The following is a 57,671-nucleotide window of genomic DNA, read 5'->3' on the forward strand; positions in this document are numbered from 1 at the left end:
CCCCCCCCCCCCCCCCCCCCCCCCCCCCCCCCCCCCCCCCCCCCCCCCCCCCCCCCCCCCCCCCCCCCCCCCCCCCCCCCCCCCCCCCCCCCCACGGGCGGGAGGTCAGATCGAGAAGACCTCTTCGATCAACTGCTGCTGCTGCTCCTGGTGCCGCTTGGCGGAGCCCACCGCGGGCGAGGACGACGCCGGGCGGGACACCCGGCGGAGCCGGTCCGCGTTGTCCGGGGCCGCGCCGAGCAGCAGGTCCAGGTGGTCGATCAGATTGAGCGCGATGAACGGCCACGCGCCCTGGTTCGCGGGCTCGTCCTGCGCCCATACGAACTTCTGCGCCTTGGTGTACGGCGCGATGGCCGCCTGGATCTCCACACCCGGCAGCGGGTACAGCCGCTCGATGCGGATGAAGGCCACGTCGGTCGCCCCGCGCCGCTCCCGCTCGGCGATCAGGTCGTAGTAGACCTTGCCGGAGCAGAAGACGACCTTGCGGACCGCCTCGGGCTGCACCGAGGTGTCGCCCATCACCGGCTGGAACTGCCCGGTGGTGAAGTCCTCGGCCTTCGACGCCGCCGCCTTCAGCCGGAGCATCGACTTCGGGGTGAAGACGATCAGCGGCTTGTGGTGCGGGTTGTGCACCTGCCAGCGCAGCAGGTGGAAGTAGTTGGCCGGGGTGGTCGGGGTGGCGACCGTCATGTTGTTCTGCGCGCAGAGCTGGAGGAAGCGCTCGATCCGGGCCGAGGAGTGGTCCGGGCCCTGGCCCTCGTAGCCGTGCGGCAGCAGCAGGGTGACGCCGGACGTCTGGCCCCACTTCTGCTCGGCCGCGGTGATGTACTCGTCCACCACGGTCTGGGCGCCGTTGACGAAGTCGCCGAACTGCGCCTCCCACAGCACCAGCGCCTCGGGCCTGGCCAGCGAGTAGCCGTACTCGAAGCCCATCGCCGCGTACTCGCTGAGCAGCGAGTCGTAGACGTTGTAACGGGCCTGGTCCTCGGACAGGTACAGCAGCGGGGTGAAGTCCTCGCCGGTCTCCCGGTCGATCAGCACCGCGTGCCGCTGGCCGAAGGTGCCGCGCCGCGAGTCCTGGCCCGCGAGCCGGACCGGCGTGCCCTCCAGGAGCAGCGAACCGATCGCCAGCGTCTCGCCCATGCCCCAGTCGATCGTGCCGTCCTCGACCATCGCCGCGCGGCGCTGGAGCTGCGGCAGCAGCCGCGGGTGGACGGTGACGTGCTCGGGGATGTTGACCTGCGACTCGGCGATCCGCTTGACGACCTCGGCGGAGACCGCCGTGGGCATCGCGACCGGGAACTCCGGCTGCACGGGCGTCTCGTGGCTCGCAGGCGGCGCGGACGCCGCCTCGCGGACCTCGGTGAAGACCTTCTCCAACTGCCCCTGGTAGTCCTGGAGCGCCTGCTCCGCCTCTTCCAGGGTGATGTCGCCGCGGCCGATCAGCGACTCGGTGTAGAGCTTGCGCACCGAGCGCTTCTTGTCGATCAGGTCGTACATCAGCGGCTGGGTGAACGCCGGGTTGTCCGACTCGTTGTGCCCGCGGCGGCGGTAGCAGATCAGGTCGATCACGACGTCCTTGTTGAACGCCTGCCGGAACTCGAAGGCCAGCCGCGCCACGCGGACCACGGCCTCCGGGTCGTCGCCGTTGACGTGGAAGATCGGCGCCTCGATCATCCGGGCCACGTCGGTGCAGTACATCGACGAGCGCGCGGACTCCGGGGCGGCGGTGAAGCCGACCTGGTTGTTGATCACCACGTGCACGGTGCCGCCGGTGCGGTAGCCGCGCAGTTGCGACATGTTGAGCGTCTCCGCGACGACGCCCTGGCCCGCGAAGGCCGCGTCGCCGTGCAGCGCGATCGGCAGCACCGTGAAGTCGGTGCCCGCCTTGTTGATGATGTCCTGCTTGGCGCGGGCGATGCCCTCGATGACCGGGTCGACCGTCTCCAGGTGCGAGGGGTTCGCGGCCAGCGAGACGGTGATCTGCTCGCCGTCGAGACCGGTGAAGGTGCCCTCGGCGCCCAGGTGGTACTTCACGTCGCCGGAGCCGTGCATCGACTTCGGGTCGAGGTTGCCCTCGAACTCGCGGAAGATCTGCGCGTACGACTTGCCGACGATGTTCGCCAGCACATTGAGCCGCCCGCGGTGGGCCATGCCGATCACGGCCTCGTCCAGCCGCGACTCGGCCGCCGCGTCGATGACCGCGTCGAGCAGCGGGATGACGGACTCGCCGCCCTCCAGCGAGAAGCGCTTCTGGCCGACGTACTTCGTCTGGAGGAAGGTCTCGAACGCCTCGGCCGCGTTGAGCCTGCGCAGGATGCGGAGCTGCTCCTCGCGCTCGGGCTTGGCGTGCGGGCGCTCGATCCGGTCCTGGATCCACTTGCGCTGCTTGGGGTCCTGGATGTGCATGAACTCGACGCCGACGGTGCGGCAGTACGAGTCGCGCAGCACCCCGAGGATGTCGCGCAGCTTCATCAGTGACTTCCCCGCGAAGCCACCGACCGCGAACTCGCGCTCCAGGTCCCACAGGGTCAGTCCGTGCTCCAGCACGTCCAGGTCGGGGTGCTTGCGCTGGCGGTACTCCAGCGGGTCGGTGTCGGCCATGACGTGGCCCCGGACCCGGTAGGAGTGGATCAGCTCGAAGACCCGCGCGGCCTTGGTGACGTCGTCGTCGTGCGCGGTGTCGATGTCGGTGCGCCAGCGGACCGGCTCGTACGGGATGCGCAGCGCGGCGAAGATGTCGTCGAAGAAGTCGTTCTCGCCGAGCAGGAGCTGGTTCATGATCCGCAGGAACTCGCCGGAGGCGGCGCCCTGGATCACCCGGTGGTCGTACGTGCTGGTCAGCGTCATGACCTTGGAGATGCCCAGCTTGTTCAGGGTGTCCTGCGAGGTGCCCTGGAACTCGGCCGGGTAGTCCATCGAGCCGACGCCGAGGATCATGCTCTGGCCGGGCATCAGCCGCGGCACGGAGTGCACGGTGCCCAGGCCGCCGGGGTTGGTCAGCGAGGCGGTGACGCCGGTGAAGTCGTCCATCGTCAGCTTGCCGTTGCGGGCGCGGCGGACGATGTCCTCGTAGGCCTGCCAGAACTCGAAGAAGTTCAGCGTCTCGGCCTTCTTGATGGCCGCGACGACGAGCTGGCGGTCGCCGTTGGGCTTCACCAGGTCGATGGCCAGACCCAGGTTGACGTGGTCGGGCTTGACCAGCGTCGGCTTGCCGTCCTTCTCCGCGAAGGAGTGGTTCATCGCCGGCATCGCCTTGAGCGCCTGCACCATCGCGTACCCGATCAGGTGCGTGAAGGAGACCTTGCCGCCGCGGGCGCGCTTGAGGTGGTTGTTGATGACGATGCGGTTGTCGAACAGCAGCTTCACCGGGATGGCGCGGACCGAGGTGGCGGTCGGCAGCTCCAGCGAGGCGTTCATGTTCTTGGCGACCGCGGCGGCCGGGCCGCGCAGCGTCACGTACTCGGTGCCCTGGGGCTCCGGCGCGGGGGCGGCCTGCCGGGGCGCCGCCTGCTTCGGGGCGGGCGCGGGCGCGGGAGCGGCCGGAGCCGCCGGTGCCTGGGCCGCCGGCGCCGGGACGGGCGCGGGGGCCGCCGCGGGCGCCACGGGGGCGGCAGGCGCGGCGGGGGAGGCCACGGGGGTGCCGTTGGCGACCGGCTGCGCGGGAGCGGGAGGGGCGGCGGGCGCCGGGGCGTCCGTCGCGCCCGCGGGGACCGGCTGCGCGGCGCCTACGGCGCTGCCCTCGTCGGGGGACGTCGCGCGAGCGGCGGCGCCGGAGGCGCCGCCCTGGCCGGGGGCGGCCGCCGAATCGGCGGAGCCGTCCGGCTTGTAGTCGGCGAAGAAGTCCCACCAGGCTCGGTCTACCGAGTCCCGATCCTGGAGGTACTGCTGGTAGATCTCATCGACCAGCCACTCATTGGGGCCGAAGCCCGCTGCGGGGCCTTCGCCCTGCGCTTCGTGGTCGGTCGAGACACTAGAGCTATTGGGGGACTGTGACGACACGGCGGCAACCGCCCTCTTCCGCTTCACAAGATGGTGGACAGCGGAAATAAAGGCTACGCCTACTGGAGGGGTCGATGCAGGCCCGGGGCCCTTACGTCGCGCATGTCACACCTGAAGACTGGTTTCAGTGCTGTTCCTGGCGGGAAATTGATCCCTCTTGGGGGTCGTTCGATCAGCCGCGCTCGCACGGCGTCGGTGCGGCGGAGGGCGGCTGGGGGGCGGCCGCGAGCGGCTCGCCCCAACTTTAGGTCAAGGTTGCGCCGTGGAGACACCCGGAAGGGTGACGTGGATGCGGCAGCCACGAGGGGATTCGGCCACTTCTATCCGCCCGCCGTGCAGGTCCACCGCCCAGCGCGCGATGGCCAGACCGAGCCCCGTCCCGCCGTCGCCGCCCGGATGCGCGCCGCGGTGGAAGCGGTCGAAGACGCGGGTGCGGTCGGCCTCGGGGATGCCGGGCCCCTCGTCGCGCACGTCCAGGTCAAGGCTGCCGGGCGCGCCGCCGCGCCTGGCCCGTACCGTCACCCGGCCGCCCGGCGGGCTGTGCTTGACCGCGTTGTCGACCAGGTTGGCCACCACCTGGTGCAGCCGCTCGCCGTCGGCGTAGGCCGTCAGTTCCGGGGGTGACACGTCCAGGTGCAGGTGGACGTCGGCGCGCGGCCGGGAGCGGGAGCCGGTCGCGGAGGAGCCCTCCATGCCCAGGCTCGCGGTGCGCAGCACCGCCGACAGGTACGGCCACACCTCGAAGCGCTTGGCCTCCAGCCGGACCGCGCCGCTGTCCAGCCGCGAGAGGTCCAGCAACTGGGTGACCAGCTTGCCGAGCCGTTCGGTCTGCTGGAGCGCCAGCCGCATCGTCTCGGGGTCGGCGGCCGACACCCCGTCCACCACGTTCTCCAGCACGGCCCGCAGCGCGGCGATGGGGGTGCGCAGCTCGTGCGAGACATTCGCCACGAGTTCCTTGCGGTGCCGGTCGACGGCGGCCAGATCGGCCGCCATCTGGTTGAAGGTCTCGGCCAGCTCGCCGACCTCGTCCCTGCGCACCCGCGCCACCCGGCGGCTGTAGTCGCCGCCCGCCATCGCCTTGGCGACGGCCGTCATCTCGCGCAGCGGCGCGGTCAGGCCGTTGGCGACGATCTGGGTCAGCAGCAGCGAGGCGATGATCGAGAAGATCGTGATGACCCGCAGCTCGGTCGCCGAGTGGATGGCGACGATCACCAGCAGGGTGGTGATCAGCACCGAGATGATCACCAGGAGCTGGAGCGCGGCCTTGATGGAGCGGTACGGGTCCCAGGGCCGCAGCGCGTCCCACACGCGCCGCCACAGCCGGCGCCACCACCGGGTCATGGCGCCGGGGTCTCCAGCGCGTACCCGACGCCGTGCACGGTACGGATGCGCTCGGCGCCGATCTTGCGGCGCAGCGCCTTGACGTGGCTGTCGACGGTCCTGGTGCCCGACGCGTCGGCCCAGTCCCACACCTCGGCGAGCAACTGCTCGCGGGAGAGCACCGCGCGCGGTTGCTGCGCCAGGCAGACCAGCAGCTCGAACTCGGTCGGGGTCAGGTGCACGTCGGCGCCCCTGACCCGGACCCGGCGCTGCGCGTGGTCGATCTCCAGGTCGCCGAGCTGCATGCTGGCGCCGCGCGGGTCGTGCGCGGCGATCGAGGCCCGCTCGACCCGGCGCAGCAGGACGTGCACGCGGGCGGCCAGCTCGCGCATCGAGAACGGCTTGGTCATGTAGTCGTCGGCGCCGACGCCGAGCCCGACCAGCATGTCCGTCTCGTCGTCGCGCGCGGTGAGCATCAGCACCGGCACCGGCCGGTCGGCCTGCACCCGGCGGCAGACCTCGAGGCCGTCGTAGCCGGGCAGCATGACATCGAGAACCAGCAGGTCGGGCTGCCAGGTGTGCGCGGACTCCACCGCGGAGGGACCGTCCCCCGCCGTCCGCACCTGGAATCCCTCGGCCTGCAGCCTGGCCGCGATGGCCTCCGTGATGGTCTGGTCGTCCTCGACCACCAGCACCCGGCGCTGCGTGCCCGTCGTCTGCGCGCTGTCCAATTCCGCCCCACAAGGTCGTCCTGGTTACGGGGGAGCCTACGGGGCAGGTGGGCGCCCTGACTACGCGGCGTTGATCGCCAGGTGCACGACATCCGGAACCCCACGCGTCACTTCCACCTCCAGAGTGCGTACTCCGGAGAAGCCCGCGGCCCGCAGCGCGTCCTCGAAACCGGCCGACGGGCTCGCCGACCACACGGCAAGGACGCCGCCGGCCGTCAGCCGGTTCCGGCAGGCCGCGAGGCCCGCGGGGCCGTACAGACCGCCGTTGTCGTCGGTGACCGTCCAGCCCGGGCCGTTGTCGATGTCCAGGCAGAGCGCGTCGTACCGCTCGCCGGGCTCCGCCACGTACGCCACCAGGTCCCGCTCGACCACCGTCACCCGCGGGTCGTCCAGCGCGCCCGCGGAGAACGGCGCGAGCCGCCCGTCGCGGTGCCAGCCGACGACCGCGGACTCGCGTTCGACGACGGTGATCCGGGACCAGCCCGGCCGCGCGGCGGCGCGCGCGAGGGAGAATCCGACGCCGAGACCGCCGATGAGCACCGAGCGGCCGGGCCGGTCCGCGCTGTCCGCCGGTTCTTCGTCCAGGTATTCCAGTGCCGCGTCGACAAGAAGGCGCTCGGACCGCCCGTCGGAGGTGTCCATGAGGAAACACCCGTTCGCGATGATCTGGAGCAGGTCGCCGTGCCGTCGCAGCACCACCTCCCCGTACGGGCCTTCCTGCCGGTCGAGCACCACGGGGGCGGTGTGGTCGAAGGCGCGGGTTCCGCTGTAGGAGGATGGGTGTTGGAGGGTCATACGGCCAGTTTGGCGTATGCCGCACGAGGTCATGACCTTATGTCGGCCACCTTTCCATCGGGCGTTAACTGCTCGGTCGTGAGAACTTCATTTCCTCTGCATCGGGGCATGACCTGGGCGGCGAACCGGCGGCGTAAATTCCGCGCATGTCCTCCCTACTGAAGAATCGACTGACCAGGCGGGTGCTCGCCCCCGCTGCCGCACTGGTCGACCGTCGCGTGCAGAGCTCCGCCTCCAAGCTCCGCAAGGAGATCGAGAGCGACCGCAGGTCGCAGGTCGCCGATCTCGACTCGATGCGCAAGAAGGTCGCGGAGCTGGGCGACCAGCAGTTCGCGATCGGTCTGCTCTTCGACAAGACCGGACGCAGCGGTCCCCGGCTGCCCACCCCGGACCGGATCGACACCCTGGTGCGGGAGATGGTCGCCGTCTCGGGCCGCGACGAGGCCGACGCGCGGCGCAATGTGACGATCGCCTTCCGCAATGTGATCGCGCTCGAAGCCCTGGCCGTCGGCCGCCTGGCCGGTTCCACCTACAACATCTGCGGCAAGCTGGCCACGGTCCCGCTGCTCGACCCGCCCAACGAGGACGTGCTGGAGATCGGCACGTTGCACGGCCTGTTCTCCGCCGCGCTGATGCGGATGCTGCACCGGGCCGGTGTCGAGGCGCGGCTGACCATCGTCGACCCGCTGGCCGGGACGCAGCTCCAGCCCGGCGCCCGGCCGGTCGGCGAGCCCACCGGCACGCCGGTGCGGATGGACGTGGTGCGCGCGAATCTGGCGCTCGGCGGCAAGGCAGGGGAGCGGGCCAGGATCGAGCAGGGCTTCTCCGGCGACCCGGACACCCGGGCCGCGGTCTCCGACCGGAAGTACGGCGTGATCATCGTCGACGGCGACCACTCGGCCGAGGGCGTCATGGCCGACCTGGAGTGGGCAGAGAAGATCGCGGCGCCCGGCGGCATCGTGGTGCTCGACGACTACGGGGACGCCGCATGGACCGGTGTCCAGGAGGCGGCGGACAAGTACCTGGAGACCGGGGAGTCCCGGTTCGAGATGCTGGGCCGGGTCTCCACCTCGGCCTTCCTGCGCGCCAGGAGCTGACCGGGGGAGCTGCGGGGGACCGCCGGGAGCGGGACCGCCGAGGTCGGAACCGCCCGGGTCGGGGTCGCCGGGAGTTGGATCGCGCAGGTCAGGACCTCCGAGGCCGGGGATCGCTGAGAGCGAACGCGCCCCGGGGAACATTCGAAGTGCCCCAGGCATTGAGTCGACATAGCTCAACTTGATTGCCGAAGGGGAGATCATGGCTTCGACGCCCACAACGCTCACTCTGCCCGTGCTGCCCCTGTCCGACGAGGTCGTCCTGCCCGGCATGGTCGTACCGGTCGACCTGTCGGACACGGAGGCGCGGGCCGCGGTGGAAGCCGCGCACGCCGCCGCCGGAACCGGCGGCCTCGCCGGTGACAGCGGCGACAACAAGCCGAAGGTGCTGCTCGTTCCCCGCGTGGACGGGACCTACGCGGGGATCGGGGTGCTCGGCACCGTCGAGCAGGTCGGCCGGCTGTCCGACGGCGACCCCGGCGCCGTGATCCGGGGCCGCTCACGCGTGCGGATCGGGGCCGGTACGACCGGGCCCGGCGCCGCTTTGTGGGTGGAGGGCACGCCGGTGGAGGAACCGGCGCCCGCGGAGTCGCCCGGCACGGTCGCCGAGCTGATGAAGGAGTACAAGGCGCTGGCCACGAGCTGGCTGCGCAAGCGCGGCGCCTGGCAGGTGGTGGACCGGGTCCAGCAGATCGACGACCTGTCCCAGCTCGCCGACAATTCCGGCTACTCCCCTTACCTCACCACCGAGCAGCGCGTGGAGCTGCTGGAGACCCTCGACCCGATGGCCCGGCTCAAGCTGGCCGTCCAGTGGCTGCGCGACCACCTCGCCGAGCAGGACGTGGCCGAGAGCCTGCGCAAGGATGTGCAGGAGGGCATGGAGAAGCAGCAGCGCGAGTTCCTGCTGCGCCAGCAGCTCGAAGCGGTCCGCAAGGAACTGGCGGAGCTGAACGGCGACCCGGAGAACGAGAGCGAGGACTACCGCGCCCGCGTCGAGGCCGCCGAACTGCCGGAGAAGGTCCGCGAGGCCGCCCTGAAGGAGGTCGAGAAGCTGGAGCGCTCCTCGGACGCCTCCCCCGAGGGCTCCTGGATCCGCACCTGGCTGGACACCGTCCTGGAACTGCCGTGGAACACCACGACCGAGGACACCTACGACGTCCCGGGCGCCCGCGCGGTGCTGGACGCCGACCACTCGGGCCTGGACGACGTCAAGGAACGCATCACCGAGTACCTGGCCGTGCGCAAGCGGCGCGCGGACCGCGGCCTCGGTGTCGTCGGCGGCCAGGCGGACGGCGCTTCCGGCAAGAGCGGCGGCGGGCGGCGGGCGGGCGGCGCGGTGCTGGCCCTGGTCGGGCCGCCCGGAGTCGGCAAGACCTCGCTCGGCGAATCCGTCGCGCGCGCCATGGGCCGTACCTTCGTCCGGGTGTCGCTGGGCGGCGTCCGCGACGAGGCGGAGATCCGCGGCCACCGGCGTACGTACGTCGGCGCGCTGCCCGGCCGGATCGTGCGGGCCATCAAGGAGGCCGGGTCGATGAACCCGGTGGTGCTGCTCGACGAGATCGACAAGGTCGGCTCCGACTACCGGGGCGACCCGGCGGCGGCGCTGCTCGAAGTCCTCGACCCGGCGCAGAACCACACGTTCAGGGACCACTACCTGGAGGTCGAACTCGACCTGTCCGACGTGGTGTTCCTGGCCACCGCCAACGTCCTGGAGACCATCCCCGAGCCGCTGCTCGACCGGATGGAGCTGGTCAGGCTCGACGGCTACACCGAGGACGAGAAGGTCGTCATCGCCCGCGACCACCTGCTCCCGCGCCAGTTGGAGCGGGCGGGCCTGGCCGAGGACGAGGTGGCGCTGGAGGAGGAGACGCTGCGCAGGCTGGCGGGCGAGTACACCCGCGAGGCGGGCGTCCGCAATCTGGAGCGCACCGTCGCCCGGATATTGCGCAAGATCGCGGCGCGGCACGAACTGGGCGACCAGGAACTGCCGTTCACCGTCGGCCCCGACGACCTGCGGGCGCTGATCGGACGGCCGCACCACGTACCGGAGTCCGCGCAGGACCCGGAGGAGCGGCGCACGGCGGTGCCGGGCGTGGCCACCGGGCTCGCGGTGACCGGCGCGGGCGGTGACGTCCTCTACATCGAGGCGTCGCTGGCCGACCCGGAGACCGGCGGATCGGGACTCCAGCTCACCGGCCAACTGGGCGACGTCATGAAGGAGTCGGCGCAGATCGCGCTGTCCTTCCTGCGGTCGCACGGCGCGGAGCTGGAACTGCCGGTCGGCGACCTCAAGGAGCGCGGCGTCCACCTGCACGTGCCCGCGGGCGCGGTGCCGAAGGACGGGCCGAGCGCCGGTGTCACCATGACCACCGCGCTGGCGTCGCTGCTCAGCGGGCGCCGGGTCCGTACCGACGTCGCCATGACCGGCGAAGTGTCCCTGACCGGACGGGTGCTGCCGATCGGCGGCGTCAAGCAGAAGCTGCTCGCCGCGCACCGCGCCGGGATCACGACCATCGTCATCCCGAAGCGGAACGAGGCGGACCTGGACGACGTCCCGGCCGAGATCCTGTCGGCCCTCGACGTCCACCCGGTCAGCGACGTCCGCCAAGTCCTGGCGCTGGCGCTGGAGTCGGCCTCCGCCGAGGCCGCCGAGGCGGAGGTGCCGCTGGCCGCCTGACGGCCTCCGGCCGCGGGTCCGGTCGAAGGCCGCGGTCCGGTCGAAGACCGTGGTCCGGCCGTGAAGGCCGTGGTCCGGCCCTGAACACGCGAGTTCCCCGCACCCTTGGGACGAGGGTGCGGGGAACTCGTGCGTGCGGGAGCCGCCGCGAGGTGACTAGCCCAGGGCGAGGGCCTGGAGACGGGACAGGTCTCCGTTGAAGCGGTCCTGGTCACCGGGGAAGGTGCCGGCGTCGCCGTACTGCCAGAAGGTGTAGAAGCCGTAGCCCGCGGGCAGGGTGCCGACCGTGCTGGTGTACTTCGCGATCCAGATCGGGCTGGTGGTGGCGAAGCCGCTGTTGTTCCCGGTGCAGGTGTTCCACCAGTCGAAGGTGGTGTAGATGACCGGGTAGACACCCTCGCGCGCGTGGTACTGGTTGGCGAAGGCGTGGATCCAGCTCACCATGCTGGCCTGGCTCAGGCCGTAGCAGGTCGCGCCGTAGGGGTTGTACTCGATGTCCAGCGCGCCCGGCAGCGTCTTGCCGTCGCCGGACCAGCCGCCGCCGTGGGCGATGAAGTAGTCGGCCTGCGCGGCGCCGCCGGAGGTGTCGGGGGTGGCGAAGTGGTACGAGCCGCGGATCATGCCCACGTTGTACGACCCGTTGTACTGCTGCGTGAAGTACGGGTTGGTGTACGACGTGCTCTCGGTCGCCTTGACGTAGGCGAACTTGCCGCCGTTCGCCCACGCGGTGGCCCAGTTGACGTTCCCCTGGTAGCCGGAGACGTCCATGCCGAGCGTCTGCGTCGCCATCGGGGTGACGGTCCCGGCGGACGACGACGAGGAGGCGCTGGAGCCCTCGTGCGCCTTGATGGTGGAGCCCATCCAGTCGAGTTCGGGGTGCGTGAGGTGCCCCGTGCCGCTCGCCGCGCTGGCGGAGCCGGGCATGACGAACACCATCGCGAGCATGGTGACGAACAGACCGGCCAGCAGGCCGAGCCTCTTCCGGACCGAGCCGGGGCCGTGCACGACGGAGAGATCTCCGTGGGACATTCGTGCCTCCATGGTGGGGACTCGGCATGGCCTTGCAGTGGCCATGACAGATTTGAAGGTAGAGGCGCGACTCCGGGCGTGAAAGGGGGTCAGGAAACCGCCGATGGTCTACTCCTGCGAAATACTTGACGTGCTGCGGAAACAACCGTGAGTGAAGGAAACTTTCAGGCGTTGAAAGCGGGAACGGTGTGAACGAGGCGAGACAGGCGGCGGAAGCGGCCGGATCCGACGACAGCGACATGGACGCGCTGGAGCGCGAACTGACCGTGCTGTTCCGGCGCGCCCGCGCCACCTCGGGCGACCTCGCCCGCGCCGTCCACCCGGAACTGGAACCCGCCGCGTACGGCCTGCTGGTCCGGCTGGAGGAGACGGAACCCGAGCGCGCCACCGAACTCGCGGCGTACTTCGGGGTCGGAAAGGCCACCATGAGCCGCCAGTTGCGGGCCATGGAGGAACTGGGCCTGGTCACCCGCGAGCCCGACCCCGCCGACGGCCGCGCCTTCCTGATGCGCCTGACCGCCGAGGGCCGCGAGCGCTTCTCCCGCGTCCGCACCGCCCGCCGCGAGCGCTACCTGCGCCAGCTCATGGCCTGGGACCGCACGGACGTCGCGGAGCTGGCCCGCCTGCTCCAGCGCCTGAACAACGAGGAGTAGCCCGCCCCCGCGCGGCTACAGCTCCACCAGGACCGCTGTCGCGTCGTCGTGGCGCTTTCCGTCGGGGGACTCCTCGGCGGCCTCGCGGGCGCGCACGCGGGCGATCAGGGCCTCGGGGCCCGCCTTGCGGAGCAGGGTGAGGACATCGGGCCAGGCGTCGTCGCCGAAGACCTCGACGGTACGGGCGGCGCCGTCGGTGAGCGCGGCCAGCGCGCGGACCCGGGAGCGCGGGGTGCGGCCGGTGACGGCCCGCGAGACGACCGCGGGATCGGCGGCGGCGGTGAAGAAACCGCCCTCCAGATTGCGCAGCGGCCCGACCCGTACGCCCGCGGCGCGCAGCCGGTCGATCCGGTCGTCCAGCACCGCGGTCACCTCGCCGTCCGGCGACTCCAGCAGCAGCGCCGAGTCCGACAGCACCAGGTGCTCGACGTACTCCTCGTCCCAGCGGACGGCGACCACCGTGGCCTGCGGGGTGAGCGGGTGAGAAAGATCACAGGTGTCACGGTGTGCCGCGGCCGTCCTGCCGATCGCGGCGGACAGAGCGTCGGGAAGCGTCATCTCCGGCCGGGAAACGGACAGTTCGAGCAGCGCGCCGCCGAGCCGGGCGGTGAACCACGGCACCGAGTGCACGCAATCTCCGTTGTCCGGCGGCGGCGTCACCCCGTCCAGCAGGACCACGGCGCCGCCCTGCCCGGAAGCGGGCAGGGCCACGGAGACGAAGTCCTCGTTCGGACGGTCGGGGGTGCCGGGCGCGGTGGCCGTCTCGATGCGCATGGGACCAGTGTGCGGGACCCGCGGGTACGGACGGCGGCCCGCGGGTGTCCCGGCGGTGGCCGGACGGCGGCTCCCCGGCACCCCGCGCGGCGGCCCGGCGTTCGAAACCGCGCCCCCCGCGGACGGCCCCATTGGTACGGACCGGGGCGCGCGGGCCTATGCGCGCGGGCATCCTGCCAAAGGTCGCAGCACCGCGCCAGTGCCGTCCACGCCGGGCGAAGTGTCCCCGCGCACGCCGGACTTGTCGGTCAACTCCTCGTTGCGATTCACTCGTTCGAGTGTCCGGGGGAGCGACGCGTGGCACCTCTCCGGGCGGGGCTGCAAGGGTCGGAGGGACTTCTGCATATTCCCCGGGGACACTCCCGGGCCCGCCGGCGATACGTGATTGCGAGCACCGAAGTTGCGTGAACGACGTCAACCGCGAGAGCGGAGGGTCCGGCAGCGTCTGCTCGCCGCCCTGCTCGTCTGCGCCGTGACCGTCCTGGCCGCCGCCGCTCCAGGCGTCGCCCTCGCGGTCCGCGACCTGTCGCGGGCCCAGGACCGGGCGGACGCGGCCCAGCTCACCACCCGCGCCACCGTGCTCGCCCACTCCCTCGCCGACGAGCGCGACGACCTCGCCGCCTTCGCCGCCGACGGCCGTGACGCGGCCAGCGGCGACGGCCTGCCGGAGGACAGCCGCTCCCGCGTCGACCGCCAGGTCCAGGACGTCGCCGCCGACGCCCCCGCCGGCCTGCGGACCGCGCTCGCCGCGCTGCCCCGCGTCCGGCAGGGCGCCCTCGGCGGCGACGGCGGCCCGCAGAGCGTCATCAGCGCCTACCAGCCGCTGCTCGACGCCCTCGGCAGGACCGCGGGCCCGGTCACCGCGCCGCTGACCCGCGCCGTCACCGCCGCCGCCGTCCAGCGCGGCCTGCTGGTCGCCGCGCTCACCGCGGGCGGCACCCAGCCGGAGCTGACCGCCGCGGCCCAGGTCGCCCACGTCCAGGAACAGGCCGCGCTCGCCGAATTCCGCGCCACGGCCCCCGCCGACCTGCGCGGCCAGTACGACCAGACCGTCACCGGCGCCGACACCGCGCAGGCCGACCGCGACCTCGCCCAGCTCCTCGACGGCGGGCAACTCACCCGCTCCGACCGGGCGCTGGGCGCGAAACCGGTCAACGCGGCGCTGACCGCCAGGATCGGCCTGATGCGTACGGTCGAGGCGTCCGCCGCCACCGACGAGGCCCGCGCCGCCGCCCACGACCGCGACGACGACGTCACCGCGCTGGAGGTGCGGGCCGCGCTCGCCGCGCTCTGCCTGCTGCTCGTGGTGGGCGTCCTCGTCACCGTCTTCCGCAGCCTCACCCGCCCGCTGGCCGCGCTGCACCGCTGGTCCCGCGCCGACGCCGAGAGCGGCCAGGGCGCCGAGGTGACCGGCACCGACGAATTCGCCGCCGTCGCCCGCCGGGCCAACGCGCTGACGCAGGAGGCCCAGGCGCTGCGCTCGCGCTCCGCCGACCTGGCCGCCGACCGCATCCGCGCGCTCGGCGTGCACGGCGCGCTCTCCGCCGAGCGGGACACGCTGCTGCGCCGCCAGGACGAGCTGACCCGGCAGCTCGCCGCCGCCACCACGCAGGGCGCCGCGCAGCTCACCTACGTCAACCTCAGCCTGCGCACCCTCGGCCTGGTGGAGCGTCAACTCACCCTGATCGAGGGCCTGGAGGACCAGGAGCAGGAGCCGGACCGGCTGGAGACCCTGTTCAAGCTGGACCACCTCGCCACCCGCATGCGGCGCAACAGCGAGAATCTGCTGGTCCTCACCGGCACCGAGCACAGCCACGGCGCCGCCGCCCGCCCGGTCCCGCTGGTCGACGTGGCACGCGCCGCGATCTCCGAGATCGAGCGGTACGACCGGGTACGCATCCAGGTGCTCGCCGTCGCCCGGATCGCGGGCCGCGCCGCCGACGACATCAGCCACCTGCTGGCCGAACTCCTCGACAACGCCACCTCCTTCTCCGCCCCGCACGCCGAAGTGCACCTGTCCGGCTGGCTGCTGGAGAGCGGCGAGGTCATGCTGTCGGTCGAGGACGCGGGCATCGGCGTACCGCCGGAACGCCTCGGCGAGCTCAACGCGGTACTCGCCGACCCCGACCCGGCCCCGCCCGGCACGGTCTCCGGCATGGGCCTGTACGTGGTCTCCCGGCTCGCCCACCGGCACGGCGTCCGGGTGCAGTTGCGCCCGCAGAAGCTCGGCGGCACCGCCGCCGTCGTCGTGCTGCCGCGGGTCCTGCTCCCGGCCGCGCAGCCCGACGAGCAGCCCGCCACGCCGGTGGAGGCCGCGCTGGCGGGCGAGCCGATGCCCGCGGCCACGACGCCGGCCGGCGCAGGGGCCGACGCCCCGTCAGCCACGGAACCGGCCGCCGAAACCGCCTCCGCCGCACCGGAGTTCGGCCGGGCGCCCGCGCCCGCCGCCGACCCGGCCGTACCGCGCCAGACCGAGCACACCCGCCCGGCTCCCGACGGCGGGACCGCGCCAGGACAGGGCGCCTCCCGGCCCCGGCACCGTAGGGTGTCCGCAGCCGACACGCCTGCCGCGCCCGTCGGCGGCAGCCTCACCGGCAAGGGGCTGCCGCAGCGGACCCCGCGCAGCACCGGTCTGACCGGAGAGCCCGCGACGCGCGAGCCGCAGCGCGGGGGACCGGTCGACGCCGAGGCGCTGCGGCGCAAACTGGGCGGTCTGCAAAGGGGATTGCAGGCCGGACGGCGGGACGTCGAGGAGGAGATCACCAGCGGATCAGGACCGGTCGCCGGGGCAGGAGTGGTGATACCGGAGCAGGGAGCCGGAGCGGGACCGGGAGCGGTGGAGGGCACCGCGGTCACGACCACGGACGTGCGAGGGGACGACCAGGGGGACGCAGGCCCAGCCGAAACCGTTGAGGAGGCGACCCGTTGAACGCGGTCGGCACGCAAACGAAGGACTTGAGTCATGAGGCGCGCAATCTCCAGTGGCTGTTGCAGAGCTTCGTCGAGGAGGTGCACGGCGTCCGCTCGGTCGCCGTGGTCTCCTCCGACGGTCTGCTGCTGATCACCTCGCACGCCGAGGCCGACGCGTCGCCGCCCCCCGCGCCGCCGGCCGACGAGGACCCGGCGGTCCCCGCCCCGCGGAAGAACCCCGCGGGGGACCGCGGCGACCTCGCCGCCGTCGTGTCGGGCCTGGCCTCCCTCACCGTCGGCGCGGCGAAGCTGATGGACGGCGGCAAGGTCCGGCAGACCACCGTCGCGATGAGCGACGGCGCGTTGTTCGTCATGTCGATCAGCGACGGCTCGCTGCTGGGCGTGCACGCGGGCGCCGACTGCGACATGAGCGTCATCGCCTACCACATGGCCCTGTTCGTCGGACGGGCCGGACACGTCCTGACCCCCGCACTGCGCAGTGAGCTGCGCCACGCCCTGGAGAGTGCCCGCTGATGCCGTCGCTGCCCCAACGCGGAGCCGACCGGCGCACCGCGCGCGTACGCCCGTACGCTTTGACCGGCGGTCGCACGCGGTTCGGCCATGTGCTCATGGTCGAGACGTTCGTGGCCACCGTTGACGGTCCGGGCGAACAACTCGCCCTCACCAGGGGCGACTGGGCCGAGCGCGTGATGCCCGAGCTGCGGGCGATCGTCGAACTGTGCCGCAGAATGCGGTCGGTGGCCGAGATCTCCGCACTCCTGCGGATGCCGCTCGGCGTCGTCCGTGTCCTGATCAGTGACCTGGCGGACCAGGGAAGGATCCGCGTGTACGGAACCGGGCACGGGCCCGGCAGCCCCGACCGCGCGCTGCTCGAAAGGGTGCTCAGTGGACTTCGCAGGCTCTGACCAGCAGGACGGCCTGCAAGAGTGGCAGAAGGAACGCGGCAGGGCGCCGGTCTCCACGAAGATCGTGGTGGCGGGCGGCTTCGGCGTGGGCAAGACCACCTTCGTCGGCGCCGTCTCCGAGATCGCACCGCTCACCACCGAGGCGGTGATGACCCAGGCCAGCGAGGCCGTCGACGACCTCGCCGCCACTCCCGACAAGACCACCACCACGGTGGCCATGGACTTCGGCCGGATCACCCTGGACCAGGACCTGGTGCTGTACGTCTTCGGCACGCCGGGACAGCAGCGCTTCTGGTTCATGTGGGACGACCTCGTGCGCGGCGCGATAGGCGCGGTCGTGCTCGCCGACACCCGCCGACTGGCCGACTGCTTCCCGGCGTTGGACTACTTCGAGGGCACCGGTCTGCCCTACACGGTCGCCGTCAACCAGTTCGAGGGCACGGCGCAGTACACCCCGGACGACGTCCGTGAGGCACTGGCCGTACCCGCCCACATCCCCGTATTGGTGATCGACGCTCGCAAGCGGTATTCAGTGGTGGAGGCGCTGCTGGCGCTGGTCGGGCACGCGCTGTCCGAACAGCCCATGTAGTGGCCGCAGTTGCCGCCGCCTTACGAAGTCCATCGACCTGAAGCGAGCCGTTGTGCGCAAGATACTCATCGTCGGAGCCGGGCAGGCCGGGCTCCAACTCGCCCTGGGCCTCCAGTCCCAGGGCTATGACGTCACCGTGATGTCCAACCGGACCGCCGACGAGATACGCGGCGGCCGGGTGATGTCCACCCAGTGCATGTTCGCCACCGCGCTCCAGCACGAACGCGACCTCGGGCTGAACTTCTGGGAGGACCAGGCGCCGCGCATCGAGGGAGTGGGTGTCTCCGTCTCCGCGCCCGACGCCTCACGGCCGATCGACTGGGTGGGCAGGCTGCGCGGTCACGCGCAGTCCGTCGACCAGCGGGTGAAGATGGCCGGCTGGATGGAGACCTTCGCCGAGCGCGGCGGCAAGCTCGTCATCCACGGTGTGGCCGTATCGGATCTGGACTACTTCTCCCGCGCCTACGACCTGGTGCTGGTGGCCGCGGGCAAGGGCGAGATCGTCTCCATGTTCCGCCGGGACGCCGCCCGTTCGCCCTACGACGCCCCCCAGCGGGCGCTCGCGGTGTCGTATGTGCACGGACTCGGGCCGCGCCCCGAGCACCCCGACTTCTTCGCGGTGCGCTGCAATCTGGTGCCGGGCGTCGGCGAGTTGTTCGTGATGCCGACGCTGACCACCTCGGGCCCGGCCGACATACTCTTCTGGGAGGGCGTGCCCGGCGGCCCGGTCGACGTCTTCCAGGGCGTCAAGGACCCCGCGGAGCAGCTCCGCCTCACACTTGACCTGATGCGCCGCTTCACGCCGTGGGAGTACGACCGGGCGGGCTCGGTCGAGCTGACCGACGCGGGCGGCACGCTCGCCGGGCGGTACGCGCCGACCGTGCGCGAGCCGGTCGGTGAACTGCCCTCGGGCGGGCTGGTTCTGGGCGTCGCGGACGTCGTGGTGGCCAACGACCCGATCACCGGCCAGGGTTCCAACAACGCCGCCAAGTGCGCGGCCTCGTATCTGGCGAGCATCGTCGAGCGCGGCGAGCTGCCCTTCGACCGCGCGTGGATGCAGAGCGCCTTCGACCGCTACTGGAACCACGCGGCGCCGGTCACCAAGTGGACCAACGCGATGCTCGCGCCGCCGCCGGAGCACGTCCTCGGCCTGATCGGCGCGGCGGGCGGGCTCCAGCCGGTCGCCGACCGCTTCGCCAACGGCTTCGACGACCCGGCCGACTACGAGGAGTGGTTCTTCGACCCGGAGCGGGCCGGGGCGTATCTCGCCGAGGCGCAGGCCGCGGCGGGCGCCGGGCCATCCGCCTAGGCGTCGGACCCGGCTCCCATGATCCGCCGGACAGGCCCTAGCTCGCGCCCCCGCTCTCGGTGGCGGAGGGCGTGGGCGTCGGGCCGCCGGACGGGGTGTCCGAGGGCGTCGGCGTCGGGGTGATCCTCGGCGGCGGCGTGCTCTCGCCCGGGGTCGGCCGGGTGACGGGACCCGTGGAGTGCGGCGGCGGCGTGGCCGGCGCGGTGCCGGTCGACCCGCCGGAGGTCCTGGGCTTGGGCGCCGGGGGCGTCACCTGCGGGCTGAACGGCGTCGGCTGCTCGGCCTGCTTGGGGATCTTCGGCAGGGTGTAGTCCCCGGCCGGGGCGCTGCCGAGGTCGGGGCGGACGGCGCCCAGTATCGGGTTGGCGGCGATCGGCGAGACCTTCACCACCGAGCCGGGGCGCGGCGCCTGGACCACCAGGCCGTCGCCGATGTAGATCGCCACATGGGTGGCGCCGGAGAAGTAGATCACCAGGTCGCCGGGGCGCAGCAGTTCGAGCGGCACGTGCGGGAGCCGCGCCCACTGCTCCTGGCTGGTGCGCGGGATGGTCACCCCGGCGTGCGACCACGCCTGCGAGGTCAGCCCCGAGCAGTCGAAGGAGTCCGGACCCTGCGCGCCCCACACATACGGCTTGCCGAGCTGCATGAAGGCGTAGCTGATGGCCCGCTTCCCCGCGTCGGACGGCAGGCGGCTGTCGGCGTCGGAACCCAGCGCCTTGGAGTCGAGGAACTCCTGCTGCGCCTTGTTGACGCCCTTTTCCTCCAGCGACTGCAATTCGCTGATCTGCACGCCGGTGAGCCCGGCCAGTATCGACTCGACCTCCTGGAGGCGCTTTTCCACCGTGTTCTTCTGCGCCTGCTGGACGGCCAGCGCGGACTGCGCCTTGTCCAGCGCCTGCTGCGCCTGGGTGTTCAGCTCGTTCAGCCGCTGCTCGCCGCTGGTCAGCTCGGCCAGCACGTCCTGCTGGTGATCGGCGGCCCGGTCCAGGACGTGCCGCTGCCCGAAGAAGTCCTGCGGGGTCTGGCCGGTCAGCATCGACAGGTACGGCGACACGCTGCCGTCCTTGTACATCTGGCGGGCCATCAGACCCACCTCGTCGCGCTTGTCCGCGACCGAGACCCGCTGGTCGGCGAGTTGTGCGTCGACCTGGTCAGCCTGGGCGCGCTGCCGGTCGGCGGTCTCCTTGGCCTTGTTGAACGACTCGGTCGCCGTCTCCGTCTGCGCGTAGAGGGTCTGGAGCCTGGTCAGCAGATCGGGCAGCGAGACCTCCGCCGCGGGCGGTGGGTCGTAGGGTCGCGCCGCCGCCTGCTGGGCCGGCAGGGCGAGTGCCGCGGCGGCGAGCAGAGTGCCGCAGACCGCGGCCGAACGCAGCCACCTCCTGGTACCTCGGGCCACTGACTACCCCTCATCTCCCGTAACCGGTCGGTAACACGCTACGCGATCCGCATCCTGCCACGAATTGTCATATGTTCGACAGAGGGAATAGGCGATTCCGCGCAACCCGGTCACTCTCACAGGTGATCTTCGCCGTGCGATCACCTTCCGGACATAAAAAGCGTACGGCCCGGTCACCGCCCTCGGCGGCCGGGCCGTACGCGTTTCAGGAGCCGTCACCGGCTCGGTCGAAGGCCGGCCGACGGATCGGCCGAGGGGTCAGCCGAGGGGTCAGCCGACGGATCGGCGGGGGATCTGCGGGCGGTTCAGCCGAAGTAGCTGGTGAAGTTCTTCTGGAATTCCCAGTTGCTGAACTTGTCCCAGTTCACCGACCACGTCATCAGGCCGCGCAGCGCGGGCCAGGTGCCGTGGGTGGTGTAGCCGCCGCAGTTGGTCTTCTTGGTCAGGCAGTCGAGCGCCTGGTCGACGGCGGCCGGGGCGGTGTAGCCGTTGCCCGCGTTGACCGAGGCGGGCAGGCCGATCGCGACCTGCGAGGGGGCGAGCGCCGGGAACATGTTGGCGGTGTTGCCCGCCACCGGGAAGCCGGTGAGGAGCATGTCGGTCATCGCGATGTGGAAGTCCGCGCCGCCCATGGAGTGGTACTGGTTGTCCAGGCCCATGATCGAGCCGGAGTTGTAGTCCTGGACGTGCAGCAGCGTCAGGTCGTTGCGCATCGCGTAGATCACCGGCAGGTACGCGCCGCAGCGCGGGTCCTGGCCGCCCCACGGGCCCGAGCCGTAGTACTGGTAGCCCATCTGGACGAAGAACGTCTCGGGCGCCATCGTCAGCACGAAGCCGCTGCCGTACTTGGCCTTGAGCGTCTTCAGCGCCGAGATCAGGTTGACGATCACCGGGGTGGTCGGGTTCTTGAAATCGGTGTCACCGGTGTTCAGGGACAGCGAGTGGCCCTCGAAGTCGATGTCGATGCCGTTCAGGCCCCAGGTGTCGATGATGCCGCTCACCGAGGAGACGAAGGCGTCGCGGGCGGCCGTCGTGGTGAGCTGCACCTCGCCGTTCGCGCCGCCGATGGACAGCAGCACCTTCTTGCCCTTGGCCTGCTTGGCCTTGATCGCGGCCTTGAAGTCCGCGTCGGACTCCACTCCCGGGCACTCGCTGGCCGAGCAGCGGGTGAAGTGGATGCTGCCCGAGGTCGGCGAGCTGGTCTCGCCGAACGCCAGGTCGATGATGTTCCAACTGTCCGGCACGTCCGCCAGCTTGGTGTAGCCGGAGCCGTTGGCGAACGTCTCGTGCAGATAGCCGACCAGCGCGTGGGTGGGCAGTCCGCCGGAGGGCGGGGGCGAGGTCGGGGGAGTGGTCGGCGGCGTCGTGGGAGGCGTCGTCGGCGGGGTGGTGGGGGGAGTGGTCGGGGGCGTCGTCGGCGGGGTCGTGGGCGGGGTGGTCGGGGGCGTCGTGGGCGGCGTGGTCGTGCCGCTGCCGGGGCCCTGGAGCGAGACGTCGTCGGCGAGGTACGCGGGCTGGCCGTACCAGCCGTGCACGTAGACCGCCGCGCTGGTCTGGCTCGCGCCGGTGGTGAAGGACACGCTCAGCGCCGCGTAGCCGCTGCCCGTGCCGGGCGTCCACGTACTGGTGCCGCCGTCCACGCCGAGGTAGACGTACGCGCCCTTGACCTGGGCGGTCAGGGTGTACGTGGTGTTCGGCGCGACGGACACGTTCTGCTTGCACTGCGCGGTGCCGCTCGCGCTCGGGGTGCCCTGGAGGGCGTAAGTGCCGCTGTGCGCCTGGCCGCTGACGACGGCGGCGGTGCCCGCGTCGCAGCTCCAGCCGGACAGGCCGCCGGTCTCGAAGCCGCCGTTGGTCAGGAACTCGCCCGCGCTGGCGGACGGGGCGAGCGCCACGAGCCCGCCGAGCGCGACGGCGCCCGCGAGGGTGGCGGAGGCGGCGATGAAGGTTCTGCGTCTGTTGCGCGGTGCGGTGGAGAGCATGGGGGGATGCTCCTTCGGTGAGGACGGCGCATGTCACCGCGCAGCAAACAGGTCCAGACCAATGCGTGTCAATGGTCCGGACCAATACCCGGCCCTTTGACCTGTGGAACCGTCCGGTTCGGCCGCCTTTGCGCCGCACGCCGCGCGGCCCGGTCCGACGCGATGTCCCGCGTGGCCGCGCGGGCCCGTCCGGCGGGGCGTCAGGCGCCTTTGCGCCAGGGCCACTTGGGGCCGTCCGGGCGGTTGCCCTCCGGGTCGTACACGAAGACCCAGCGGGTACGGCGGGAGCCGCGCGGGCCGGGGCTGGGCTCGCGGTGGTAGACGTGCACCACCGGCGGACCGCCCTCGGGCGTGGGTACGGGCACGGTGTAGACGCGCGGCGGCTGCCCGGTCATCCCGGCGAGCACGCCGAGCACCCGCCCGTCCAGCGGGCCCCCGACGAATTCCGTGTCCTCGTGTCTCACCCGCTCAGGATGGCACGGCGGGCGGCGCGGGGTTCCCCGGTCGGGGTCAGGAGGGGTCGGGGAGCAGATGTGCGACCGCGTCCGCGATCGGCGCGAGCCGCCGCGCCAGCCCGCCGGCCGGGCTGCTCGGGGTCTCCAGCGCCAGCGCGCGGGCGGCGGCCTCCGCGGCCTCCGGGTCGGTCGTCGCGGTCACCAGCAGCAGCCCGATGAAGTGGTCCACCAGCCACGCCCGCAGCTCCGCGACCGGCGGCTGCTTGCCCTCGTCCAGCCAGATCAGCGATATCGCCTCCACGCAGGCGATCCACGACCTGACCATCATCGCCAGCCGCGGCCCCGGCGCCGTCACCCCGAGGTGGTGCAGCACCTGCTCCGCGGCCCTGCGCCGTACGTCGTCCACGATCGCGTCCGTACGGCTGGTCTCGGCGACGCTGCCGCCGCGCAGCAGCGCCCCGTACGCCGCGTCGTGCTCGTCCACATACGCCAGGTAGCGGTCCAGCGCGTCCGCGAGCCGTTCGGTCGGCGGCCCCTGCGAGGGGACGCCGAAGCGGCCGATCAGCTCCTGCGCCGCGTCGTGCACCGCGGCCTCGTACAACTGCTGCTTGCCGCCGGGGAAGTAGCGGTAGACCAGCGGCCGGGAGACCCCGGCCGCCGCCGCGACGTCGTCGACCGAGACGTCCTCCGGCCGCCGGTGGCCGAACAGGTCGACGGCGGCGGCCAGCAACTGCGTACGGCGCTGCTCGACGCTCATCCGGCGGTATGCGGGCGCCGCGCTGCTGGTCATGTCCAGCAGACTATCCGCCCGCACACGTGAACGGGTCGGCCCGGGCGCGGGGCTTCGCACGGGTGTCCGGGTCCGCGGGCGCGGCCGGGTCAGCCGAGCAGTCCGGACGAGCGCCACAGCTTGCGGCTCGGGCCCTTGATCAGCCCGATCTCGTCCAGGAAGTCCATCAGCCGCTTCGCCGACTGCCGCATCACCTCGCGGCGGTGCGGGCTGGTGCGGGCCGCCTCGGCCGCCTGGACGGGGTCGAGGCCCACCGACGCGTAGACCTGCGGGCTGATCAGCGAACGGGCGATGGTCCTGGCGGCCTGCGCGGAGGTCAGCCGGGTGAATTCGACCTCCCAGCGCGGCGCCGTCACCATCTGGCGGCGCAGCTCCTCGCGGGCGTAGCGGATGTGCCGGGCCTCCTCGACCACGTGAATCCGGGTCACGCCCTGGACGAAGGGCTGCACGCGGTCGTCGGGGAAGGTCAGCCGCTGCATCCAGTCCAGGATCTCCTCGGCCAGCAGCGTGCCGGTGAAGGCGCCGGGCGTGGTGGACACCGTCTTGATCAGCCGGCCGAGATTGTGGTCGAGCCTGCTGGGGCGGTAGGTGGGCGTGCCCATCTTCGTCACGGCCCGCGCGAACATCTTCGAGTGCCGGCACTCGTCGGCGATCTCCGTCAGCGCGTACCGCACATGGTTGCTGGTCGGGTCCAGGTCGTAGGTGTGCCGCAGCAGGAGCTGCATGAGGATCGTCTCGAACCAGACGCCGATCGAGCACAGCGACGCCGCCTCGTGGCGGCTCAGTTCGACGCGCTGCTCCTGCGACATCCGCTTCCACAGCGGGGTGTCGTACAGCGACACCAGCTCCGGCGGCCAGAACCACTTGCCTTCCTCGAAGGGCGCGTCCCAGTCCAGCTCGGTGTCCGGGTCGAACGAGTGCTTGGCGGACGCGGCCAGCAGCCGCTCCGCGGTCTTCTCGCGGTCGATCAGGCTGGTGTCCATCGTGAAGTGGCCTCCGGCGCATGAGGGTTACCTGCGGTACGACTCTTATGAGACTCTGTGTCAACAAGCCCGTCAAGACCCCGCGCACGTGGAATGGAGCCGCCGATGTCGACGGAAGCCCTGTACACGCAACCGCCCACCGAGTGGATCTGGCAGGTCCCGGCCCAGGGCGCCGCCCGCTTCTCCTGGGAGTACGGCGACGGCCGCGAACGCCTGCTCGCCCTCTACCAGAAGGGCAAGGACAAGCAGTGGGACGCGGCCAAGCGCATCGCCTGGGACCTGGAGGTCGACCCGTACGACCCGCTCGGCACCCCCGACGAGGCCATGTCCATCTACGGCAGCCGCTACTGGGACGCGATGAACGCCCGCGACCGCGGGCTGCTGCGGCAGCACTACACCTCCTGGCAGTTCAGCCAGTTCCTCCACGGCGAGCAGGGCGCGATGATCTGCGCCGCCCGGATCGTGGAGTCCGTCCCCGACCTCGACGCGAAGTTCTACTCCGCCACCCAGACCATGGACGAGGCCCGGCACGCCGAGATCTACGGCCGCTTCCTCCAGGACAAGGTCGGGATGGTCTACCCGATCAACGACAACCTCCAGGCGCTGCTCGGCGACACCCTGCGCGACGCGCGCTGGGACATGCCCTACCTCGGCATGCAGGTCCTCATCGAGGGCCTGGCGCTCGCCGCCTTCGGCATGATCCGCGACACCACCACCAAGCCGCTGCCCAAGCAGATCCTGGCCTACGTCATGCAGGACGAGGCCCGGCACGTCGCCTTCGGACGGATGGCGCTGCGCGACTACTACAAGCAGCTCACCGACGCGGAACTGCGCGAGCGCGAGGACTTCGTCATCGAGGGCTGCTACCTGATGCGCGACCGGCTGCGCGGCCTCGAAGTCCTGGAGAACTTCGGCATCCCCACCGCCGAGGCCGCCGAGATGACCGAACGCTCCGAATTCCTGCACCTGTTCCGCAAGCTGCTCTTCAGCCGCATCGTGCCGTGCGTGAAGGACATCGGCCTGTGGGGACCCCGGCTCCAGAAGGCGTACCTCGACATGGGCGTCTTCGACCTCGGTGACTCCAACCTCGACCAGCTCATGGACGAGGACGAGGAGATCGCGGAGAAACTCGACGCGGAACGCTTCGCCGCCGAGGAGCAGGCCCGCGTGGCCGAGGTCACCGACGCCATCGCGCAGGGGGCGGCCCCGCACTGACCCACGGCGAGCGGATCGTACGCTTGTCCGATGAACGAGGGAGCCGGACCGGAATCGCGGCGCGAGACCCGCCGGGCCAGAGCACGCCGCCGACGCAGAAACACCGTCGTCGGCGGTACGGCGCTGCTGCTCGTCGCCGCCGGTTCCCTGTACGTGGCCTACGGCCGCGGCGGCTCCACCGAGGCCGGACCCGCACCGGACTCGCGCACCGCCACGACCGGCGGCGCCGCGCCCTCCTCGACGCCGACGGCGGACGCCGCCGCGCGCCCGGCCGAGCCCGCCGGCACCGTGACCCTCGCCTTCGCCGGGGACGTGCACTTCACCGAGCGGACGGCGAACCGGCTCGGCATCGACCCGGCGCTCGGGCCGATGTCGACGGCGCTGGCCGCCGCCGACTTCTCGATGGTCAACCTGGAGTCCGCGATCACCACGCGCGGCACCCCGCAGCCGAAGAAGTACCACTTCAGGACCGGCCCCGACGCGCTCGCCGCGCTCCAGCGGTCCGGCGTCGACGCCGTCACCATGGCCAACAACCACGCCGTGGACTACGGCGCCCAGGGCCTGGCCGACAGCCTCGCGGCCAAGCGCGCCGCGCCGGTCCCCGTGGTCGGCATCGGCGCCGACGCGGCGGAGGCGTACCGCCCGTACACCGAGACGGTCAACGGCGTACGCCTCGCGGTCGTCGCCGCCAGCCAGGTCTACGACATCACCAACGAGAACTTCCGGGCCACCGCCACCGCCCCCGGCATCGCCTCCGCGCTCGACCGCCCCCGGCTGCTGAAGGCGGTCAGGGACGCCAAGGCGCACGCCGATGTCGTGGTGGTCTATCTGCACTGGGGCACCGAGGGCCAGAGCTGCCCGGGGCCGGAGCAGAAGTCGATCGCGGCCGACCTGTCGGCGGCCGGGGCCACCGCGGTCGTCGGCACCCACGCCCATGTGATGCTCGGCTCCGGCATGCTCGGCCCGACCTATGTGGCCTACGGGTTCGGCAACTTCCTCTGGTACGGCTCCTCGCCGTACCCGCACTCCGACGAGACCGGCGTCACCACACTGACCGTCCGCCGCGGCAAGGTCACCCGCGCCGTCTTCGCGCCCGCCCTCGTCGACGGCGCGGGCGTACCGCAGCCGCGGACCGGCGCGGCGGGGCAGCGGATCACCGACCGGTACGAGCAGTTGCGCCGGTGCACCGGGCTGACGTCGCCACCAGGGAGTTAGCCGGACGTCCGGGTTCTGTAACGGCAGTGTCGCCGACGTGCCCATGGCGGAACCGACGCGGAGGCAGCAGCATCTATTCGGTCGCGGAGCCGGGGGGACGGCCGGCCGTGCGGACAGCGCGTGGAACACGGCGCGGACCGGGTCGATGGAATCAACGAGGCGGGCGGGTACAGACGATGACCGGAGGGCGATTCTCGGTGGGGCGACTGAGGACGATGCCGCAGGCGGCGGCCATCACGATGGCGGTCCTGGTGGTGGTGATCGCGTCGGTGGCCACCGCGGTCCTGGCACACGGGCACGGCAAGGCGTCGGCGAACAACGGCACCGGCGTCATCGGCGGGGTGAACGGCGGCGGCAAGGGCGGCGGCAACGGGAGCGACGGCGGCGGTACGGGCGCGGGTTCGACCGGCCCGTCCGGCACGCCCACCAGCCACATACCCACCGTGGCCGCGGTGCCCGACACGATCGTGCACGCGCCGGAAGCCGCGGGCAAGGCCGTCAACATCACCATCGACGACGGACCCGACCCGGTCTGGACGCCCAAGGTGCTCGACGTCCTCAAGCAGCACGGCGTCCACGCCACCTTCTGCATGATCGGCCCGCAGGCCAAGGCCCACCCCGATCTCGTACGCGCCGTCGTCGCCGCGGGACACCGGCTGTGCGACCACACCGTGACCCACGACGAGTCGATGGACCACAAGCCCTTCGCGTACCAGCAGAAGGAGATCATGGACGCCTACGCCATGATCGAGGAAGCCTCGGGCGGCGCGCCCGTGCAGTACTACCGCGCCCCCGGCGGCGCCTTCACCCCGGCCAGCCGCGCGCTCGCCGCCCAGCACGGCATGCGCCCGCTCGGCTGGAACGTCGACACCAAGGACTACACCAAGCCCGGCGTCGGCACGATCGTGCAGACCATCAAGTACGAGCTGAGCAACGGCCCGACGATCCTCTTCCACGACGGCGGCGGCGACCGCGAGCAGACCGTGGACGCGCTGGAGCAGATCCTGCCCTGGCTCAAGGGGCAGGGCTACGCCTTCAGCTTCCCCAAGGTGAAGTGACCGCCGTCGCACGCACTTGTCCCCGACGGCACGTCAGCGCGCGTTCAGCACCGCCTGCATGACCGCCCGCGCGACGGGCGCCGCGTTCCCGCCGCCGGAGATGTCCGCCCGTACCGCCTCCGCGTCCTCGACGACCACCGCCACCGCCACCGACGCCTGCGTACCGCCCGGCGGCTTCGCGTAGGAGATGAACCAGGCGTACGGCGTCCCGGTGTTGTCCACACCGTGCTGCGCGGTGCCGGTCTTGCCGCCGACGACGACACCGGGGATCGCCGCGTTGGTGCCGGTGCCGTCGGTGACCACCGCCTCCATCAGCTGCTGGAGCTGCCGCGCGGTGCCCTCGCTCATCGCCCGGTGCAGCGTCCGCGGCCCGTCGGCGGAGACCGTCGCCCCGCTGTGGTTGGTCACCGAGTCCACCAGGTACGGCGCCATCAGCACCCCGCCGTTGCCGACCGCCGCCGCCACCATCGCCATCTGCAACGGCGTCGCGGTCGTGTCGAACTGCCCGATCGAGGAGAGCGCCACCTGGTCGGGGCTCATCCGCGTGTCGAAGTTGCTCTTCGCGACGGACGGCGGAATCCGCAGCCGCGTGTCGTTGAAGCCGAACGCCTGCGCCTGCGCCCGCATCCCGGCCAGCCCCACGTCGGCGCCCAGCTTGGCGAAGACGGTGTTGCACGACACCCGGAAGGCGTCGTACATGCTGGCGTCGGCGCAGCCGCCGCCCTCGTTGGTGAGCGTGGCCGTCGAACCCGGCAGCCGGTACGGATCGGGCGAGCGCGTCGGCGCCAGCAGATCGGTGACCTTGCCGCTCTGGAGCGCGGCGGCGGCCGTGACGACCTTGAACGTCGAACCCGGCGGATACGTCTGCCGGATCGCCCGGTCCAGCATCGGCTGACTTGTGTCCGTGTTCATCCGCGTCCACGCGTCGTTCACCGCCGCGCCGGTGCCCGACAGCGCCGCCGGGTCGTACGACGGCGACGACACCAGCGCCAGAATCCGCCCGGTCGCCGGATCCACCGCGGCCACCGCGCCCCTGCGGCCCGCGAGGCCGGTGTACGCCGCCCGCTGCGCCGCCGCGTCGATCGTGGTGTGCACATCGCCGCCGCGCTGCCGCGCCCGGGTGATCTCGTTCCACAGCGGCACCGACGCCAACTGCGAGGCCGTGCCCGACAGCACCCCGTCCTCGGTGCCCTCCAGCAGCGTCGTGCCGTACGTCTGCGAGGCGAAGCCGGTCACCGGCGCGTACAGCGGCCCGTCGGCGTACGTCCGCTGGTACCTCAACTGGCCGCCCGCGTCGCGTGATCCGGTCACCGGGGAGCCGCCGACGAGGATGTCGCCGCGCGGCTGGTGGTAACGGGTGATCGCGATCCGCCGGTTGGCCGGGTTGCCGTCGTACGCGGACGCCTTGACGACCTGCACCCGCGCCGCGTTGAGCAGCAGCGCGACCAGCAGCAGGAAGCAGAAGGCGGCGGCGTGCCGCACACAGCGGATCACCGGGTCCGCTCCAGCGGCGCGAGCTGGTCCGGCGGCCCCTCGGGCAGATCGGGCGCCGGACGGCGGGCGCTGTCGCTGAGCCGGATCAGCAGCGCCACGATGATCCAGTTGGTCACGACCGACGAGCCGCCCTGCGCGAGGAACGGCATCGCCATGCCCGTCATCGGGATCAGGTCCATCACCCCGCCGGTGATCACGAAGACCTGGAGCGCCAGGATCGAGGCCAGACCGACCGCGAGCAGCCGCCCGAAGGGGTCGCGCAGCGCGAGCCCGGCCCGGAAGCCGCGCGCCACCAGCAGCGCGTACAGCAGGAGCAGCGCGGTCAGTCCGAACAGGCCCAGCTCCTCGCCCGCGGTGGCCAGGATGAAGTCCGACTTCGCGGCGAAGCCGATCAGCGCGGAGTGGCCCTGGCCGAGCCCGGTGCCGAGCACCCCGCCGTTGGCGAAGGCGAACAGCGACTGCGAGATCTGGTTGGGGCCGATGCCCGCGTCGATGGTCGCGAAGGGGTGCAGCCAGTCCTGCACCCTGCTGTGCACATGCGGCTCCAGCGCGCCGACCGCGCACGCGCCCACCCCGGCGAGCAGCAGCCCCACGGCGATCCAGCCGGTCCGCCCGGTCGCCACGTACAGCATGATCACGAACAGGCCGAAGAAGAGCAGCGAGGTGCCCAGGTCGCGCTCGACCACCAGGACGCCGACGCTGAGCAGCCAGATCGCCACCACCGGGCCCAGCACGCGGCCGGTGGGCAGTTGCAGCCGCCACACCCGGCGGCCCGCGTACGCCAGCGCCGCACGGTTGGCCGACAGGTAGGCGGCGAAGAAGACCGCGAGCAGCACCTTGGCGAACTCGCCCGGCTGGAAGGAGAATCCGGCGACCCTGATCCAGATCTTCGCGCCGTTGATCGCGGGGAAGAAGATCGGCAGCACCATGAGCAGCAGCGCGGCGGTCACGCTGATGTACGCGTAGCGGGCCGGTGTCCTGTGGTCGCGCAGCGCCAGCACCACCGCGATGAACAGCGCCACCCCGAGCGTGGACCAGATCAGCTGGGTGGGCGCCGCCCGGCCGCCGAGCACCGGCTCCAGGTCGAGGCGGTAGATCAGCACCAGGCCGAAGCCGTTGAGCAGCACGGCGATCGGCAGCAGCAGCGGATCTGCGTAGGGGGCGCGGGCCCGGACCGCGAGGTGGGCCAGGAGCGCGAGCACGCCCAGGCCCGCCCCGTAGGCCGCGGCGTCGGGCGGCACCGCGCCGTTCCTGGCCAGGCCGACCTCGGCGTAGCCGTACACCGAGATCAGTACCGCGGCGACGATCAGCGACAGCTCCACACCGCGGCGGCGGGGCATCCGCAGGGCGGCCGGGGGAGCGTCCGCCGCCGCGGCGCTGGTTGCGCTCATGGGCTGCAACCTAGCAAGGGGTGGGGTGTATGTCCCTTAAGTCGGCTTCCCGGTGGGCCGCCGATGCCTCACGGGGCGCTGTCGGAGGTGCCGCGTACGCTGGCCGAGTGACACCCCCGGACGAACTCGCCGACCTTCCGTACGCCGATCTGCTGCGTCCTCACACCGGCCCGCTGGCCGTCGAAGGGGACTACGACACCGTCCACTTCGACCGCCTCGCCTTCGAGGACGAGGCGGCCAACGGCTCCCGCTTCCTGGAGTGCGCGGTCACCGACTGCACCTTCACGGACACCACCCTGCGCCGGTCCCGGATCAACGACCTGTGGGCCACCGGCAGCCGCTTCACGGGCGTCTCGCTCGCCGAGAGCGACTGGCTGGACTCCTCGCTCACCGCCTGCTCGCTGGCGGGCGTGGAGGCGTTCGGAGCCGTGCTGCGCCGGGTCACCTTCCGGCGCTGCAAACTGGACTCCGTGAATCTGCGCGCCACCGCCCTGCACGACGTGGCCTTCGAGGACTGCGTCCTGCGCGACGTCGACTTCGGCGAGGCCAAGCTGAACGGGGTGACCTTCCCCGGCAGCAGCATCGAGCGCGCCCGGCTCGGCCGCGCGACGCTGAAGAAGGCCGACCTGCGCGGCGCGGTCACCATCGACCTCGCCGACGGATACGAGTCGCTGCGCGGCGCCGTCATCAGCTCCTCGCAGCTTCTCGACCTCGCCCCCGCGCTCGCCCAGACCCTGGGCATCACGGTCACGGACCGATAGGAGAATTCACTCATGAGCAACCCCGTAAGCCTCTACGACATCCCCCTGAACACCATCGACGGCGACCCCACCACCCTCGGCGCCCACGCGGGCAAGGCCGTCCTGGTGGTCAACGTCGCCTCCAAGTGCGGCCTGACCCCGCAGTACGAGGGCCTGGAGAGGTTGCAGAAGCGCTACGCCGACCGCGGCTTCACCGTCCTCGGCGTGCCGTGCAACCAGTTCGGCGGACAGGAGCCCGGCACCGCCGAGGAGATCCAGACCTTCTGCTCCACGACCTACGGCGTCAGCTTCCCGCTGCTGGAGAAGGCGGATGTCAATGGCGCGAACCGGCATCCGCTCTACGCCAGGCTGACCGATGTGCCCGACGCGGCCGGAGAAGCCGGTGACATCACCTGGAACTTCGAGAAGTTCCTGGTCAGCGCCTCGGGAGAAATCGTCGGGCGTTTTCGGCCGCGGACCGAGCCCGAGGCTGCGGAGGTCGTTGGGGCGATTGAGGCACAGCTTCCGTCGTGACCTTGCCACGTGCTTAGATGCGCGATTGCGCCATGGCAGAATCCGGCCGGTCCGTGGACATTGTCCGGATCACCCTGTTCCTGGTTCGCTCTTCTTACCGCCCCAAGCGAGGAAGGGACAGCGGCAGTGCAGGAGATTGATTTCCGTAGCGGACACCTTTGTGTCGAGACGGACCCTGCCCTGTGCGTTCCTTGCCAGGAGCGGTTGGATCGGCAACTCGCCTTGCTTCCCCGGGTATACGGCGAGTTGGAGGTGGCACTCGTACCGGCGCCGAACTCCGGCGACCGACTGACCGGCACTGCCCGGCCCGGCATCCCCCTGAACGGGCCGGCTGTCGAGGCGCGCGCCGCCATACGAGGCACACTCGCCTCCTGGGCCGATCTGATTGTCGAGGGCCGCACCGTCCGTCTCCCCCTACGGACGGTGCCGGCCCTCGCGGCCTTCCTGCGCCGCCACCTCGGCTGGCTCGCCGTACATCCGGCAGCCGAGGACGCGGCCACGGACATCGATGAACTGGTGCGGCGGTCCCTGCGGATCGCCCGCCCCTGTCAGGAAGTGACATCGGCTCCCTGAGCCCCCAGGATTCCCCCCACAATGCAGGAAACGCTGTACGGCCCGTGAATATCGCTCACGGGCCGTACAGCGCTGTGCGGGTCTAGGCGGGTCTTGCGGTGCCGGGGTCCGGCGGGGAAACCAGGACCTGGTGGCGCGGAGAGCTCGGGGAAATTAAACCGACAGTGATGACACGGTCACATCGGTCGGGGCGATATTCGGGAACCAGTTCCCGGCGGGGACGGCGTTCGGGAACCAGTTGTCGGGGGAGACGGCCACGGCGCTGGGGAACCAGTTCACGGGTACGGCACCCGGGAACCAGTTGTCGGGGGATACGGCGCTCGCGGTGGGGAACCAGTTCGCCGGTACGGCGTTCGGGAACCAGTTGTCCGGGCCGGTGTCCGCGCTGGCACCGGGGAACCAGTTCGCGGGCTGAGCACCGGGGAACCAGTTGTCCGGGGCCACCGACGTGTCCGCGGGTGCACTGGGCGCCGGAGCGGAATCCGAACCGGCGTCGGCGAAGGCGACGGTTGTTCCGATAGCCGACGACAGAGCGAGCACCAGGGCGGCGACGGCGGAAATCTTGGTCGTGTGCCGGATGCGCGACATCGTGATCCTTCGTTGGGAGGGCAGGCGCTCAAGGGGGTGATAGGTACGCGTAGCCCTGCCGATGATGTCAAAATCGGACAGGGCCAGGCCAGATTCCGGTTGTGCGTAAGTGCGCAATGGCGCGAATGCGCAGGTCAAATTAGCCCATGGGCCGCAGCGAGGACTCCCGCCTGGAACCGGCTGTCCGCCTGGAGATATCGCATGATCTCTGATACCAGGCGACTCACAGTGCGCAGGGACACCCCTAGTTTGCGCGCGATCCGCTCATCTGTCAGCCCGTTGGCCAGAAGTCGCATCGTCGTGCGGTGCTGTTCGGTCAGCTCGCCCCCCGAGTCGAAGCTCCCCGCCGACTTCGCCGAGTACGGCACCGCGCGCAGCCAGCAGTCCTCGTAGAGCGCCACGTACGACCGGACCAGGGCCGCGCCGCGGACGATGACCGCGGGGCCCGAAGGGTTGTCGGGATTGGCCGAGACAAGCGCGCTGTGCGAATCCGCTATCAGGAGGTCGAAGGGGACCTGGGTCGCCAGCCTGACCTCGACTCCGACCGCCGAGAGTTCCGTCAGGTATTTACGTTGACGTGGCGCGGAATTAATGCTCTGCCCGTATACGGCGCGGACTTTCACACCCCGCTCGATAAGCGCGCTGTCCGCGGCGATGGAATGCACGAGAACTTCGGCGGGCGGCAGCGGTCCCGGATGCATCGAACCGGTGGATTCCGTGATGCGCGCATTGAAATCGCCGATGGACTGCCGCTTACGGTTTTCCCCGATGAGGAGTTCCACCTCGATCTCCGCCGCGTCGCGCAACACCGCGGGGCGGTAGCGCTCCATCAGCGACTCGGCCGCCCGCACGATCGAGGACAACTCGTCACGCTGGGCCTGGAGCGCCTCGCGCTGCCGGGCCAGCAGGCCGATCAGGGCGGTGTCGGGCTCCACCGAATCGACCTCCTCCGGCACCCGACCGGCGCGTATGAGCCCCAGCTCCCGCAGCTCCGACCAACCGGCCCTGGCCTCGGCGTCGGTCAGCCCGATGCCCGCGGCCGCCTTCTCCGGGGCTATGGATCCGTTGGTGCGCAGCGTCTGGTACAGAGCGAGACCGATGTCCTCGGCATCCGCCCCGCCACTGCGAACAACTCCCGCCACGGCTAGCCCCCTCTCGTCACCGCGGACCGGTCCCGTGGGTCGGCCCGCGGCGTGCCGACAGCACCCGAAGCGACTCTAGCAACGGTTCTGTCCTAAGCCGGCGGACGAGTGTTCGCCGCCGGTTCCATGAGTGCTTCCAGGAGTGAGGGGTATTACCGGCGCGGCCCGGCGACCGGAAGCCCGCAAGTGCGACTTTTCCGGTTGCACATCGCCTATTCGTCGCCCGCGTCGAATGGGTGCGGAGGCGCAGGGCGCCAACGTGGGAAACATCCTCTTGGGCACACGTCGGCATGTCAATACCTGTTTTTGACACTGGCCACCGCATCGTCGCACCTCCACGCATACATGGTCGGGCACCATCGGTCGCCACGCCAGTGACCCTCACCCCGGCGGGCGCGCGCCGCCCGCCGTGTGATGCGCTGGGAGAGAGACGGAAAAGGGGTGCGGACCGATGGGACAACCGGTTCCCGTGGCGTTGATCGGCGCGGGCAAGGTGGCGCACGCGGCGCATCTGCGCGAGATGCGGGACCTCCCGGAGCTGCTGCGCCCGGTCGCCGTCATCGACCCCGATCCGGCGCACACCGCGGCCGTACGGGCCTGGTTTCCCGGTACACGGGCGGGTGCCGGGTCCTGTGCGGCGGACGGGGCCGGTGGGGTGACACCGGCCGGAACCGGGAGCCCGGTCGGTGGCGTGCGCCCGGCGGACGGTGTCGCCGTCTGCCGGACGCTGGACGAGGCGGTACGGGCCGGGGCGCGGGCCGCGCTGGTCTGCACGCCGTGGTGGACGCACCGGGATGTGGTCCTGGGGTGTCTGGAACGGGGCCTGCCGGTGCTCTGCGAGAAACCGGTCAGCCTCGACCTCGCGGAGATCGACGAGCTGGCGGCGGCCGAGCGGCGCTCGGGGGTGCCGGTGGCGGCGGGTTACATGAAGCGGCACGACCCGGTCGTGGCCCGCTTCCTCGACCACTGCCGGGAGCACCTGCCCGCCGTCCGCCGGATCACCGCCGACATCCACGACCCCAACGCGCCGCACCAGGTCGAGCACCTGCTGCCGTATCCGCCGCCGCCCTTCGGCCCGCAGCCGCCGCCGGCCGAGGCGGCGCTGGTCCGCGCGCTCGGCCCCGGAGCGACGGAGGCGACGGCGGTGGCGGTGGCGGTGGCGGAAGCGACGGAGGCGACGGAAGCGGCGGCGGCGACGGCGGGCGCGGTGGTGGCGGCGCGGCGGCGTGAGGCGTACGCCCGCGGCCTCGGCGGCTCGCTGATCCACCAGGTCAATCTGGTGCACGCGATCCTGGCGTGCGGGGACCTGCGGCTGCACGGGCGGCTGCTCGACGCCACCGGCTGGGCGGGTACGAGCGCGGTGAGCGCGCGCTGGCGCCCGGCCGACGGCCTGCTGGTCGACCTCACCCATGTACGGCTGCCCGGGCACCGCCGCTACCGGGAGACGCTGGAGTGCGTGGCGGAGGACTCGGTGGCCACCCTCACCCTGCCCTCGCCGTACGCCCGCGACGAGGCGGCCACTCTGCACGTCGACACCTGGGACGCCGGGCCGGGCCTCGGGACGCGGCGCACGTACACGGCGGAGCCGGGGCGTACGGGTTTCCGTCGGCAGTTGGTGGCGTGGGCGGGGAGCCTGCGCGGGGACGGGAGCGGCGGGGGTGTCGGTGGGGCCCCGGCCGGAGTCGGGGCCGGTGCCGGGGCCGGGGTCGGCGGGGGTGTCGAGGGCGGCGTCGGGGGTGGTGCCGCGCTGCCCGGTCTGCGCGAGGTCAGGCAGGACACGCTGGCCGTCCGCGAGGCGGCGCTGCGCCTCACCTGACCCACGAGGGCCATCCGTCGGCTGCTGTCACACATTGGCCTAGACCTATTGCTGCGGCCTGTAGCCAACGGCTAACGTTCGATCACGGCGCGCGGCCCGAACAGCTCTGATCTGGACGTCTGATCCGCACACGCAAGCCCCCTTCCCTCCCCCCGCAGGCGCTTCCGCCTGCCCGGAAAGGAGTTGTGCACATGACCAAGCGACTGATGGCCCGCACCGGAACACTGGTGGCCACCGCCCTGCTCGGCCTCGGCGTCTTCGCCGGCGCGGCCCAGGCTTCCCCGCCGCCCGGCAGCGGCTTCATGTTCATGGGCTACTTCCCGACCTACGCGTCGTGTGTCGCCCAGGCACAGGCCAACGCGCCCATCCACGGCCCGGTCTACATCTGTGAGTTGGGCACCAACAACTTCTACCTGCTCTGGATGCACTGACCTCGCGTCAGGCACAGGGCGAGGCGGGCCGGTCGTTCACGGGGGCGGCCGACTCGCTCGTACGAAGGGGTGTTCCGCCGACCGGGCGGGGCGCCCCTCGGCGTTCTCCCCCAAGTCCGCGGTTCCGTAAGGCCGTACGTCGGTACGTCGGTACCTCCGTACGTGCCGCGAGGCCGTGTCCGCGTCACGTACGCACGCTCGCCGTCAGACCTCGTGGCGGTCGGCGGCCGGGTGATCGAGGGCGACCCTGGCCAGATCGACGCGGGAGCGGACGCTGAGCTTGCGGTAGGCGCGGGTGAGGGCGGCCTCGACGGTCTTGACGCTGATCACCAGGGTCGCGGCGATCTCCCGGTTGCTCGCGCCGCGCGCCGCCAGCGCGGCGACCCGGCGCTCGGCGTCGCTGAGCGCGGTGAGCGGCGCGGCCCGGTCGTGCGCACGGCCCGGCGGGTCGACGCGGTCGTACCCGCCGAACCGGTCGTACCCGCCGAACCGGTCGAGCCGGTCATCGCGGTCGACGCGGTCGGCCTCGGCGTCGGTCAGCGCCAGCCACGGGTGCGCGCGGGCCGCGCGGAAGACCCGCGCCGCCGCGTCGAGCGCGGCCCGCGCGGCCCGCGGATCGCCGCGCCTGGCGTGCAGCCGTCCCAGCGCCAGCCGCGCCCTGCCCTCCTCCAGCGGATACGGCAGCGCGGTCAACGTGGTGACGGCCGCGCCGAGTTGGGCCACCGCCGCGTCCGAGTCGCCGCGCGCCTCGGTGACCAGCGCGGCGGCCCTGTCGAGCACGGCGAGCAGCCCGCGGCGGCCGAGCCGGGCGGCCTGCGCGCGGGTCGCGGCGACCAGGTCGGCGGCCTCGTCGGTGGCGCCCGACCTGACCAGTGCTTCGGCGAGGTCCGCCTGCCAGCGGCGCATCGCCGGATCGCCCTGCCCCTGTCCCGTCTCCAGCAGCCTGGCCCGCTGGAGCGCGTGCACGGCCGCGGCCGTCTCGCCGCGCAGCAGCCGCACATGGCCCTCCGCGTGCAGCGCCCTGGGCAGGAAGAGCTGGTCGTCGTCGTCCTCGCTGTGCCGTCTGGCCCGGTCGGCGGCGGCCAGCGCCCGTTCCGTACTGCCGCCCGCCGCCTCCGCGAGCGCGACCGCGTACCAGGCGGGGCCCTGGCTCAGCCCGCCCTGTTCCGCGATCCGCAGGCTCTGGTGGGCCAGGTCGAGGGCGCTTTCGCAGCGGCCCCGCAGGATCTCCACCTGGGCGAGGCCCGACAGGCACTGGCACAGGCTCTCGGCCGAGCCGCGCCGCCGTACCGTGTAGACCAGCGCCCGCAGTTCGGTCCGCGCGTCGTCCAGCCGGTCGTGCAGCAGATGGCGGCGGTGCTTGAGGAAGACCGGGCCGTTGTGGTCGAAGAGCACGCGCGGGTCCTGCGGCCCCGCCAGCGCGGCGGCCAGGGTGTCCTCGGCCTCCGGGCGGCCGAGGTAGAACTCGACGGCCGCCTGCTGGCTGAGCGCCGACAGTTCGGTGCGGCGGTCGCCCGCGCTCCTGGCCAGTACGGCCGAACGCGCCGCGTGCGTATGGGCCTTGACCGCCGTGCCCTCCACCATCCAGGCCCGCCAGCTCATCCGGTGGTGCAACTGGGCCAGCAGCCGCGGGTCGTCCCGCGCGTCCTCGAGCGCCTGCGGGAAGACGTCCGCCACTTCGGCCATCGCCTGGCCGCACGAGTCCACGATGACCATCCACGCCCTGACCCGGTCCGCGGGCCTGCCCGGTTCGGCCGGCGGTTCGTGCAGCACCTCGTGCGCGATACGGCGGGCCAGCGGGTAGTCGCCCGCCGCGACCGCGTCCTCCGCCGCCGTCAGCAGCCGGTCGGTCTCGGCCGCCGCGTCCCCCGGCGGAGTGCGGTCGGCCGCGAGCCGCCCGAGTCTCGCCGCGGTCGCGGGGGAGCCCCGGCGGCGCGCCGCGGTCGCCGCCGCCGACAGCGCGGCGGCCACCTCCGCGTCCCAGCCGGGCGTCAACGACGCCAGGTGGTGGGCCCGTTCGACCGGATCACCGGCCGCCGCCGCGAGCGCCGTGTGCACCCGCCGCCGCTCGTCGGGCTCCGCGTCCTCGTACACCACCCGCGCCAGCAGCGGCGGTACGAAGCGCACCGCCCCGCCGTCCGGCACCGGCTCAACGACCCCCTGCCGTACCGCCTCGGCCAGTTCGGCCACCGCGTTCTCCCGCCCCGCCCGGCGCAACAGCCGTACGGTCGGCCGCTCGGCGGCGCTCGCGGCGAGCACCGTGGTCCGCGCCCCGGCCGTGAGACCTGACACCCGGCCGAGCAGCGACTCGCGCAGCGAACGGGGTACGGGGAGCGGCCCCGCCGTCTCGCCCTCGCCGAGCGCGCGGGTCAACTCCAGCGCCACGTAAGGGTTTCCGCCGCTCTCGGCGTGCACGCGGGCCGCCACCGCGCGCCCGCCGAGCAGTTCGGCCACCTCCCGCTCGGTCATCGGCGGCACGTCCAGCACCGCGGCCCCTTCGGCTCCCGTCCACGCGGCGCCGTCCGCGCGGAGGGCGACGGCGGTGGTCAGCGGCAGGCGGGCGGCGCGGCGGGTGGCGAAGGCGAGGAGGGCGGCGGTCGGTGCGTCGAGCCACTGGACGTCGTCCACGGCCAGCAGGACGGGGGAGCGGGCGCAGAGCGTGGTGAGGAGGCGGAGCAGGGCCAGGCGCAGGGTGAGCGGGTCGGGGGGAGCGGCCCCGGCCGCTGCGGGCGGGCGGCGCAGGGCGGCGCGCAGCGCGTCGCGTTCCGGCGGCGGGAGGTCGGCGAAGGCGGTGTCCCCGATGTCGGACAGCAGGTCGATGAGGCCGACGTACGGCAGGTGCCGCTCGGCGGGGGAGGGCGCGCAGCGCAGGACGCGGTGGCCGGCCGCGGCGTGTTCGTCGGCCAGCGCCGTCAGCAGGGTGCTGCGGCCGATTCCGGCGGGGCCGGTGAGCAGGACACCGGCGCCGCCGCCGAGTGCGGCCCGCGCGGCGGTCATCAGCGCGGCGCGGCTGCGGACCGCAGCCCGCCTCGTGGGGGTGGGGCGGGCGGCGGTCCTGCCTGCGGAACGCGTCGCTTCTGTCATGCCCGGGGCCCTCCCGACACGGCGTGGGCCCCGATCATCAGCTTCGATCGTGCACCTGTCAAGAAGGCGTGACGGTCGTCGGAGGCGTCGCGTGTGGGGCACCCCGTCCGGGAACCGCCGCGGCTCCCGGACGGGGGCGAGAAGTGAGGGGCCGGGTCCCGGCCGGGCCTGGACCCGGACCCGGCCCCTCGGCCTTGAGGGCCGGCGGCCCGGGGCCGGTGGCGCGGCCCCGGGGGTTGATCCGCCGGACAGGCCCTAGCCGTCGATCCGGTGCTGCGTCCAGAAGGACGTCAGGTCGACCGTGGTCGCCGCCTGGGCCGCGGCCTTGAACTCCGCGGTGGTGGAGACGCCGTACCAGTGCGACTGCGCGTAGCCGCGCAGGAGTTGGGTCATCGCGGTGTCACCGATGAGGCGCCGCAGGTCGTGCAGGGCGCACTTGCCGTAGTTGTAGACGACCGTGCCGTAGCGCGAGGAGTGCGCGTCCCAGTACGCCATCGAGTTGGTGATCTTCTCGGCGGAGGACGCCCAGGAGACGCTGTTCCAGCAGCTCGCGCCGGTCTTGCCGAGCGCCAGGTCGGTGGAGTAGTCCGCGAACGACTCGTCCAGCCACGGGCTGTTGTACTCGTCGTCGCCGACGATCCCGTACCACCACTGGTGCCCGATCTCGTGGGTCAGCGCGGTGGTGTCGACCAGGTCGAGCACGAAGCCCGGGTACTCCATCCCGCCGAACCAGAAGTTGTTGTCCAGCACCGCGTCGATCTCGCTGTACGGGTAGGCGCCGAAGCGGCCCGCGTGCGCGTCCACCGCGTTCTCCGAAACGGTCAGCATGGAGTTGGAGTTGGCGGTGCTGATGCCGCTCACCGCGTACACGTTGACCTTCACGCCGCCCGGCGACGTACCGGAGACCTTGCTGAACGGGCCCGCGGCCCAGGCGAAGTCGCGGACCTTGCTCGCCGTCGCCTTGGTGACGGTGCGGCCGGAGGCGCCGGGGGTGTCCACCGAGGTGCCGGTCGCCGGGACGGAGATGCCCGTCGGGTGGTCGAGCGTCACCGAGAAGTCGGCGGCCAGCGAGTAGAACGCCTCGCCGTTGTTGGTGTACGGGTCGAGGTGCCAGCCCGCCGCGTCCCGGATCGCCAGCACCGGCAGCGCGTTGCCGATGAAGCTGAAGGAGCCGTCCTTGCCGAACCGGTCGGCCCCGCTGGGCACCACGATCTTCAGGTCGAACCCGACCGTGCCGCTCTGCCCCTGGGCCAGCGCCGCGGGCAACGTCACCTTCAGCGCGGTGCAGTTGACCGTCAGGGCGGACGCGGTGCCGCCGGTCACGTTGGTGACGGTGATCGGCGTCGTCGGGCAACTGCCGTGGTAGTTGTCCCACAGCCGCAGGTACACCTCGGTGAGCGGCGTGGCCGAGGCGTTGGTGAAGTTCACGCTCTCGTGGCCGTTCCAGGTGCCGCCGGTCGTGTCGCTGGTCAGGCTGACGGTGTACGCGGGCGCCGCGGGCGTACGGGTCGCGTCGGCCGCCGGGGGCGGTGTGGTGTCGCCCGAGGTGTTCAGCGCGATGTCGTCCAGGACGAAGCTGGTCTGGAGGCCGGAGTCCTCGGTGCCGGTGAAGGCCAGGGTGACGCTCTGCCCGACGAACGCGGACACGTCGACGGTCCGCTGCACATAGCCGGTGGCCGCGTCGAGGTTGGAGTACGTCGCCAGCGTGGTGCTGCCGATCTTCGCGGTCAGCTTGTCGTAGGCGGTGGTGGTCGTGGTCTCCGCGGTGTCGATGTGCAGCCAGAAGGTCAGGCTGGCGGCCGAGCACCCGGCGGGGATCGTGACGGCCTGCGACAGGCTCTCGGTGTGCGTGGAGCCGTACCCGTTCAGCCAGGCGAACTGGGTGCCCGCGTGCGCGCTCTGCCCGCCGCCGGTGGTGATCACTCCGGTGGAGCTCGTCCAGGGTGAACTGCCGGACTCGAAACCGCCGTTGGCGATCACCTGGGTGGGGGTGCAGGCGGCCGGGGCGGCGTGGGGGGCGGTCCGTGGGGGTGGTGCGGCCTGCGCGGGCGCCGCGGCGACCGCGCCGCCCGCGACGAGGACGCCCGCGGCGGCGACCAGGGACAGAAGTCTGTTTCTCATCGGATCCTCTTGTGGGGTAGGCGGATGAGCCGACGGCGGAGGGTCGGAAGGCGGGTGGCGTGGGTGGCACCCCGGGTGGGAGTCTGCACAGTGCGCTCACAGGAAGTAAGGCCCGCCGGAAATCCGTAGGGATATCCCTATGCGCGCGGCTTCGAAGCGACATCGAAGCGGCCTCGGAGCGACTTCGGTGCCACGCGCAATCGTATGAGCGCGCGCGGCGCCGATTCGCGGGTGCCGAATGCCCGCGTGTCGAATGACCGGACATGTGCCGCCGGCACGCGCCTCCACCGGGCTGACGGAGCGTCAATGAGAAGCGGGAGCGCTCCCGCGCGAATTGCGACCGACTTTCAACCATGTCACACAACTGCCCCTCTGGCCTGGGGAGTTGACGCATCGCCGCTGCTAAACCTGGATCGGGGTGTCACGTATGTGGCGTAGGTCACGTGATTGCCTCGCCTGAACCGGGCGGCGGGCAGCCCCCGTTGTTTACTGTCGGGGAGTGGGCGGAGCGTCAATATCCGGCCGATCACCGCGAGCTCATGAAGCCCGGCGAAGGGAGTGACGATATGAACGGTCAAATTCGGTCGGGCGATTGGCGTGTTCAGCCCATTCGGCACCTTCTGCGTTGAAGGTCTTCATTGGGAGTTGGGGAGTAGCGTGTACGGGGACAAGCTTCTTACTGACCGTCAAGGATTGAGTCGGTTCGACAGGGGACGGGGTGGCGGCGCGGGTCTCGCGCCGCTGGAGCGCTCGGCGCTCAGCACCCTCACCCCCCGCGAGCGCGAGGTACTGAGCGTCATGGGCTTCGGCGAGGGCAACAGGGCACTCGCCTCCCGGCTCGGTATCGCCGAGCGCACCGTGAAGGCGCATCTGACGAGCATCACCCGGAAGCTGGGGCTGCGCTCCAGGGTCGAGACGGTGCTCGTGTCACTGGAGTGGGCCGAGGATCTACGCCGCGTGGAGTGACATCCGCACGGACCCTGTGAAGCGCCCCGCGGCAAGGCCCGCCGCCCGGCACGGCACAGGGGCCGTCGTGCGGTACGCGGCGTGACCGCGTTCCCCCGCGCTCACCCGCGCGAGGTGATCACGCCGCCGACGCGACGGCGGCGAAGCGCAACGCCACCTGACGCCATACGTCGGCCGCGGCCGCGTCGTCCCGCACGGCGGCGCGGTGCAGCTCGTCGCGGTCCACGCCGTGCCGCCGCAGGCGTTCGACGTTCCACCCGCGGATGCGGTCCGCCGTGGTCTCCGGGTGGAACTGGACGCCCCAGGCGTTCTCGCCGACCCGGAACGCCTGGTACGGGCAGCGCTCGCTCTCGGCCAGCCACCGCGCGCCGTCGGGGAGTTCGACGATGGCGTCCACATGGTTCTCGATCGCGGTGGGATGCTCCGGCAGCCCGGCGAACAGCGGGTCGTCCGCCGCCTCCTGACGCAGCGTCAAGGTCGTGCTGCCGAATTCGGGCCGCCCGTGCTCGCCGCGCACCGCGCCGCCCGCGACCTGCGCCAGCATCTGGCCGCCGAGGCAGATCCCGAACACCGGTGTGCCGGCCTCCAGCGCCTGCCGCACCAGCTCGCGCGTGGCCGCCAGCCACGGGGCCCGCTCGTCGTCGTCGGGCAGATAGCCGCCGCCGAGCACGATCAGGGGGCGCCGCCCCAGCCGCTCGGGCACCTTCTCGCCGTCGTACGCGGCGACCACGTCCACGCCGACGCCGCCCTCGCCGAGCCAGCCCTCCCATCGGCCGGGCCCTCCGGATGCCCCGTGCTGCACCACCAACGCCGCCGTCACGCCCGTACCTCCGCTCGCCCGCCCGTCGTCCGCACCCATGATCCCCCGCGCCCCGCTCCGGAGCCACCCTGCCCCCTGTGACCCCCGCCACCGCGGAAGACCGTGCCGCCGCGGAAGGCCCTGCCACGAAGGAAGGCCCCGCCACCGCGGAAGACCGCGCCACCGCGGAAGGCCCTGCCCTCAAGGAAGGCCCCGCCGCCAAGGAAGGCCCCGCCCCCGCCCCCGTCCCGGCCGCCGGAACCGGGACGGACGCCGGGACCCGAAGGGTCGGCGCGTTCAGAACAGCGTGTCGTGTTCATGTTCTTGACGCTCTTCCTGGGTGAGCGCAGACTTCGAGGCGTTTGCGTTCACCTCCTGAATTCGCCGGCAATGACGCCCCTTTGGAGAACGTATGCGCATGGCTCGTCTCGCGGTCGCAGCAGCCGCTGTCACCGCCCTCGCCGTACCGCTGGCGCTGGCAGGACCCGCGTCCGGCAGCACCGGGCCCGCCGGAGCCGGGCAGCGGCCCTGGCTCAACTCCCGGCTCCCGCTGGAGAAACGGATCGACCTGCTGCTCGGGCAGATGACCAACACCGAGAAGGCCACGCTCATGACGGCGGTGGGCGTGCCGAGCGGGTCGCACGCCACCGGCTACATACCGGGCATCGACCGCCTCGGCATCCCCGGCACGCAGTTCACCGACGGCCCCGGCGGCGTACGCGACGGGCAGCCCGCCACCGCGCTGCCGTCCCCGGTCTCGCTGGCGGCGTCCTTCGACACCGAACTCGCCAGGCGGTACGGCACGGTGATGGGCTCGGAGGCCAAGTCCCGCGGCTACCAGGTCATCTACGGCCCCATGGTGAACATCGTGCGCACCCCGCTCGGCGGGCGCGACTTCGAGACCTTCGGCGAGGACCCGGCGCTGGCCGGTGACATCGGCGCGTCCGAGATCGACGGAATCCAGAAGCAGGGCGTCGCCGCGCAGGTCAAGCACTACGCGGGCAACAACCAGGAGAACGGCCGCACGACGACCAGCTCGAACATCGACGAGCGCACGCTGCACGAGATCTACCTGCCCGCCTTCGAGAAGGCCGTCAAGGACGCCCACGTCTGGTCCCTGATGTGCGCCTACAACAAGGTCAACGGCACCTACGCCTGCGAGAACGCGCAGATCCTGCGCGACATCCTGATCGACACCTGGAAGTACGACGGCGTCGTCGACACCGACTACCCGGCCAACCACAGCACCGTGGCCTCCGCGCTGGCCGGTCTCGACCAGGAGTTCAGCGGCACCACCTACTTCCAGCAGCTCCCGGCGGCCGTCGCGGCCGGCCAGGTGCCGCAGTCCGTCCTGGACGACGCGGCCCGCCGCATCCTGCGACTGGAGTTCCGCACCGGGCAGTTCGAGGGCAGGACCCCCACCACCGTCGACTACGAGGCCGACAGCGCCTTCGCGCGCAAGGCGGCCGAGGACGGCAGCGTCCTGCTGAAGAACAGCGGCAGCACCCTGCCGCTGGACACCAGGAAGCTGAAGTCCCTGGCCGTCATCGGCCCGAACGCCGAGACCGCGGTCACCGGCGGCGGAGGCAGCTCCGCGGTCACCCCGTACAAGAAGGTCGACCCGGTCTCGGGGCTGAAGGCCAGGCTGGGCAGCGGAGTCGACGTCACCTCGGTGAAGGCGGGCGGCGCCGGCGGCTTCCCGGCGATCCCGGCCTCCGCGCTCACCGGCCTCAAGGGCGAGTACTTCGCGAACAAGACGCTCTCCGGGACGCCCGCGGTCACCCGCGACGACCCGGACATCGACTTCGACTGGGTCCTCGGCTCCCCGGCCGACGGCATCCCCGTCGACAACTTCTCCGCCCGCTGGACCGGCACGGTCACCGCGCCCGCCACGGCCGCGTACACCTTCTCCGCGACCAGCGACGACGGCAGCCGGATCTACCTCGACGGACAGCTCATCGTCGACAACTGGTCCGACCACGCGGCCAGTACGGTCAAGAGCGCGCCCGTCCAGCTCACCGCGGGCGAGCCGCACAGCCTGCGCGTGGAGTACTACGACAGCGCCCAGAACGCCTCGGTGACCATCGGCTGGTCCGGGGCAGGACTGCCCGACCCGACCATCCAGGCCGCGGCCGACGCCGCCGCCAAGGCCGACGCGGCCGTCGTCGTGGTCGGCGACTCCTCCAGCGAGGGCTCCGACCGTACGACGCTGGCGCTCCCCGGCAACGAGGACGACCTGATCCGCGCGGTCGCCGCCGCCAACCCCCGTACCGTCGTGGTCGTCAGGGCCGGGGCGCCGGTGCTCATGCCGTGGCTCTCCGACGTCCCCGCCGTGCTCGACATGTGGTACCCGGGCCAGGAGGACGGCAACGCGCTGGCCGCGCTGCTCACCGGCGACGCCGAGCCCGGCGGCCGGCTGCCCGTCAGCTTCCCGAAGTCCGACACGCAGACCGCCGTCGCCGCAGCCCCGGGCCGCTACCCCGCGGTCAACGGCGTGTACGACTACAGCGAACGCCTGGACGTCGGCTACCGCTGGTACGACCAGCAGGGCCAGACCCCGCTCTTCCCGTTCGGATACGGCCTGTCGTACACCACCTTCAAGCAGTCCCGCCTCACGGTCGACCACGACCGGGTCGAGGCCACCGCCCGCGGCACCCAGCCGGTCCGGGTCTCGGTGGACGTCACCAACACCGGCCGCCGCACCGGCACCGACGTGGTGCAGCTCTACATCGGCTACCCGGCCGGGTCCGGCGAGCCGCCGAAAGCCCTGAAGACCTTCGCCAAGGTCCAGCTCAAGCCGGGCCGGACGAAGACCGTACGGCTGACCCTGTCCGCCGACGCGTTCCGGACGTGGGACGCCGACGCGCACGACTGGACGGTCCTCAAGGGCCGTTACCCGCTGTACGTCGGCCAGTCGTCCGCCGACACCCCGCTGACGTCCGCGGTGACGGTGAGCAGGACGGTCGGCGCGCAGTACACCGCGCTCTCCGTGCCCGCCACCGCCGACGCCGGTGCCTCGTACCCGGTGAAGCAGACCTTCACCAACACCGGCGACTCGACCGTGCGCGACCTCGCGCTGAGCCTGAAGGTCCCGGCCGGCTGGACGGCGACGCCCGCACCCGGCAAGGCCGTCGGCCGTACGGTCGCGCCGCACTCCTCGGTGAGCGCCACCTGGGTCGTCACGGCGCCCGCGAACGCGGTGCCGGGCGCGGCCACACTGACGGGGAAGGCGACGTACGACCTCAGCGGCAGGCAGAGCAGGACCGCGGACGCCGCGACCACCGTCCCGTACGCGACGACGGCCGCCGCGTACAACAACAAGGGGATCAGCGCCGACAGCGATCCGAGTACCGGCACCCTCGACCCCGCCGGTTACAGCTTCTCCGCCACCCAACTGGCGGCGGTCGGCTACACGCCGGGCGCCACGGTGACCGCGGGCGGACTGCCGTACACCTGGCCGGACACGCAGCCGGGCCAGCCCGACAACGTGGCGGCGGCCGGACAGGTGATCCGGTTGCGGGGCCAGGGCACCCGCCTGGGCCTGCTCGGCACGGGCATCAGCTCCACGCACGCCGGGACGGTCAAGGTGACCTACACCGACGGCACGAGCGCGGACCTCGCGGTCGTCCTGCCCGACTGGTACAGCAACGCGGCCGGCGGCAACAGCCAGTTGGCGGTCACCACGGCCAACTGGAACCGCCCGCCCGGTGACACGCTCGGCGACCACGCCGTCAGCCTCTACACCACGGGCGGCGCGCTCGACCCGGCCAAGACGGTCGCCACGGTGACGCTGCCGAACGACAGCGGCTTCCATGTGTTCGCCCTGTCGGTCGGCTGAGGCCGATACCGAGGCCGAGCCCCGCGCACAGAGAGCCGCCGCCCGTCCCGGACTCCGGGGCGGGCGGCGGCGTGTGACGCTCGCGGCGGAGACGTCAGCTCGCCTCGGACGCGTTCAGCGCGTCCAGCGCGCTCTGCTGGCAGCCGTAACCGGTCCCGGCCAGCGGCCCGTTCCAGTGCGGCCCGTACACGTCCAGCGCGTTGCGGTCGTTGGCGTGCGCCGCGTTCGCCTGCGTGCGCAGATAGCCGCTGTACGGGCGGTCGGAGAGCTGCTTGTTGAGGTCGCGCAGCCCCCGGACGTACGCGCCCTTGAACGACGCCCCGTCGTTGTCGCACGAGTCGCCCTCGCCCGGCTCGCGCAGCACCCCGCCGGAGTTGACCGCGGTGGACGTGGTCGAGGCGTTGCCGAGGGTGCGCGCGGTGGTCAGCAGCCCGCTGTCGCCGGTCGCCTTGTACAGCTCGCTCAGACCGCCGAGGATCACGCCCTGGTTGTACGTCCACGTCGGCTGGCCGTTGTTGACGCAGGAGTCGTTGAGCCCGTCGTTGACCATGTGCGAGGAGTTGATCATCCCGCTGCTCTGGAACCAGCTCCACTCGCTCCGCGCCCGCCCGAGATAGACGCTGTCACCGGAGATCCGGTTGTGGAGCGCGGCGTTGAGCTGGAGGTACAGCTCGTTGGTGATGGCGTTCTTGTACGCGTTCGTCTCGTTCCACTGCACTCCGCCGCCGCACTTGCTCGTCCAGTAGCCGAACATGTGGTCGGCGTCGGCGCGGGCGGTGTTCAGGTAGCGGCTGTCGCCGGTCAGGTCGTACGCGTCGACCCAGGCCAGGCCCCACCAGCCGGTGTCGTCCAGGTAGTCGTTCCTGAACTGGCCCTCGCGCGCGTTGACGTTGAGGTCGTAGGTGCGCGAGACCGCGTAGCCGTAGCTGGGCATGCCGCTGGTGCGGATGTTGTCGATCACCGAGGTGAGCGCGTTGGCCGCGGTCCACCAGCCGTTGCCGCCGAACAGCCCGGTGCCGCGGTCCCACTTCATCATCAGCGCGGTGGCGGCGGCCGTGCTCTGGCTCCAGGCGTTCCAGTTGGACCTGGCCCACTGGGTGCAGGCGATCTCGGGCCGGTCGCCCGCCTTGCCGCAGGCGCGCAGCGCGCCGACCCCGTTGGTGTTCCAGTCGTCCACGTTGTACATCAGCGTGCGCCAGCCGCTGTTGGCCGCGGGCGTGACGGTGTCGCCGAGCTTGCTGCCGTTCGTCCAGGTGGCGCCGCCGTCGAAGGACCGGTCGAGCCAGACCTCGTCGCCCGGACTGCCGTTGCCGATGGACGCCCAGCCCATGGCATCGTTGTCATCCACATGAAGTTGAATGCTGCGGGAGTAGATCGAGGCGCTGACGGGCACGCGCTCCGAGGGCGCGGCGGCCGGATCGCGCGCGTCGCAGTACGTGTTGCAGATCGCTGTCGCGGCCTGTGCCCTGAAGGTCGTGGGGACCAGACTCAGCAGCAGGCAGGACAGCACGAGGACGAGGACGCGCGAGGAACGCACGCGCGACGGACGGTGGGGGACCGCGTGGTGAGCGGACAGGTGCGCGGGCATGTGTGCGGGCATGGCTCCGCTTCCCGGCGGCTCGGACGCCGCCTGTGCGACGGATGGTGGGGGGTGACCGGGACCGGGGACCGGGCCGGGCCGCGGGGTCCGGCCAAGTGCCGTCCTCCGGGCCGTGGTCGAGACCAGAACACCCCTATGTCCTGCCCATGTCAAGATGGCCGCCCTGCGTCCCATGGGACGGATGTTCCCCGGAATGGACACATGTGCGGGATAGGCTTTCCGCGCGACGGCCGGAAACAGTCCCCCCAAGCCCAGCCCCGAAGGGGATCAGGAACTTGATACAGATAGATTCGGTGACCAAGCGATACCCCGACGGCACTGTGGCGGTCGACGAACTCTCCCTTGACATACCCGACGGCTCGATCACCGTACTGGTCGGACCCTCCGGCTGCGGCAAGACCACCACCTTGCGGATGATCAACCGGATGGTCGAGCCCAGCGGTGGCCGGATCCTGCTGGACGGCGCCGACATCCACGCGCAGCCGGTCAACGCGCTGCGCCGGTCGATGGGTTACGTGATCCAGAACGCCGGACTCTTCCAGCACCGCACCATCGTGGACAACATCGCGACCGTGCCGCGCATGCTGGGCTGGGACCGCAACCGGGCCAGGAAGCGCGCCAGGGACCTGATGGAACGCGTCGGCCTGGACGCCTCGATGGCCAAGCGCTACCCGTACCAGCTCTCCGGCGGCCAGCAGCAGCGCGTCGGCGTGGCCAGGGCGCTCGCCGCCGACCCGCCCGTCCTGCTGATGGACGAGCCCTTCTCCGCGGTCGACCCGATCGTCCGCAAGGGGCTCCAGGCCGAACTGCTGCGTATCCAGGCCGAGTTGGACAAGACCATCGTCTTCGTCACGCACGACATCGACGAGGCCATCAAGCTCGGCGACATGGTCGCGGTGCTGCGGACCGGCGGGAAACTCGCCCAGTACGCACCGCCGGACGAGCTGCTGACCGCCCCCGCCGACGCGTTCGTCGAGGACTTCCTCGGCACCGACCGCGGCATCCGCCGGCTGTCCTTCTTCACCTCGGCGGGACTCGAACTCACCACCGCGCCGATCATCGCCGTCGACTCGAGCTCCGCCCAGGTCGCCGAGCGCACCGCGGCGTCCGACGCCCCCTATCTCCTGGTCACCGACACCGACGGCAGGCCGATCGGCTGGACCGAGCCCGCCGCCGCGGCCAAGGGCGCCGACCGGCTGGACCGCGCCGATCTGCTGCCGCACGGGCGCCCGTTCGTCTTCGGCGAGGAGTCGCTGCGCGACGCGCTGGACTGCGCGGTGCTCTCGCCCACCGGCTGGGCGGTCGCCGTGGACGACACCGGGCGGGTGGTCGGCGTCACCTCGCAGACGACGATCGCCGAGGCCATCCGCGGCGCCCACGCGGAACGCGGCGCGGGCAGGGGCGCCGCGAAGACCGCCGCGTCCGGCGGGCACGGCGGGTCCGGCGCGAAGGCCGCGGACCCGGCCGACGCCGACCCGGAGACCGCTGCCAAGGCCGCCCGATGAGCGAGTACTTCACCATCCCCAGCGACCTCCAGCACTCCTATCTCGGCCTGATCGGCCTGCACTTGCGCGAGGCGCTGCTCCCGGTGCTCTTCGGCACGCTCATCGCGCTGCCGGTCGCCCAGCTCTGCGTCCGCTTCAAGTGGATCTACTCGCCCGTGCTGTGGGTCACGACCGTGCTGTACGCGATCCCGTCGCTCGCCTTCTTCGTCGTCCTCATCGACTACACCGGCGCGACCGAGACCACCGTGATGATCCCGCTGACCGTCTACAGCCTCGTGCTGCTGGTCCCGGCGATCGTGGACGGCGTCCGGTCGGTGCCCGAGGAGACGATGGCCGCCGCGACCGCCATGGGCCTCGGCCCCGGACGCCGTTATCTCCAGGTGCAGTTGCCCATCGCGGTGCCCGCGATCTTCGCCGGGCTGCGGGTCGCGGCCGTGTCCAGCATCAGCCTGGTCAGCGTCGGCGCCCTGATCGGCAACCAGGGAGCGCTCGGCAATCTGCTCACCGACGGCATGTTCTACCACCGCACACCGCTGGTGGTGACCTCCGTGGTCTCCATCGCCGTACTGGGCATGGCGGTCGACGGCGTACTCGTCCTGATCCGCATGCTGCTCACGCCGTGGATGCCGCGCGGCGGACAGGCCAGGCGCAAGGGCGTACCGCTGTCGGAACCGGCGGAGCCCGCCTCACGACCCGCGCCCACCGCGCCCACCCTGAAGGACGCCGCCCGATGAACGTCCTGCACTTCGTCAACGCCTTCTTCAGCGACGGCTCGCACTGGCACGGCGCCGACGGCATCCCGCACCGGCTGTTCGAGCACGTCCAGTACAGCCTCATGGCCCTCGCCATCGCCGCCGCCATCGGACTGCCGATCGGCATGTTCACCGGCCACACCGGACGCGGTGGGAACGCGCTGGCGGCCATCGCGACCGCCGCGCGGGCGCTGCCCAGCTTCGGCCTGCTGGTGCTGATCACCGTCTGGGTCGGCATCGGCCTGACCCCGGTGATGATCCCGCTGGTCGCGCTCGCGGTGCCGCCGATCCTGGTCACGACCTACGAGGCCGTGCGCACCGTCGACCCCTCGCCGGTCGACGCGGCCCGCGGCATGGGCATGAGCACCACGAGCGTGCTCTTCCAGGTCGAACTGCCGGTCGCGCTCCCGCTGATCCTCAGCGGCTTGCGCTCCGCGGCGATCCAGGTGGTCTCCACCGCGTCGATCGCCGCGTACGTCAGCTTCGGCGGTGTCGGCCGCTACATCATCGACGGCCTCTACCAGCGCAACTACGAGAAGGTCGTCGGCGGGGCGACCCTCGTGGCGGGCCTCGCCCTCACCACGATCGGCCTGTTCTGGCTGGTCAACCGGCTCGTGGTGTCCCCGGGAGTGCGCCGCGGCGGCTGACCGCCGGGCAGCGCGAAGGAGCAGGGGGAAGCCACGCGGGAGCGGTGGGGGAACGGTCGGGGGCCGTACGGCAACGGCCCCCGCTCAGCCCTCCGCGCGCGCCAGCGCCAACTCCAGGACGACCAGCAGCGCGTCCCGTACCGAACCGCGCTCGCGCGCGTCGAAGGTGAACACCGGCACCTGCTCGGCGATGTCCAGCGCCCAGCGCACCTCGTCCATGGCGTGCTCGACGTGCCCGTCGAAAGCGTTGACGGCGACGGCGAACGGGATCGCCTTGTGCTCGAAGTAGTCGACGGCGGCGTAGCAGTCGTCGAGCCGCCGGGTGTCGACGATGACGAGCCCGCCGAGCGCGCCCTCCACCAGGTCGTCCCACATGAAGCCGAAACGGTCCTGCCCCGGCGTGCCGAACAGGTACAGCTTCAGCGACGCGTCGATCGTGATGCAGCCGAAGTCCATGGCGACCGTGGTGGTCGTCTTGTGCGGTGTGTGGCTGAGGTCGTCCACGCCCGCGGCGACCTCGGTGATGGCCGCTTCCGTGGTCAGCGGCCTGATCTCGGAGATCGACCCGACGGTGGTGGTCTTGCCGACACCGAAGCCGCCCGCGATCACCATCTTCACCGGCAGCGGCGGCCGGACGGCGGTCGGCAGCCCTGAGTCGGTCCTGCGGGCGCCCCGGCCCGCCGGCTCACTCGGTGTCACGTAATGCCCCCCTGGAGTCGGGGATGGTGCGGAGCCCATCGATAACCCTTCGCAGTACGGAGATGTCCTGGGCGATGTCGGAGCTGGGAACGTAGACCGACAGATGGCCGCCGGACTGGAGGTCCTCGGCCAGCACGCGGACCACGTTCAGATGCAGGCGGAGCTTGGCCGCGATCTCCGCCAGCGACTGCGGCACGCGGCAGAGCGCGACGATGTCGTGCTCCTCGAAGGAGAGCCCGTCGAGCGCCCCGACACCGGCCGCGGTCGTCACCACCTGGGTCTCGACCGGGATCGGCGGTCCCGACCTGGTGCCGGCCACCCGGCCCGCGGTGACCAGGAACGGCCGTACCGCGGGTGCCCGGCCGACCGGGTCGTCGGCGGAGCCCGTACGGGACCCCTCGCCGACTGGCGTGTCACCGGCCGCCATGTGCCTGCCTCCTCCTTCTGCTCTCCTCGCTTTTCGCTAGTCCCAGGACCGGCCGCGCGGGGACGGAACGGCGACGCTGTTCTTGAGTTCGAGGACGAGCTGCGGGCTGAGGGCGGCGCCCGCGCGGTTGGCGAAGACCGTCATCTCGTAGGCGATGTTGCCGAGCTTGGCTTCCTTGGAGGTGACGACGCCGAGCACCGCGCCGCTGCCGATCGCGGAGACCAGCACATGGCCGTCCTCCAGATCGATGATCACCTTGTTGAGGCCGCCGAGACCGTAGTTGCCCGCCGCGCCCGCCGCCAGGCTCGTGATGCCGGAGACGATGGCCGCCAGCCGCTCGGAGTCGGCCGCGTCGCGCAGTTGCGAGACGGCGATGAGCAGGCCGTCCGAGGATACGGCGATGGCGTCTACCACGCCCGCGGTCTCGGTGGCGAAACGGTTCAGCAGCCAGGTGAAGTCGGCTGCGGCGGCGCGCAGATCGGCGGGCGGGTCCTGTCCGGCCGGGGTCCCACCTGTCGGCGATGTCACTGGTCCGCTCCTTCCGGAAGCCCTGCTTGGCTGTTCGTCGTACCGGGTGCCGTGCCGCTCGCGACGTCACGGTTGGCCCGCTCCACTGCGGCCTCGAACTCGTCGAGTTCCGAGCGGACTTCTTCTGCGTCTGTCTGACGGGGGGCCCGGCGCGCGGCCGCGCGTCCCGCGTCGGTCAGTGTGGTGGCGAGCGTGGCACCGCGCACCCGGCGGCGCAGCGGACGGGCGCCGCCGTCCTCGCCGTCGCTCGGGGGCCGGTCCTGCTCGGAGTGGGGGGCGGTGGGTCCGCCCGCCGCGGGCGCCGGGGCGGCCGGGGTCTCCTCGGCCGCCTGGCGCTGCGGGACGCGGCGGGGGAGCGGGGTCAGGCCGTCGCGGCCGTCGCCCGGTCCGCCGGTGCCGCCGGGTTCGCCCGGTCCGGCTGATCCTGATCCGTCGCGTCCGTCGTCGCGTCCTGCCGCCGGTTCCGGCGCGCGCGGCGCGGGCACCGGGGCGGGGCCCGCGGGTGTCGTGGGGGAGCCTGCCGCGGGCGTACCGGCCCACGACGGCGCGGTACGGCGTTCGGGCAGCGCGACCGTCTCCTCGGCCTCGACGTGGCGGGGAGCCGCGGCGGCCTCCCGCGCGCCGCCGACGGCCTTGGCGGCCGGAGCCGCCCCCTCGGCGACGGGCTCCGCGAACGGGCTCATGAGCAGCAGCAGCGTCGCCGGGATCGTCACCCGGCTGGTGACACCGCCGCCGGGCGTCCGCGTCAGCGTGACCCGTATGCCCCAGCGCCGGGCCAGGCTGCCGACCACGAACAGGCCGAGCACCTTCGTCGGCACCAGGTCGAGGCGCTCGCGGCGGATCAGCCGGGCGTTCTCCTCCGCCAGCCGCTCCGCGCTCATGCCCAGGCCGTGGTCGGTGATCTCGATCAGCGCGCCCTCGGCGCCGTCGCGCACCGACACCTCGACGGGGCTGCGCGCCGGGGAGAACGCCACGGCGTTCTCCAGGAGTTCGGCCAGCATCAGCGTCAGGTCGGCGATGATGTCGGGCGCGACCGTGACGTCGGTGTCCGCGAGCAGCGAGACCCGCTGGTAGCCCTCGATCTGGCCGAGCGCGGCGCGTACGACGTTGGTCAGCGCGGTGGGGCTGGCGTCCAGGCCCGCCTCGCGGATACCGGCGAGCAGCATCAGGCTGTCGGCGTTGCGCTGGAGGCGTACGGCCAGGTGGTCGATCCGGTACAGCCGGTCGAGCAGCGCGGGGTCGGTCTCGCCGCGCTCCAGGGCGTCGATCAGGGTGAGTTGACGGGCCGTCAGGTTGCTGACGCGGCGGCCGACGTTGCCGAACATCTCGGCCACGTTGCGGCGGCTGAGCACCTGGCGTTCCAGCAGCGCCGCCGCGGTGGACTGCACGCGGTTGAACGCCTCGGCCAGGTCGCCGATCTCGTCGTGCGCGGTGACCGGCACCTCCTGGAGGCGCGGCGCCCCCGCGAAGTCCGCGTCGTCGTCGGCGACCCGGGCCAGTTCCTGCCCGGCCACCTCGGCGACCTCCGTCGCGGCCCCGGTCAGCACCTGCACCGGCCGGATCACCGAGCGGCGTACGGCCACGGAGAAGGCCAGCCACAGCACGAACGCCAGCAGTGCGCCGCCGAGCAGCCACGCGGCCCGCCACCAGGCGTCGTCGGACGCCCGGTCGGCGCGGTGCGCGATCTGGTCGATCAGCGATCCGGTGATCTTCAGCCGGGTCTGCGCCTGCTTCTGGTAGTCCGGGTAGGACTTGAGGGCCTTGGTGAAGGCCGCCCGCACCTGCGCGGGGCCGCTGGCCTCCAGCGCGCTCGGGTCGATCTGGAGGCCCGCGTACTGGAGCGCGATGCCGTTCCAGACCGGGTTCATCTCGATCCCGGCCAGCTCCGTGCGCTGCGCGTCGCTGGCGAACCGCCCGAAGCGGCTGGCCTGGGAGACGTAGAGCTGCTGGTAGCCGACCGCGTTGTTGAACTCGATCAGCGCGTTGGTGTCACCGGTCTGCGCGGAGAAGACGCTGGTCTCGAAGGAGGCGTGCGCGGCCTCCGCGCGCAGCAGCGAGTCCAGCATGCTGCCGGTGCGGGTCGAGCTGAGGTTCTTGTTCAGATCCAGGCCGAGGCCGTCGATCAGGCCGTCCACGGTCGCGGTGTACGCCGGGTCGATGTTGTCCGCGGGCAGATAGCTCTGCTCGATGGTGCTCCGCAGGCTGCCGAGGCCGTTGATCTCCTTGAGGACCTGGGCCTCCGCGGCGGGCAGCCGCGATCCGAAGGTGGCGCGTACGTTCTCCACCTGCGCGTCCACGGCCGTGCGCGCCTGCCGGTAGGCGACCAGCGACGGGCGCTTGCCCGAGGTGGCCGATTCGTAGCGCACGGACAGCAGCAGAGCCTGCTGGTGCTCGGTCTCGACCAGGTCGACGAGTTCGGCGACCTGGCGGCTGTCGCGGACGAGCTGCGCGGCCGAGGCCGCGTCCTGGGCCTGGCCGACGAGGCCGGTGATCACGTAGGCGAGCAGCATCGCGACCACGACAAGCGGAACGCCGACGAGGACGTTGAGCTTGCGCCGGAACGGCCAGCGGTCGGCGAAGTTCCGTACCCCGCCCCTGACGTGTGGCTCCGGGTCAGGACGTGCCGACCCGTCCACCTCGTGCACGGACACCAAGCCTCCTCCGGAACCGCTTACCGGCTCGCCGACAACCGGACACGACGACAGTGGCGCAAAATGAACGCTTCTGTACGTAACCGGAATGAAGTGACCGGATACTCCCCGCGGTTGTCCGAGCACCTGACCAACGTCGGGGAGACTACCTCCTCTTGACCACGACTACCTGACCACACCATCAATAATTTGTTACGGACACGACCGTACGGAACGGGAATCACCGACCAATCCACCGGTGTTCAGACATCGATGCCGATCGGTGATCAGGCTGCTCTTGACTGACGCGGAAGCGGCTGGATTGGATCGCTGGGTAGCACTCGCAACCGCACGTGTGTGCGTACTCGACGTACGTCCGCGTGTGTGGGTGCGCCTACGCCACGAGTACGCCCGATCAGAGACCGAAACTCCCCGAGCCCGGAAGCGGAAATCGTGACCTCTCACGTGAAGAGCACCTGGTCCAGCCCGAGCCACATACGCCGCCTCGCGGCGGTCGCCGTCGTCGCCGCCGTCGCGGCGCCCCTGCTCGCGGGTTGTGGTGACTCCGGCTCCGACAAGGCCAAGGACCCGCTGGCCGGGTCGAAGGCGAGCGGCGACACCGTGGTCGTCGGCTCCAACAACTTCCCCGAGAGCATCCTCATCGCCGACATCTACGGCGAGGCCCTGAAGGCCAAGGGGATCAAGGTCAGCTACAAGCCGAACATCGGCAGCCGGGAGACCACCTACGGCCTGCTGAAGAACGGTTCGCTGACCGTACTGCCGGAGTTCAACGGCGCACTTCTGGCATACCTGGACGCCAAGGCCACGCCCAAGACGGCCCAGGCCACCAACGAGGCGGCACTCGCCAAGCTCGACCCGAAGCTGACGCTGCTCGACATGGCACCGGCCGAGGACAAGGACTCCCTGACGGTCAACGCGGCCACCGCGGCGAAGTACAAGCTGACCGAGAAGTCCACCATCGCGGACCTGGCGAAGTACGGCTCCGAGATCACCATCGGCGCCTCGCCCGAGTTCCAGACCCGGCAGCAGGGCCTGGTCGGCCTGAAGTCGGTCTACAACCTCACGCCGAAGTCGTTCAAGGCGCTCGACGCGGGCGGTCCGCTGACCGCGGCGGCGCTCAAGAACAACAATGTGCAGGCCGCCGACGTCTTCACCACGGACCCGACCATCGAGAAGGAGAAGTTCGTCGTCCTCCAGGACCCGGAGAACCTCTTCGGCTTCGAGAACGTGATCCCGCTGGTCTACAAGAGCGGTCTGTCCAAGGAGGGCGTCGCCGCGCTCAACGCGGTGTCGGCGAAGCTCGACACGGCGGCCCTGCTCAGCCTGGACACCCAGGTGCAGAGCGACAACAAGGACCCGCTGGAGGTCGCCAAGACCTGGCTGACCTCCGTCGGCCTCGGCTGACCGCGGCAGCGGGACCGATACAGCGCAGTGGGTACAGC

At 71.8% G+C, this 57,671-nt stretch carries 45 protein-coding genes; 22 read left to right on the top strand and 23 right to left on the bottom strand.

The annotated features are described in order from the left end of the window. Nucleotides 1-105 precede the first annotated feature (105 nt). From ACZ37P_RS26690 to ACZ37P_RS26705, 4 genes are all read right to left on the bottom strand, one after another. Nucleotides 106-4,002 (bottom strand): multifunctional oxoglutarate decarboxylase/oxoglutarate dehydrogenase thiamine pyrophosphate-binding subunit/dihydrolipoyllysine-residue succinyltransferase subunit, encoded by a 3,897-nt coding sequence (locus ACZ37P_RS26690; RefSeq protein WP_391044415.1) that lies wholly within the window; start codon nt 4,000-4,002, stop codon nt 106-108. 249 nt (nt 4,003-4,251) lie between these two features. Beyond that, complete coding sequence (locus ACZ37P_RS26695) at nt 4,252-5,343, bottom strand: HAMP domain-containing sensor histidine kinase (RefSeq protein ID WP_355344450.1); 1,092 nt, start codon at nt 5,341-5,343, stop codon at nt 4,252-4,254. Next, nucleotides 5,340-6,053, bottom strand: a complete 714-nt coding sequence (locus ACZ37P_RS26700; RefSeq protein ID WP_188281597.1) for a response regulator transcription factor — start codon at nt 6,051-6,053, stop codon at nt 5,340-5,342. Before ACZ37P_RS26700 ends, ACZ37P_RS26695 begins: the two co-directional genes overlap by 4 nt. Nucleotides 6,054-6,113: 60 nt before the next feature. Then, nucleotides 6,114-6,848 carry a spermidine synthase family protein gene (locus tag ACZ37P_RS26705; RefSeq protein ID WP_467348986.1) on the bottom strand — a complete coding sequence of 245 codons (735 nt, stop codon included), beginning with the start codon at nt 6,846-6,848 and terminating at the stop codon, nt 6,114-6,116. Between the two features lie 146 nt (nt 6,849-6,994). Between ACZ37P_RS26705 and ACZ37P_RS26710 the strand changes: the two genes are divergently transcribed. Then, nucleotides 6,995-7,945 carry a class I SAM-dependent methyltransferase gene (locus ACZ37P_RS26710; RefSeq protein ID WP_401852438.1) on the top strand — a complete coding sequence of 317 codons (951 nt, stop codon included), beginning with the start codon at nt 6,995-6,997 and terminating at the stop codon, nt 7,943-7,945. 199 nt (nt 7,946-8,144) lie between these two features. Then, nucleotides 8,145-10,619: an endopeptidase La gene (gene lon / locus ACZ37P_RS26715; protein WP_467348988.1), complete on the top strand. Its 2,475-nt coding sequence runs from the start codon at nt 8,145-8,147 to the stop codon at nt 10,617-10,619. Nucleotides 10,620-10,775: 156 nt separating this feature from the next. On the opposite strand, the gene ACZ37P_RS26720 is transcribed toward lon, so the two are convergent. After that, nucleotides 10,776-11,648 (bottom strand): lysozyme, encoded by an 873-nt coding sequence (locus tag ACZ37P_RS26720; protein ID WP_467348990.1) that lies wholly within the window; start codon nt 11,646-11,648, stop codon nt 10,776-10,778. 239 nt (nt 11,649-11,887) lie between these two features. On the opposite strand from ACZ37P_RS26720, the gene ACZ37P_RS26725 reads away from it, so the two are divergent. Continuing rightward, nucleotides 11,888-12,301: a MarR family winged helix-turn-helix transcriptional regulator gene (locus ACZ37P_RS26725; protein WP_355344462.1), complete on the top strand. Its 414-nt coding sequence runs from the start codon at nt 11,888-11,890 to the stop codon at nt 12,299-12,301. Between the two features lie 15 nt (nt 12,302-12,316). Here ACZ37P_RS26725 and ACZ37P_RS26730 read toward each other — a convergent pair whose 3' ends face one another. Beyond that, the gene (locus tag ACZ37P_RS26730; protein WP_467348992.1) at nt 12,317-13,075 is read right to left on the bottom strand and encodes a hypothetical protein; all 759 of its coding nucleotides are present in this window, start codon (nt 13,073-13,075) and stop codon (nt 12,317-12,319) included. A 472-nt stretch (nt 13,076-13,547) separates the two neighbouring features. On the opposite strand from ACZ37P_RS26730, the gene ACZ37P_RS26735 reads away from it, so the two are divergent. The 5 genes from ACZ37P_RS26735 to ACZ37P_RS26755 are packed head-to-tail and all read left to right on the top strand — an operon-like array spanning nt 13,548 to nt 18,809. Beyond that, nucleotides 13,548-16,004, top strand: a complete 2,457-nt coding sequence (locus tag ACZ37P_RS26735; RefSeq protein WP_467348994.1) for a sensor histidine kinase — start codon at nt 13,548-13,550, stop codon at nt 16,002-16,004. Between the two features lie 26 nt (nt 16,005-16,030). Continuing rightward, the gene (locus ACZ37P_RS26740) at nt 16,031-16,519 is read left to right on the top strand and encodes a roadblock/LC7 domain-containing protein (RefSeq protein ID WP_355344428.1); all 489 of its coding nucleotides are present in this window, start codon (nt 16,031-16,033) and stop codon (nt 16,517-16,519) included. Beyond that, on the top strand, nt 16,519-16,911 hold the full coding sequence (locus ACZ37P_RS26745) for a DUF742 domain-containing protein (RefSeq protein ID WP_188281760.1): 393 nt from the start codon (nt 16,519-16,521) through the stop codon (nt 16,909-16,911). The genes ACZ37P_RS26740 and ACZ37P_RS26745 overlap by 1 nt, the downstream gene beginning before the upstream one ends. After that, entirely contained in the window at nt 16,892-17,500 is a 609-nt protein-coding gene (locus tag ACZ37P_RS26750; protein ID WP_355344424.1) for a GTP-binding protein, read from the top strand. Before ACZ37P_RS26745 ends, ACZ37P_RS26750 begins: the two co-directional genes overlap by 20 nt. 52 nt (nt 17,501-17,552) lie before the next feature. Continuing rightward, nucleotides 17,553-18,809: a styrene monooxygenase/indole monooxygenase family protein gene (locus tag ACZ37P_RS26755; protein ID WP_355344421.1), complete on the top strand. Its 1,257-nt coding sequence runs from the start codon at nt 17,553-17,555 to the stop codon at nt 18,807-18,809. Nucleotides 18,810-18,846: 37 nt separating this feature from the next. Here ACZ37P_RS26755 and ACZ37P_RS26760 read toward each other — a convergent pair whose 3' ends face one another. The 5 genes from ACZ37P_RS26760 to ACZ37P_RS26780 all read right to left on the bottom strand — a co-directional run bounded on the left by ACZ37P_RS26760 (nt 18,847) and on the right by ACZ37P_RS26780 (nt 24,415). Then, nucleotides 18,847-20,205, bottom strand: a complete 1,359-nt coding sequence (locus ACZ37P_RS26760) for an NlpC/P60 family protein (RefSeq protein WP_391044431.1) — start codon at nt 20,203-20,205, stop codon at nt 18,847-18,849. A gap of 305 nt (nt 20,206-20,510) precedes the next feature. After that, nucleotides 20,511-22,187, bottom strand: a complete 1,677-nt coding sequence (locus tag ACZ37P_RS26765; RefSeq protein ID WP_355344415.1) for a chitinase — start codon at nt 22,185-22,187, stop codon at nt 20,511-20,513. A 200-nt stretch (nt 22,188-22,387) separates the two neighbouring features. Next, a complete protein-coding gene (locus ACZ37P_RS26770) occupies nt 22,388-22,651 on the bottom strand; it encodes a hypothetical protein (RefSeq protein WP_355344412.1) in 264 nt (87 codons plus the stop codon). Between the two features lie 46 nt (nt 22,652-22,697). Beyond that, complete coding sequence (locus ACZ37P_RS26775; RefSeq protein ID WP_355344409.1) at nt 22,698-23,432, bottom strand: TetR/AcrR family transcriptional regulator; 735 nt, start codon at nt 23,430-23,432, stop codon at nt 22,698-22,700. A gap of 89 nt (nt 23,433-23,521) precedes the next feature. Then, entirely contained in the window at nt 23,522-24,415 is an 894-nt protein-coding gene (locus tag ACZ37P_RS26780; protein WP_391161583.1) for an AurF N-oxygenase family protein, read from the bottom strand. A gap of 105 nt (nt 24,416-24,520) precedes the next feature. Between ACZ37P_RS26780 and ACZ37P_RS26785 the strand changes: the two genes are divergently transcribed. From ACZ37P_RS26785 to ACZ37P_RS26795, 3 genes are all read left to right on the top strand, one after another. Continuing rightward, nucleotides 24,521-25,630 (top strand): ferritin-like domain-containing protein, encoded by a 1,110-nt coding sequence (locus ACZ37P_RS26785; protein ID WP_355344403.1) that lies wholly within the window; start codon nt 24,521-24,523, stop codon nt 25,628-25,630. A gap of 30 nt (nt 25,631-25,660) precedes the next feature. After that, nucleotides 25,661-26,845 carry a CapA family protein gene (locus ACZ37P_RS26790; RefSeq protein ID WP_467348996.1) on the top strand — a complete coding sequence of 395 codons (1,185 nt, stop codon included), beginning with the start codon at nt 25,661-25,663 and terminating at the stop codon, nt 26,843-26,845. A 176-nt stretch (nt 26,846-27,021) separates the two neighbouring features. Beyond that, nucleotides 27,022-27,903, top strand: coding sequence for a polysaccharide deacetylase family protein (locus ACZ37P_RS26795; protein WP_391161581.1), 882 nt, complete (start codon nt 27,022-27,024; stop codon nt 27,901-27,903). A 33-nt stretch (nt 27,904-27,936) separates the two neighbouring features. Here the strand turns inward: ACZ37P_RS26795 and ACZ37P_RS26800 are convergent, their stop codons facing one another. Continuing rightward, nucleotides 27,937-29,397, bottom strand: a complete 1,461-nt coding sequence (locus ACZ37P_RS26800) for a peptidoglycan D,D-transpeptidase FtsI family protein (RefSeq protein WP_401306412.1) — start codon at nt 29,395-29,397, stop codon at nt 27,937-27,939. Further along, entirely contained in the window at nt 29,394-30,788 is a 1,395-nt protein-coding gene (locus ACZ37P_RS26805) for an FtsW/RodA/SpoVE family cell cycle protein (protein WP_355344391.1), read from the bottom strand. The genes ACZ37P_RS26800 and ACZ37P_RS26805 overlap by 4 nt, the downstream gene beginning before the upstream one ends. A 107-nt stretch (nt 30,789-30,895) precedes the next feature. Here ACZ37P_RS26805 and ACZ37P_RS26810 point away from each other — a divergent pair, with 107 nt between their 5' ends. The 3 genes from ACZ37P_RS26810 (at nt 30,896) to ACZ37P_RS26820 (ending at nt 32,635) form a co-directional block, all read left to right on the top strand. Continuing rightward, a complete protein-coding gene (locus tag ACZ37P_RS26810) occupies nt 30,896-31,549 on the top strand; it encodes a pentapeptide repeat-containing protein (protein ID WP_391044447.1) in 654 nt (217 codons plus the stop codon). 12 nt (nt 31,550-31,561) lie between these two features. Then, on the top strand, nt 31,562-32,062 hold the full coding sequence (locus ACZ37P_RS26815; RefSeq protein WP_355344385.1) for a glutathione peroxidase: 501 nt from the start codon (nt 31,562-31,564) through the stop codon (nt 32,060-32,062). Nucleotides 32,063-32,314: 252 nt separating this feature from the next. Then, nucleotides 32,315-32,635 (top strand): hypothetical protein, encoded by a 321-nt coding sequence (locus tag ACZ37P_RS26820; RefSeq protein ID WP_391122515.1) that lies wholly within the window; start codon nt 32,315-32,317, stop codon nt 32,633-32,635. A 153-nt stretch (nt 32,636-32,788) separates the two neighbouring features. On the opposite strand, the gene ACZ37P_RS26825 is transcribed toward ACZ37P_RS26820, so the two are convergent. After that, entirely contained in the window at nt 32,789-33,223 is a 435-nt protein-coding gene (locus ACZ37P_RS26825) for a hypothetical protein (RefSeq protein WP_391044452.1), read from the bottom strand. A gap of 134 nt (nt 33,224-33,357) precedes the next feature. Continuing rightward, on the bottom strand, nt 33,358-34,365 hold the full coding sequence (locus tag ACZ37P_RS26830; RefSeq protein ID WP_188281775.1) for a helix-turn-helix transcriptional regulator: 1,008 nt from the start codon (nt 34,363-34,365) through the stop codon (nt 33,358-33,360). 451 nt (nt 34,366-34,816) lie between these two features. Between ACZ37P_RS26830 and ACZ37P_RS26835 the strand changes: the two genes are divergently transcribed. Together ACZ37P_RS26835 and ACZ37P_RS26840 are read left to right on the top strand one after the other, a co-directional pair. After that, the gene (locus tag ACZ37P_RS26835) at nt 34,817-36,181 is read left to right on the top strand and encodes a Gfo/Idh/MocA family protein (RefSeq protein ID WP_467348999.1); all 1,365 of its coding nucleotides are present in this window, start codon (nt 34,817-34,819) and stop codon (nt 36,179-36,181) included. A gap of 191 nt (nt 36,182-36,372) precedes the next feature. Then, nucleotides 36,373-36,612, top strand: a complete 240-nt coding sequence (locus tag ACZ37P_RS26840) for a hypothetical protein (RefSeq protein WP_355344375.1) — start codon at nt 36,373-36,375, stop codon at nt 36,610-36,612. Between the two features lie 204 nt (nt 36,613-36,816). Here the strand turns inward: ACZ37P_RS26840 and ACZ37P_RS26845 are convergent, their stop codons facing one another. Both ACZ37P_RS26845 and ACZ37P_RS26850 read right to left on the bottom strand, forming a co-directional pair. Further along, on the bottom strand, nt 36,817-39,696 hold the full coding sequence (locus ACZ37P_RS26845; RefSeq protein WP_467349001.1) for a helix-turn-helix transcriptional regulator: 2,880 nt from the start codon (nt 39,694-39,696) through the stop codon (nt 36,817-36,819). A gap of 255 nt (nt 39,697-39,951) precedes the next feature. After that, nucleotides 39,952-41,817, bottom strand: a complete 1,866-nt coding sequence (locus ACZ37P_RS26850) for a M1 family aminopeptidase (RefSeq protein ID WP_401306402.1) — start codon at nt 41,815-41,817, stop codon at nt 39,952-39,954. Nucleotides 41,818-42,510: 693 nt separating this feature from the next. On the opposite strand from ACZ37P_RS26850, the gene ACZ37P_RS26855 reads away from it, so the two are divergent. Beyond that, on the top strand, nt 42,511-42,783 hold the full coding sequence (locus tag ACZ37P_RS26855) for a helix-turn-helix domain-containing protein (RefSeq protein ID WP_355344366.1): 273 nt from the start codon (nt 42,511-42,513) through the stop codon (nt 42,781-42,783). Between the two features lie 118 nt (nt 42,784-42,901). On the opposite strand, the gene ACZ37P_RS26860 is transcribed toward ACZ37P_RS26855, so the two are convergent. Then, nucleotides 42,902-43,603, bottom strand: a complete 702-nt coding sequence (locus ACZ37P_RS26860; RefSeq protein WP_366823680.1) for a type 1 glutamine amidotransferase — start codon at nt 43,601-43,603, stop codon at nt 42,902-42,904. 397 nt (nt 43,604-44,000) lie between these two features. Here ACZ37P_RS26860 and ACZ37P_RS26865 point away from each other — a divergent pair, with 397 nt between their 5' ends. Continuing rightward, nucleotides 44,001-47,420, top strand: a complete 3,420-nt coding sequence (locus ACZ37P_RS26865) for a glycoside hydrolase family 3 C-terminal domain-containing protein (protein ID WP_467349004.1) — start codon at nt 44,001-44,003, stop codon at nt 47,418-47,420. A 94-nt stretch (nt 47,421-47,514) separates the two neighbouring features. On the opposite strand, the gene ACZ37P_RS26870 is transcribed toward ACZ37P_RS26865, so the two are convergent. After that, on the bottom strand, nt 47,515-49,008 hold the full coding sequence (locus ACZ37P_RS26870) for a glycoside hydrolase family 76 protein (RefSeq protein WP_467349089.1): 1,494 nt from the start codon (nt 49,006-49,008) through the stop codon (nt 47,515-47,517). A 287-nt stretch (nt 49,009-49,295) separates the two neighbouring features. Here ACZ37P_RS26870 and ACZ37P_RS26875 point away from each other — a divergent pair, with 287 nt between their 5' ends. The 3 genes from ACZ37P_RS26875 to ACZ37P_RS26885 are packed head-to-tail and all read left to right on the top strand — an operon-like array spanning nt 49,296 to nt 51,924. Next, nucleotides 49,296-50,525 carry an ABC transporter ATP-binding protein gene (locus ACZ37P_RS26875; protein ID WP_467349006.1) on the top strand — a complete coding sequence of 410 codons (1,230 nt, stop codon included), beginning with the start codon at nt 49,296-49,298 and terminating at the stop codon, nt 50,523-50,525. Further along, nucleotides 50,522-51,259, top strand: a complete 738-nt coding sequence (locus ACZ37P_RS26880; protein ID WP_355344354.1) for an ABC transporter permease — start codon at nt 50,522-50,524, stop codon at nt 51,257-51,259. The genes ACZ37P_RS26875 and ACZ37P_RS26880 overlap by 4 nt, the downstream gene beginning before the upstream one ends. Next, nucleotides 51,256-51,924, top strand: coding sequence for an ABC transporter permease (locus ACZ37P_RS26885; RefSeq protein ID WP_355344351.1), 669 nt, complete (start codon nt 51,256-51,258; stop codon nt 51,922-51,924). Before ACZ37P_RS26880 ends, ACZ37P_RS26885 begins: the two co-directional genes overlap by 4 nt. Before the next feature lie 84 nt (nt 51,925-52,008). On the opposite strand, the gene ACZ37P_RS26890 is transcribed toward ACZ37P_RS26885, so the two are convergent. The 4 genes from ACZ37P_RS26890 to ACZ37P_RS26905 are packed head-to-tail and all read right to left on the bottom strand — an operon-like array spanning nt 52,009 to nt 56,229. Beyond that, nucleotides 52,009-52,623 carry a GTP-binding protein gene (locus tag ACZ37P_RS26890; protein WP_401723706.1) on the bottom strand — a complete coding sequence of 205 codons (615 nt, stop codon included), beginning with the start codon at nt 52,621-52,623 and terminating at the stop codon, nt 52,009-52,011. Further along, entirely contained in the window at nt 52,610-53,050 is a 441-nt protein-coding gene (locus tag ACZ37P_RS26895) for a DUF742 domain-containing protein (RefSeq protein ID WP_188280651.1), read from the bottom strand. The genes ACZ37P_RS26890 and ACZ37P_RS26895 overlap by 14 nt, the downstream gene beginning before the upstream one ends. A gap of 36 nt (nt 53,051-53,086) precedes the next feature. Further along, nucleotides 53,087-53,578, bottom strand: coding sequence for a roadblock/LC7 domain-containing protein (locus ACZ37P_RS26900; protein ID WP_355344344.1), 492 nt, complete (start codon nt 53,576-53,578; stop codon nt 53,087-53,089). Then, nucleotides 53,575-56,229 carry a sensor histidine kinase gene (locus tag ACZ37P_RS26905; protein ID WP_467349009.1) on the bottom strand — a complete coding sequence of 885 codons (2,655 nt, stop codon included), beginning with the start codon at nt 56,227-56,229 and terminating at the stop codon, nt 53,575-53,577. The genes ACZ37P_RS26900 and ACZ37P_RS26905 overlap by 4 nt, the downstream gene beginning before the upstream one ends. A 432-nt stretch (nt 56,230-56,661) precedes the next feature. On the opposite strand from ACZ37P_RS26905, the gene ACZ37P_RS26910 reads away from it, so the two are divergent. Next, nucleotides 56,662-57,633 carry an ABC transporter substrate-binding protein gene (locus ACZ37P_RS26910; RefSeq protein WP_391044472.1) on the top strand — a complete coding sequence of 324 codons (972 nt, stop codon included), beginning with the start codon at nt 56,662-56,664 and terminating at the stop codon, nt 57,631-57,633. Nucleotides 57,634-57,671 lie beyond the last annotated feature (38 nt).

Source organism: Streptomyces sp. NPDC024632, assembly GCF_055559175.1.

Coding starts and splice junctions, on each gene's coding strand:
- ACZ37P_RS26880 (WP_355344354.1), top strand. CDS start 50,522: ATGAGCGAGTACTTCACCATCCCCAGCGACCTCCAGCACTCCTATCTC.
- ACZ37P_RS26815 (WP_355344385.1), top strand. CDS start 31,562: ATGAGCAACCCCGTAAGCCTCTACGACATCCCCCTGAACACCATCGAC.
- ACZ37P_RS26775 (WP_355344409.1), bottom strand. CDS start 23,432: ATGACCAGCAGCGCGGCGCCCGCATACCGCCGGATGAGCGTCGAGCAG.
- ACZ37P_RS26720 (WP_467348990.1), bottom strand. CDS start 11,648: ATGTCCCACGGAGATCTCTCCGTCGTGCACGGCCCCGGCTCGGTCCGG.
- ACZ37P_RS26710 (WP_401852438.1), top strand. CDS start 6,995: ATGTCCTCCCTACTGAAGAATCGACTGACCAGGCGGGTGCTCGCCCCC.
- ACZ37P_RS26825 (WP_391044452.1), bottom strand. CDS start 33,223: ATGTCGCGCATCCGGCACACGACCAAGATTTCCGCCGTCGCCGCCCTG.
- ACZ37P_RS26725 (WP_355344462.1), top strand. CDS start 11,888: ATGGACGCGCTGGAGCGCGAACTGACCGTGCTGTTCCGGCGCGCCCGC.
- ACZ37P_RS26845 (WP_467349001.1), bottom strand. CDS start 39,696: ATGACAGAAGCGACGCGTTCCGCAGGCAGGACCGCCGCCCGCCCCACC.
- ACZ37P_RS26805 (WP_355344391.1), bottom strand. CDS start 30,788: ATGAGCGCAACCAGCGCCGCGGCGGCGGACGCTCCCCCGGCCGCCCTG.
- ACZ37P_RS26835 (WP_467348999.1), top strand. CDS start 34,817: ATGGGACAACCGGTTCCCGTGGCGTTGATCGGCGCGGGCAAGGTGGCG.
- ACZ37P_RS26790 (WP_467348996.1), top strand. CDS start 25,661: ATGAACGAGGGAGCCGGACCGGAATCGCGGCGCGAGACCCGCCGGGCC.
- ACZ37P_RS26785 (WP_355344403.1), top strand. CDS start 24,521: ATGTCGACGGAAGCCCTGTACACGCAACCGCCCACCGAGTGGATCTGG.
- ACZ37P_RS26765 (WP_355344415.1), bottom strand. CDS start 22,187: ATGCTCTCCACCGCACCGCGCAACAGACGCAGAACCTTCATCGCCGCC.
- ACZ37P_RS26885 (WP_355344351.1), top strand. CDS start 51,256: ATGAACGTCCTGCACTTCGTCAACGCCTTCTTCAGCGACGGCTCGCAC.
- ACZ37P_RS26870 (WP_467349089.1), bottom strand. CDS start 49,008: ATGCCCGCGCACCTGTCCGCTCACCACGCGGTCCCCCACCGTCCGTCG.
- ACZ37P_RS26705 (WP_467348986.1), bottom strand. CDS start 6,848: ATGACCCTCCAACACCCATCCTCCTACAGCGGAACCCGCGCCTTCGAC.
- ACZ37P_RS26745 (WP_188281760.1), top strand. CDS start 16,519: ATGCCGTCGCTGCCCCAACGCGGAGCCGACCGGCGCACCGCGCGCGTA.
- lon (WP_467348988.1), top strand. CDS start 8,145: ATGGCTTCGACGCCCACAACGCTCACTCTGCCCGTGCTGCCCCTGTCC.
- ACZ37P_RS26895 (WP_188280651.1), bottom strand. CDS start 53,050: ATGGCGGCCGGTGACACGCCAGTCGGCGAGGGGTCCCGTACGGGCTCC.
- ACZ37P_RS26730 (WP_467348992.1), bottom strand. CDS start 13,075: ATGCGCATCGAGACGGCCACCGCGCCCGGCACCCCCGACCGTCCGAAC.
- ACZ37P_RS26795 (WP_391161581.1), top strand. CDS start 27,022: ATGACCGGAGGGCGATTCTCGGTGGGGCGACTGAGGACGATGCCGCAG.
- ACZ37P_RS26865 (WP_467349004.1), top strand. CDS start 44,001: ATGGCTCGTCTCGCGGTCGCAGCAGCCGCTGTCACCGCCCTCGCCGTA.
- ACZ37P_RS26695 (WP_355344450.1), bottom strand. CDS start 5,343: ATGACCCGGTGGTGGCGCCGGCTGTGGCGGCGCGTGTGGGACGCGCTG.
- ACZ37P_RS26850 (WP_401306402.1), bottom strand. CDS start 41,817: ATGAGAAACAGACTTCTGTCCCTGGTCGCCGCCGCGGGCGTCCTCGTC.
- ACZ37P_RS26780 (WP_391161583.1), bottom strand. CDS start 24,415: ATGGACACCAGCCTGATCGACCGCGAGAAGACCGCGGAGCGGCTGCTG.
- ACZ37P_RS26840 (WP_355344375.1), top strand. CDS start 36,373: ATGACCAAGCGACTGATGGCCCGCACCGGAACACTGGTGGCCACCGCC.